The organism is Arenibacter troitsensis, from assembly GCF_900177645.1.
Lineage (GTDB): Bacteria > Bacteroidota > Bacteroidia > Flavobacteriales > Flavobacteriaceae > Arenibacter > Arenibacter troitsensis.
In genome coordinates, this window is sequence record NZ_FXAO01000002.1 from 576,712 (window position 1) to 633,833 (window position 57,122).

Genomic DNA, 57,122 nt, shown 5'->3' on the forward strand with positions numbered 1-57,122 from the left:
GAAATAACCGAGGGCAGTTATCTCTCCGTCGCTTTAAATGGTCAACATGGTATAGAAGGTGCCTATGCAGCAGCTAAAATGGGTAATAAATATATTGGCTCCCCGGATAGGGCTTCATCCTACCCTGCCAATAATTGGGAATTTATGACCTCCCGCCGAGACAAGAACTACACCTATTACATCCCATTGGACGAAAGTATGATAGGAAAGGAAATAGAGGTATTTGTAATGGGATACGATAATGAAAACCTGAATTTTGATCCAGAATTATGGATTACAGCCTATCCAAATCCTTGGGAAAAGTTAAAAATCACATTAAATAAAAAGTAGTCCCTTAAAATGATCACAAAGAACACCTTATACCATTGCATAGTACTTTGTCTTTTATGTGTGCCCCAAATGGCTAAATCCGAAATAAGGCTACCGGCCATATTCGGTGACCATATGGTTTTACAGCAACAATCGGATGCCCCCTTATGGGGAACAGCTTTGGCAAATAAGACCGTAGAGGTGACCACTTCCTGGGATAACAGAACCTATTTTACCAATACAGATAACACAGGAAAATGGAGATTAAAGGTCCATACTCCCAATGCTGGAGGTCCTTATGATATCACTATAACAGATGGTGCACCCTTTAAGCTCTCAGATATTTTAATTGGAGAAGTATGGGTTTGTTCCGGTCAATCCAACATGGCCATGACCTTTAAAGGGTTTATAAACCAGCCAGTATTGGATGCCAATAAAACAGTAGCTCTATCCCATAATAATTCTATTCGTCTTTTTACTGTCAAAAGAAAGGCTAGCCTAAACAAATTGGAAGAATTATCGGGGAAATGGCTACAAAGCAATCCTGAAAACGTTTCCAATTTTAGCGCTACCGCCTATCATTTTGGTAATATGCTACAGGAGGTGCTGCAGGTCCCTGTTGGGCTCATATGTTCTAGCTGGGGCGGAACACGAATTGAACCTTGGATAAGCAAAGATGGGTTAAAGGAATTTAACTGGGTTCCGGAACCTGAGATGGATAAAGAAGAAAGGGTAACACACAGAATACCGACTACATTATACAATGGAATGATACACCCTTTGGCCGGATTTGGCATTAAGGGCGTCATCTGGTATCAGGGAGAATCCAATAAGGCGGAATACAAAGAATATGAAAAACTACTTCCAGGTTTAATAAACAATTGGCGTGCTGAATGGGGCATTGGCGATTTTCCCTTTTACTATGCCCAAATTGCACCTTATAATTACAACGTACCAGGACTAAATTCCGCATTGCTAAGAGAGGCACAACTAAAGGCCTCAACCGCTGTTGAAAACACTGGAATGATCAGTTTAATGGATATAGGGGAAGAGAAAAACATCCACCCCTCGAATAAGCAAGTTGGAGGGGAACGTTTTGCCTATTTAGCCTTGGCCAAAGCGTATGGCATAACGGGAATTGTTTATTCCGGCCCTGTTTTAAAAGAAGTGAAAATAGAAGGCCCCTTAGTAAAATTGAGCTTTGACCATGCCGTTAATGGTCTAACTACCTTTGGCAAAAAACTGACCAATTTTAAAATAGCCGGAAAAGATAAGCGCTTCTATCCTGCCCACGCAACCATTAACTGGCAGGGCATAACACTGTTTTCGGCCTTTGTACCAGAACCAGTAGCCGTAAGGTATGCCTTTGACGACTTTGTAGTAGGAGAATTATTCAACAATGCAGGCTTGCCCGCTTCTTCCTTTAGAACGGATGATTGGGAAGTTTACAACTAGGATATGTCTTATCGGCCATTACTATCAATCACACACAAATGAAAAAACTGAAAAAAATTCTTTTTGTCCTACTAGCTAATTTAATTTTAATAGGATGCTCACAAGATTCCAATAAAACAAAAAGACCTAATGTTATCATTGTGGTAACGGACGACCAAGGTTTTGGCGATTTGGGATATTATGGTAATCCACACGTACAAACCCCTACCCTGGATAGTTTTGCAAAAGAAAGTGTACGATTTGACCAGTTTATAGTATCCCCGGTTTGTGCGCCTACACGTGCCTCATTGATGACCGGTAGATACTCTTTAAGGACAGGGGTCAGGGACACCTATAGAGGAGGAGCTATTATGGCCACAGAAGAAATAACCGTAGCAGAAATGCTTAAGGATGCGGGCTATACCACTGGTATGGTAGGCAAATGGCACTTGGGGGACAACTATCCGTCCAGACCACAGGATCAAGGTTTTGATTTTACGCTTCGGCATCTATCAGGAGGAATAGGCCAGCCAGGCGACTGGCCCAATACCAAAAAAGGACAGCGTAGCTATTTTGATCCCATTCTTTGGAAAAACGGGGAAATGTACCAAAGTAAAGGTTATTGTACCGATGTTTTTACGGAGGCAGCCATGGACTTTGTAGAAGCCAACAAAGAACAGCCATTTTTCCTGTACCTGTCCTACAACGCACCACATGCTCCATTACAGGTACCACAGGAGTACTATGACAGATATAAGGACATTGATCCTTCCACCGGTTTCGAAAATGACGGAACACCGTTTCCGGAAATGGATGATCGCATGAAAGAAAATGCCAGAAAGGTGTATGCCATGGTAAGCAATATAGACGACAACCTAAAAAGGCTATTTAAGCAATTGGAAGATTTAAAGTTGGAAGACAATACCTTGGTCATATTTATGACGGATAATGGTCATCAACATGATCGCTATGCCGCAGGAATGCGCGGCCGAAAATCATTCGTATATGAAGGTGGGGTTAGGGTTCCAAGTTTCTGGAGGCTTCCTTCCAAATTTAAAGGGGATAGGGATATTAAAACTCCTGCGGCCCATTATGATGTATTGCCTACCCTAGCAGATCTATGCTATGGTCAATTGCCCTCCGATAGAATTATTGACGGAAAAAGCCTCGTCCCGTTATTATCCAATGAAAATTCTACATTGGACAATCGTACGTTTCTACGCAGTTGGGTAAGGGGCGGTCCGGAAAAGTATAATAATATCTCTATAAGAAAAGAGCAATATAAACTAGTTGGAAATACCGAGGATACAGCAGGAATAGAGGCCTTTGAACTATTCAACATACTGGAAGATCCTTATGAGCAAAACAACATAATTGGCACCAACAATTTGGAGGCCCAAAAACTAAAAAATGAAATGGATATTTGGTTTGATGAAATGACCAGTTCCCCCAATTTTGTAAATGCACAACCAGCTATTGTTGGAACTGTTCATGAAAACCCCTCGGCACTTAACTTAAACGATGCCGTATTTGAGAGAAATGAAGCTATGGACCAAGATATAGCTGGCTGGGAAATAGTGGCAGCAGAGGCCGGAAATTACGATATTAGAATTAATTTGGGCAGGAAAAGTGTATCGGAAGTCCATTTAAATTTTTATGTGGGTGATTTGGAAATAAAAAGAGACTATAATGAGCTTTCCGACGGAATAATAGACATTAAAAATATTCAACTACAGAAGGGAGCAACAAAATTGACCCCCATCACAACTGGTAAAAATGGCGGATATATCAAACCTTTTTATGTGGTGATGACCAAAATAGAGTAGACCATAGCCTATCAGGTCCAGTTTGAGTTACTTTTTACAATGGATAGCATTGGCGGAATTGGACTGAACATATACATATTTAACTGTTCTTGGTCCGTAATTTAAATAACACAAACCTCCTCATATTCAATAGTACTAATCTAATCACGGAATCGATAGCTATTAGGCAATTTTTATATAATGAAGAGGTCTCGACTCCGCTCGACCTGACATACCTCGACTCCGCTCGACCTGACATACCTCGACTCCGCTCAACTTGACATACCTCGACTCCACTCGACCTGACATACCTCGACTCCACTCGACCCGACATACCTCGACTGCGCTTGACCTGACAAACCTCGAATTTACATCTTAACTAAGAATCATTTACCGCACTCTTGACCTTAATGTTTCCTGTCTGGTACCGGATTTATAGATCGAATAATCATAGACATTTATGTCATAAAACTGCCTTATTCCAAAAAAGAATATTAAATTAATCAACAGCAGTGTCCGGTCGAGCGCAGTCGAGACCTATTGAATTGGTGCATTATGAAATTTTATTATGTGTACATATTACTTTGTTCTGATGGATTAACCTATACCGGCATAACAAATAACTTGGCTAGAAGAATCCAGGAACACCAAATGGGATTGAACAGAACTTGCTTTACATATAAAAGAAGACCGGTCAAAGCAATCTTTAAACAAGAATTCAGTGATGTTTTACAAGCAATATACTTTGAAAAAAAAATAAAAAAATGGAGTGGCAAAAAGAAACTAGCATTGGCCAGAGGCCAATTTGATGTCCTACAGGTTCTAGCGGAATGCAGAAACGCAACACATTCTGATAATAAACCTGAAAATGAAGATTAATGAGGTCTCGACTCCGCTCGACCTGACAAACCTGGACTCCGCCCGCCTGAACGGAACGGGCAGGACTGTCTGCCGATAGGCAGGCCCGACCTGACATAGCTCCACCTCACCAGTCTGCCCAGATACAATGTCCACCTGCAGCATTACCATATAAAAAAGTCGAACCCACCTAGATTGAGGTGAGTTCGACTTTCAATTGATAAAAATGTATAGATGTGCTTCCTAGAAGCCGCTCTATTTATTCAATGATGGTCCTTGGGGTTTCGAATCTTTGCCATAATCTATATAACCTGAAGAATTTAAATTATAGTTCCACTTATCAATATAATACTGCCTCGGCTTGAATTCGTCACCGATGTTAGTTAACTCCCTCTGAAGTACCACTTCCATTTCCTCCTGTAATTCCTCATATCCAGGTTTGTTGACCAAGTTGTCCAATTGAAGCGTATCCTTTTTATTATCGAACAGGAATAATGGACCGTCCAGGGTTTTCACATAGGCATAACGACTAGTATACACACCCCTGTATTCGTCCGACTTGCCCGCAAAGGGCGAAACATTCATGACAAGTGTCGCCTTGTCTTTTTTAAGTTCGGGCTTTGTGATTGCATCGACCATACTCTCCCCATCAACAAATTCCGGCACTGGCAAGTCTGCTAGCGTCAAAAGTGTTGGCAAAATATCCGGAGCGTTAATAGGGGCTTCCACTTCAATCTTTTTATTTCCAAAAAGTGCTGGATACTTCAATAGGAAAGGAATCCGTACGGATTCCGCCCAAGGCACCTGCTTTTGTTTAGGCCTAATACTATGCGAACCCAACATTTCGCCATGATCGGAAGTGAAAACAATAATGGTGTTTTCAGTTATTCCAGCAGCTTCTATTGCTTTTTCCAAATCCCCAATACACTTATCCAAGGCAAGGATATGAGCATAATAGCCTACAGCTTCCTTTTTGGCAACCTCCCTCATATCGTCTGCAACATTCCCTCTGAGGATTATATCCTCTTCATTGAACTGCTCTTGAAATTCTTTAGGAGCAGTAGCATGTGGAAAGTGCGGAGCTCCCCATGCGAGAACCATCAGAAAAGGTTCCTCATTCCCAGCATTTTTCTGGATATAGGAAATGGCATCCTGGGTCTCGGCATATGGACCATAGCCTTCCCATTTTTTCTTTTCACTATCGTTCCCTTCATAATAAATAAGGTTATTGTAGTCATGGGAACATTCCAGGGCCTTCCAATAATCAAAACCCTGTCTTCTTTCTGGTGGGGTATAGTCAAATCTTCCCATGCCATCTAGATGCCATTTACCTATATAACCTGTCTTATATCCTGAATCCTTAAATAGTTCGGCTAGCGTTACCGACTCCTCAGGTAGATGAAGGTCATTAAAGATCATTCCCGTAGTAGTTGGATACTTCCCAGTAAGGAATGCAGCCCTAAAAGGGGTACATACCGGTGTTACCGAAATGGCATTTTTAAAGTTTACGCCCTGTGCCGCCAATTGGTCCAAATTTGGCGTCTTTCCTATAAGGTTGGGATCACCGTTATAGCCGGTGGCATGAGCCCTCCATTGATCGGCTAACACAAAGACTATATTGGGTTTCTTGACCTTGCTGCTGGCAATCGTTTCTTTTGGGTTCTTATTTTTGCAAGATGATAAGACACCGATACAGACTATTAAAAACATTACTACGCTCCTTGTTCCTTTCATAACTGATATTTCTATAACTAACTATTTTCTAAATTTCATATTTTAGGAATATGGTAACCCTTGGGCTTGGGTCAATCCTTTATTTGTTCCTGTTCAGTACACTCGTAAAACGTAAGACAAAAATGACATCCAATGCTGCTGCCTATCCCACTTCCCAACCCTAATTTTTAACAATCGGCACCAAGCCTAATTTCCTAGGGCCCCGGTGGAGTTACAATTAGGTGTCCAGAAACAGTCAATTCACATTTTTCGTGTAATTATAAGCGTATATAAACTGATCATACATTTATAGAGTGCTTCTTATAGTAATTTATTTAGAGGGACGCTTAACAGAATAGCCTTGCTGACGATACCTTTCCAAGACAGCCTGCATTTCCTTAATAATCTCTGGATATTCGTTAAAGAGGTTATTTTTCTGTTCTGCATCAATTTCCATGTCAAAAAGTAATCCGGCCGTTTCAAAATCCTTATACCCCCTAAGTTCCTTAAAACTTTCTGGCATTTTGGAGTGCTCTCCCGAAGGCCCATCTATATAAAGCCATTTTCCTTGTCGCAGTGCCCATATTTTCTCGTTGGTATTCTGTACAGTAGCTTCTCGCAATGGGGAGCTATAGGTCTTGCCCTTTAAAAGTGGCGTTAAATTATAACTGTCCGGTGCCGTATTTTTGGGTAGGTTTGTATTGGTAATGGATGCCAATGTTGCCATGATATCTATCTGGGATACCACTTCCTTGGAAACGGTTCCTGCCTCAATATGATTTGGCCATTTTACAATAAAGGGAACATGGTGCCCTCCTTCCCATACATCACGTTTTAGCCCCCTAAATTCTCCCATACTAAAATGTCCATACTTTTGGGCCCTTTCAAAGGCGTAATGTTCCGGACCGTTATCGGCACTAAAAATAACTATGGTATTCTCCTCCAATCCTTTTTCCTTTAATGCTTTTAGCACTTGACCGGCCACCCAATCCGTTTGATAAACAAAATCTCCATAGGGTCCAGCCGTAGACTTGCCTTTAAACTCCTCATTTGGAATTATCGGGGCATGCGGGGACGGAAGGGCGAAATATAAAAAGAATGGCTCTTTGCTATCTTGCTTTGCTATCCATTCCACGGTTTTTTTAGTTAGCGTAGGCAAAACCTCATAAGAGTTCCAACCTTCCACTTTGGGACCCGGTCTAAATTCCCATTCCCCTTCCTCTATATCAAAGCCTACATTGTGCACATCCATTACACTTTGAGGCAATTGTACAAATCTGTCATTTTCCATCCAGGCATAGGGTGGAAAATTAATGGTCCCATCACCAAAATAATAATCAAACCCCCTATCCAAAGGTCCTCCGCCAATAGGCTGACTCCAGTCCACGTCCTCTGGTTGGTAAAATTTTCGCATTCTACCCCATTGCATCACCTCCCCAGAAGGTTCATTCTTAAATTTCCAGTTCCATCCCAAATGCCATTTACCAATACACGCGGTTTTATATCCATTATCTTTTAGTACTTGGGGCAAGGTAACATCGCTATTATCAAAAAAAGGCTCGCCAAATGCACCTACAATTCCGAATTGCCTCCTCCAATGGTAGGTACCTGTAAGTAGTGCATATCTGCTAGGAGAACAAATCCCGGAAGAGCTGTGGGCATCTGTAAACCGCATACCCTCAGAGGCCAATTGATCTAGATTTGGGGTTGGTATCTTGGAATCCGGATTTTGGACCTGAAGGTCTCCATAGCCCATGTCATCGGCATAAATAATGATGATATTTGGTCGTTCTTGTGCCATGGCTCCCATGGGCCCAACAAAAAAAACCAAGGCAATTAACAATAATCCAATCTTTGTCATATTTTCATGTTTTAAACAATTCATATACGGCCAATTTGAAAAGCTCCCTTATCAACTATGCTTATTAAACAATTTGTATGAACAATATTAAAAAAAAGCTGGCACAGTGATGTAGCCAGCTCTTTTTAAATAAACACTATACTGTTTTATTACCAGTTTGGATTCTGGGTCAAATTCTCATTCAAGGTTAACTCATCAATAGGTAAAGGCAGAAGGTAATCCCTGTTAGGATCAAAACCATATGCACCACCGCTCAAGAAATTCACATAAGGATCCAAAAACCCTTCCCCATCAACAGTTAAATTAGGATATATTGCTTCAATCTCGGCAGTATAAGTAGTCCCCAAAGGTCTGGTGCCCACAAATAAATTATGTGCCCTCCAACGCATTAAATCATCCAATCGGTTCCCTTCACCAAATAACTCAACTACACGTTCCCTTCTCACCTCTTGAACGTAATCCGGTAAAGTGTATCCATAATCAGGCCACTCAGGGTCTGGTGTAATGGCATTCAATATTAAATGTGGCATACCCACTCTATCCCTTAACTGATTGATGGATAAATCAAGATCGGTTTGGGTTATAGTTCCCAATTCTGCCTTGGCCTCGGCATAAATTAGAAGCGCCTCCGCATATCTGAACAAAATATATCCAATATCGCGTGTTCTCTGATTGTTCTCCACTATTTCCTTGGATCTCCATTTTTCTATGGAATAGCCTGTAGGATTACGGGTCATATCAGGTATAGTGAAGAAAGACTCATCGCCATTTAATGCTACAATATCCAAATCCCCAGGTGCCATTACTGATTGAGCCAATCTCGGGTCACGATTTACCTCAATTTCATCCAAGGTAGCATCACCCACAAATGCATCACTAACAGAAATAGGATCACCATCAGAAGCAAGGTAATACTTGGTCATTTCCCTGGTCATACCTGACAAATTAGGTTGGTTCCATAAGGAATTCTGGATGTTATAAGTTAGGTAATCATAATGTTTGTACAGCATAACTTCTGGGTTACCACTATAATCTGTCTGAACGAATAGATCATAATAGGCCTTATCGATATCCCCTGTGGAGATTGAATAATTACCAGCATCTATTACGGTTTTAGCGGCATCTGCAGCTATTTGTAAAAATCCTGATCCATCTGTGCTGCCCGCAAAAGCGGTTCCTTGATGATATTTCTCCCATGTACCTTCGTACAAGGCCACTCTAGCTTTAAACTGTGTGGCGATATCCTTATTTATTCTGGATGGCCCTACTTGAGATGCATATTCCAGTTTAGCGATTGCCAAATCCAGTTCATCAAGGATAAAATTGGCCACCTCAGTTCTAGGACTACGCGCTCCGTATAATATAGCTTCATCCTCCAAGTCCAGTACCTCTGTTATTATAGGTAGGTCACCAAAATCCTTGAAAAGTTCAAAATAGAACCAAGCCCTAAAAAAATGTCCCTCACCAACATAGTGGTCAATCAAATTTCCAGTTTCTGCACGCGTAGCATTTTCAAGAAAATAGTTCACCCTACGAACATTCGTCCAACTCCATCCCCCACCTGAGGCAGGTACAGAAATGGTTCCATCCAATCTACCGGCGTTTGATGCCCCGAACCATGTACTGGATTGGGCAATAATGTCCGTTCCAACATCTAGGGAAGGTGAAGCCCCTGCACTGGGCCAACCTGGTAAATTAGCATAAAGTTGATTTAGATAAAGTTGCAGGTCTCCTTCTGTCTTCCAAAAATCAGCATCAGAAATCTGATCTAGAGGTGTTTTTTCCAACAACTCGCTTTCACAGGAATTAAAAATCATTCCCGCAAACAATAATGTGATTACATATATTATCCTTTTCATTGTTTTAATTTTAGAAGTTAATGTTTAATCCTAATGAAACCATCTTACTTATAGGATATTGGTCACCTATACGTCCGTCCCTACCATCAAATGCTTCTGGGTCATAGATCATTAAATCTGTAAAGGTTAATAAGTTTTCACCAGAGAGATAAATTCTGGCACTAGATATGTTGGCCTTGCTCGTTATGTCTTTTGGAATTGTATAGCCAACCTGAACATTCTTTAGACGCATGTAGGCTCCATTTTGCAAATACCTGTTAGTAGGAAAACGATAATTTTTATCATTTTGCCCTGTAAATTGGTTATATGCGTTTGGAAAATAGCCATCGGTATTTGGTCCCAATGGGTTTGTAGTGTCCTCGGCCCTAAAATAATCCAAATGTTCCGTATAAACATTGGCATGTAGGGGTCCGTTGGCTGGCCCCCTGAATGTTCCCAATCCTCTTAGATCCAAATCCCGTTTAGCAACACCCTGTATAACAAAAGAGGCATCAAATCCTTTCCAGGAAGCATCTGCACTCAACCCAAATTGAAATCTTGGGGTACTATTACCAATTACCTTTCTGTCCCCTGGGTTATCTTTCGTATTGTCCCCTATATCAATAACATTGTCACCATTTAAATCCATGTACTTTACATCTCCTGGAAACCAAGCACCAGAATATATAAAGGATTGGTCGTTCTCCCAACTTGCAACGTCATCAGCTGATTGAAACAGTCCTGCTGTCTCCATTCCCCAAATCTCATTGAGTTGCATCCCTTCATAGTAATTATTTAAGATATTGGTAGGGTTGTTATATTTTGTTATCTCACTTTTATAATCGGATAAGACACCTCTTACACCATAAGAAAAATCATTGGAAGTATTTCTCCAAGAAAGTTCAACTTCCCATCCCGTAGTGGTTACTTCACCACTGTTTATCTTAGGCACACTGGTACCCAAAACATCTGGGACGGATTCTCCAGGCCCAACTAGATTGTCTATCTTGGATTGATACCAGTCGAAAGTAAGACCAAGTCTGTTGTTTAGGGTTCTAAGATCTAACCCAAAATCGACCGTATTCACTTTTTCCCATGTTAAATTAACACTGGAAAGATTAGGTATCCCTACGGTCCACAATTGCTCTCCTCCAAATAACCATGAAGATTGACTAATTGGCAAGGACGGAACGTACAAATAATTGGCCACATTCTGGTTTCCAATAGAACCGTAAGAACCTCTAAACTTCAAAAATTCTATTTGATCCTTTAAGGGGTAGAAGTTCTCTTTGGAAAGCACCCAACCACCAGAAACAGAAGGGAAAGTACCCCACCTGTTATCGGAATCGAACCTTGATGAACCATCTCGTCTCACGTTCATCTCCAATAAGTATTTTTCGGCATAATTATAGTTGAACCTTCCAAAAATACCTTGAGTGGCCCAATGTCCTTTACCATCACTTATCGTCTTTTCTCCAACTGATGTATTAATGGAAGGAATAGCATCTGTTAACAAATAAGCAGATTGTGCGAACAAATTGGAATAACTGTATTTTTCTTGCTGATACCCTGCCAATATATGAAAGTTATGATTCCCAAAACTCTTGGTGTAGTCCGAGTAGATGTTTGGAGACATATAAGTGTTTGTGTACAGGGTAGAATAGTAGCGGGTACTTTCCTGATTGGAGGAGGTTATTATAGATCCTCCAGATCCATCAGGCACAGCACTAGGCACCGTTGGAAATGCCGATTCCTCACTGTTATCATTGGTGCGGTAGTTAAACTCTATGTTGGTAACCCAACCCTTTATAGGTTCAATGGTTACCCTTGGAGAAAGGATTATTTGTCTCTTCTTCTCAAGTGTCTTTTGTAGAACCTGTTCCCCTATCCTTCCAGTCCATACATCGGTTCCTGGAAAAAATGCAGGCTTGGTCGGCTTAAGCCTAGTCATTAGCAAGGTAACAAATGATCTGCCTGAACCTGATGTTGGGTGTGCTGGATATTCCTGCTCTTCGTATTTGTATTTGGTCAACAAGGAAATATCCATCCATGGGGTGGCTTTTGTGCTTATTTTTGCATCGATATTATATCGTGTAAAATAATCTTTACCCACTTTTAAAAGACCCTCTTCATCATAATATCCTCCAGACATATAATAGGAGGTTTTTTCGCTTCCGCCAGAAACACTAAGATTGTGTTTTATTCTTGAACTGTTTTTTTTAATGAGAAGAGATTCCCAATCAGTAGCTGCGGAAGCATTTAATCCATCCACACCGAGATCCCAGGACAAACCATTGGCCGTCTCTACTACTTCTGGGGCACTACCCGGACTGGTCAAGTTCTGTGCAATCCATTCCAATTTGGTGGCATCATAATAGGGACTGCCACCGGCATTTTCACTGGCCTGGTTCATAGTATGTGCGAAAGATAATGCATCTGCATTTTGCGGCATATTCATCGGGGAAGTGATCGCATAATTGGTTGAATAAGAAATATGTACACCTCCATTTTTCTTTCCACTTTTAGTAGTTATCAAAATAACACCGAAAGCTGCCCTAGCTCCATATATAGCAGAGGCCGCCACATCCTTTAAGATAGAAATGGTCGCAATATCATTAGGATCAATGTCATTAATCCCCATGGGAATATTATCTACTAAAACTAAAGGAGAGTTCCCCCCTTCAAGGGATGTTAACCCCCTAATGCTCATATTCATTTCAGCTCCTGGCTCACCCGTTGCACTGGAGGTTGAAATCTGTAAACCTGGGGAAGCTCCTTGTAAAGCCTGTTGGGCATTGGCCACTGGCCTGTTGTCGAACATTTCTTCTCCAACAATTGAAACGGATCCAGTTAAATTTTCCTTTTTCTGTACTCCGTAACCTACCACCACCGCTTCATCAAGTGCTTGGGCATCTTCTTGCAAAAACCCATCAACTACGGTGTTGTTACCTACGGCCACCTCCAAAGTTTGGTAACCCAAGTACGAAAACACTAATGTTTTCTCTCCGGACACCAGGCTAAGTTCATACACTCCGTCAAAATCGGCGATTGCTCCATTGGAGGTTCCTTTTTGAATTACACTGGCCCCTGGCAAGGGTCCATCATTACTGGTTACCGTTCCAGTTACCGTTTGAGCTATTATTCCCATCGTACCAAAAAGGAATAAAAGCACTACATTGCAAAGTCTAATTTTGCTTTTGAATTTCTGTTTTACTTTCATTTGAGTTGTTATTTAAATTATTATTAGTACTACTGTCTTTGAGCCTTACTTTATATAGGAAACTTTATACAAATTATTAAAATGGGTTTAAAAAGTATCGTACAATATGGACCCACTTCTTAGGATCGTACCATATATTACTTCATAAATTTTAACATTAATTTCCCCATCTTTTGGCCCAACCAAATGTTGGATTCGGAATTAAAATGGGTATTATCCTTTAGTGTTTCCAATTTATCCGTATTGATAATACGGACGTATTTATCCCCTGTAGCAACCCTATCTTGGGCCGCTTGGACCACCTCGGTAAAATCAAAATTCCAAGGTGTTTTTCTCAAGAGCCCTATAGAAATGCGACCCATAACAATTGGCAGGTCTTTATTGCCCGTTTGCAACCTCACGTCCTTATAGAGGATCTTTAAGTTCTCTTCATAGGCATTGGCCCATTCCAAAAATTCTGCATCGGACTCCCCCTGCATCCAGAGCATACCGCATATTTCATAAGGAATCCCCTGCTTTTTTAAATCCTCAATGGCATTTTCCATATTCTGAAGAAACCTAACATACATAGGCTGTCCAGGAAGCCAATGCTTCCAAAGTTTGGTCCCGCCTCCGGATGTTTTTACAACTGCTATGGTATATTTGGGATATTTTTTGGCAAGTTTATGGGAAAATGCGATTTCAGGACCGAACTTAAATTTTCTCCTTTCGGCGAAGGAGTCTGTTCCCAACGGCACCCACATTTTCTTTTTGTTATCCCAGGTTACACTATTTTCTGGGTGAACACTATAATCCTCTGGCAACTCTTCAGATTTGCCGGTACCATCCATATTGGACTGGCCGCCGAGAATAAACAACTTGACCGGTCTGGATGTATCCATTTGACCCACACAATGCATTGTGGTGAGGAAAAATAAGAGTTTTAATAAAGGGGGAACTTTTACAGTCATTTATTAATAATTTTAAGGAATCTGAGCACTTACACTACTTCTTATCATCATATTAATTTGTCTCCAGAGCAACGGTATCCTTATATTGCTCCCTTAGTCCTTCCAATTTTGCATGAAGATCCTCGGTTATTTCAGCATACCCTTCTTTTCCATATAAATTATGCATCTCTGTGGAATCCTCCTTTAGGTCATACAGCTCCCATTGGTCTATATTGTTATAAAAGTGAATCAACTTATACCTATCTGTCCTTACCCCATAATGTCTTTTCACGGAATGCGGGCCAGGGTATTCGTAGTAATGGTAATACAGTGCCTCTCTCCATTTAGGAATCTCTTTACCTTCCAAAATTGGCAACAATGATTCCCCTTGCATTTCCTCTGGCACTTCCACACCTGCCAATTCCAAAAATGTAGGTGCATAATCTATATTTTGAACCAATTGGTCTACTCTCCCCTTTTTGAACCTGGATGGCAATTGCATTAATAAAGGGGTACGGAAAGATTCTTCATACATAAATCTTTTATCGAACCAGCCGTGCTCTCCCAAATAAAATCCTTGATCAGAGGTGTAAACTACCAAGGTGTTTTCGGCCAAACCATTTTCTTCCAAATAATCCAATATCTCTCCAACACTATCATCTACAGAGGCAATACATCTTAAGTAATCCTCAAGATATCTTTGATACCTCCACTCCATTAATTCCTTTCCACTAAGGTTGGCATTCTTAAAATATTCGATTTCCTTATCATATGCCTTATCCCATGCTGCGCGCTGTTCTGGATTCATCCGATTGATCTGTACTTCAAAATATTTACGAAGCGGTCCGTCTATCTCCCCTTCCTTATCGTACATTTTAAGATCGTTAACTGGACAGAAATCCTTTATGTGCATCTTCTGGCTTGCTGCCGCCGTCCTATTCTCGTAATCATCGTAAAAGTTATCGGGAAGGGGAAACTTAACATCGTTGTATTTTTCCAAATAAGTGGTGTCGGGCATCCAACATCTATGAGGGGCCTTATGGTGCATTAACATGGCAAAGGGCTTTTCCTGATCCCTATTTTTCAGCCAATCCAAACTAAATTTGGTTATCAGTCCGGTAACATAGCCTTCTACCCTAGATTTATTTCCCATTTCGTTGAAATCCGGATTATAATAATCACCTTGTCCAGGTAAAATGTTCCAATAGTCAAAACCCGTTGGATCACTTCCCAAATGCCATTTTCCGATCATAGCCGTTTGATAACCCTCTTTTTGCAATAACTTGGGAAAAGTCATTTGGCTACCATCAAATTTTTGACTATTAATCTGCTGCCCGTTTAAATGTGAAAATTTACCTGTCAACATAACGGCCCTACTCGGGGAGCAAATGGAATTTGTAACAAAACTCCTGGTAAACTTTACGCCATTTTTTGCAATTCTATCAATATTGGGGGTTTCGTTCAACCCTCCGTTATATGCGCTCATAGCCTGATAGCCATGATCATCCGTCATTATGTAAATAATATTCGGTTTTTTGTTCAATATGGCTACCTTTTCCTCCTTACAGGATGAAAAGCCAACTATCAGAATTAAGCCGATTAGGATTAAACAAATATGAAATAAAGCAAAAGGTGATTTTCTGTTTGACATGTAGAAAACTTAAATGTTATATAATTTGTATCGTTAATTTCGGCGTACTGTTAAAACTCCACATCCACCGTTGAAAACCATTTTCTTCTAAGGTATTCCTCAACACCTTTTCTTTCCCATTCTTCCAATTCCCTATCCAAAAGAATCAATTCTGCCAAGGAACCTTCCCAAAGCCCTTCTGTCCTAGCCAGACCGGAATCCGATTTGGATTCCAATTGCACTACTAGAATGCAGAACTCCATTGGATTTGGTGTACTGAACGGATCTATTTGAGTTCCATTCAAGAAAACCTGGCCATTCCTGGTTAAGGCATCAATATTATCCCTGTCAAAAATGGCCTTCCCAGATTCCTTGCTTTTACCCATCCAACCATTGGAACCCCTAAAGAGACTTGTACCCGGAAAAGACATACTACTTTCCCTGTACACCATAATAACCGTCTGATAATCCTTTACTTCTTTTGGCATTATGGACACCCAAACATGATCGAAGGCAGCAACACCTTTCCCGTTCAATTGATTGGGCTCATATTTCATGAACAACTCGTTTGGGCTTCTGCGCACCTTATCCTTCCAGTTAGGAACGGGACCACGTGGTGTAACGAAATCATCTTCCTTTCCATTGCCATCAATGTCACTGGCATCGAACCACATTTTTATACTTTCATATCCCAATTCTGATGGATCTATGGCAATAGATCTCTTATTGGCAAAGTCACCTACCCCAAAACCAATTCTATTACTGCTTTCCGCCCTTGACAAATTGTTCTGTGCCGCCACATAAAAATTCCCCTGTCCTTCTGGTACGAAAGAATTACCAATGCCCAAGGGCTTTTCATAAGACTCGCTTTTTGTAGTTTTGGCGTCCTCAGCATACCACTTATAGGTGTATCCAGGAAGTGGATCCACAACTGCCACGGTCCCATCCCTATTCTCAAACTTCAAATTGCCAATTTCTAAAGGATATACTTCCGGAACAGATATGGTCCCCTCTATTTTATTTTCGTCCGAATCACAGACCACATAGCTATAATCCCCAGGAGAAAGATTGATTCTTTGGTTCTGGTTGGCAGTTCTTGATTTGACACTAGTAGGCACCCTTATATGATTTATATTGGGAATGGATTGTCCGTTGGAAACGATTGCAACCTTATTTGCACCTTCATTAAGGTATACCTTCATAGTTGCTACATCCCAACCTGTATATAATGGCCTTGTCTGATTAAAATACATGGTATTGGCTTCTATTTCTCCATTGATGGAAATCTGGGTATCCGACCCCTTTAAGTTGATACCGGCATAGATTACATCAATGGGATAAAAACCACCATTGGCCACCTCTACATCCCAAGCAACAGAACCTTCATGCCCTTTGCAATCCAAATAGGAATTGTTGCTAGCACTGAAAAATGTCTTAATTTGATGTTCCGGGAGCACTATAGTTGCATTTTCCGGTTCATAAATCTCATAGTTCCCATATTCGTATTCTGCGTTTTTCCATTGCACCGTATAAGGCGCCCGACCACCAATAAAACTCAATGCCACTGCCCCGTTATCCTTATCGACATCGGAGGCTTTTACATCTGCTACAACTGCAATCGTGGATTTGCTTTTTTTACTTTTCTTGGATTTTTTAGCCGAACCAAAACTCCCCAAACTACTCTCATAGATAGAAGCCCGTGCTTTCTGGGTTCTAAATTCACTATCCATTACCACAACGTCATAAATGCCCACTCCAACTTCTTCCAGAGTTTCCGAGGTGCTTCCATTGGACCATACATAGATATAGGGAGGCACTCCCCCCGAAACAACCGGCATTACCCTAAAAAGCCCTGATTGTTTATCTACTTTCTCAAAGTTGGCTTTAACCGTTAACGGCTTGGCCTTGGATTTTGGTGCCGTATTCAGCACATTCCATTGCACCTCTACCTTGGGAAACCGAGCAAAAGGAGGATCGGGCCTAATATTTGGTGTTTCATCGGTAATGGAACAGATCAATTCATATTTTGCAATGTCTCCAAATTCAACTTCCAGCTCATCTACTCCAGACGCAATCAACTTTCCGTTCAGAAACCACCTTACCACTTGAGTATTGGGCTCCGGAACAATGTGATCTACCGAAAAATGAATTTTTTTACTTCCATTTATTTCGATGGATTTATTCTCCGGGGTAGTACTTTTTATAATATCCACCAGATCATATACCCTCATTGAAACCCTTTGGTTGCACACCGGACACATTTCCTCGGTATTATCAAACACCCCTGCCCCCATGATACATCCTTGGGCGGTAGACCTATAGTAATCAACCAAGTGATATTGATTGCCCTCAAAGGCACCAATTTTATCCAAATACTCTTCTTCATAAGGCGTAGGCAAGGGAGTGGTAGGCTCTATCCATTTTCTCCATTTAATCTTATCCCTTTCATATTGCAGATCAGCGGAATAAGTAGGAAATGCACTGGTGCCTGTAGCAGCTGTAGTATATTCATCGCCAATACTCATACACGTATGGGATATTTCATGCAACATTTTCCCAATACCATTACCTGCGATTACGGCGTTGCCAACCCTCTTCTCAAGATTCCTGGCCGCGCCACCTCCACCATTTTCCCTATTGGGCATTATTAGAAAAGTTACCCAGCCTCTATGTTCGTTTGCCCACGGTAAGAATAACTTTTCACGCATAGCATCCATGGCCTCCAGATCAATTCCCTTTTTCCACTCAGGAGTATCGGGCATCCACAAGCCATAAACATTAAAAAACTCCTTATAATGGGAATATGCCGTCTGCGCCCTTTCATCCCCATAGGTAAGTGCGGCCACCAAGGATTCCTTAATATCCTTCACAAATTCACCCCTCATATCAGGGGAATTATAAGGTTGCTCGTCCTTAGAGGTCCACTGGTTTACTATAACGATATTGATCCTGTTATCCTTATCACCAGTTATTTGTATTGGGATTAATTCTGACTTTTCCAAAAACCCGTCTACTTGTGCTTCTGTCCACTTTTCATAGGCCCACTCCCTATTTTGAGAGTAACATTGAGAAAGTAGCATAAAGAAAAAACAAACAAACGCTAAACATTTTTTCATAAACAGGGAACTTTGCTCTAGTTATTCCTCAATATCCTATCATAAAAATTCAATAATCCAACTAAGGAACAACTCTCTTATAATTCTATACATCTTCAAAAAAGTTAATAAAACTATTTTTAATACTTCTGAAGATATATCTCTCTTACAAAGCTAATAGCTAAACACCTCACTATTTAGCTCAAAGTTAACCAATATCTATACTATTTAAACAAAATTGCAACCTGAAGGCGCTATATAATCAATATTAAGGTATCAAAAAAATAGAACTGGAAAATAGACAACTATTGTAAAATCATATAAATTTGATTAATTTATACAAAATAGAGGTTATACGAGTCATTATTAAATAATCTTTAATAAGTATGAATTCCACGATAATTTTACCATTTATGAACCGTATTTAAATCGTATCCCATATTCCATTAATCATTTGTCGGCCAATACGAAGCTGCTTGCAGCCATGCTAAACCCCACCTAAACATTCCATCAAAATTGTACCGTAGCAACCAATAAAGATGATTGAGCCGAATTGAATCCAAACAAAAGATCCCGAACAATCAAGGTTGTTCGGGATCTTTTATATTTTTGACACTAAGAAAACCAGCATTACCACTAATAAGCTCAACTAACGCTTAATACACCCTCCTCTCTTTCATCAATTTACCTACCGCAGAATCACATTTCTTGGAATAGAGATCTACCAGTTCCTTATATTTCTCCTCATAGGCCAAATTGTTGACCTCGTTTACATCTTCTTTTAGATTGTATAGCTCAATAAATTCCGGATTAGCTTCATACCTTATATACTTCCAAGTATCATCCCTATAACACTCGGTCTTGGGAAGCAAGGTCTCCCCTTCCCTCTGATGCTCAAAAAAGGCAGAGGATCGCCAATTTTTGGAATCACCATCATAAAAGGCAGTTAGACTTTCCCCTTGATAGGTTTTAGGAATTTCCACTCCGGCCAAATCCAAAATTGTAGGTGCAATATCCAGATTTAAAACCATCTCTTCAAATGTTTTGCCCCTTTCAGATTCGGATTGTCTAGGGTCATAAATCATTAGGGGTACGCGAAGCGACTGTTCGTGCATCAACCATTTTCCAGCAAAGCCACGTTCACCCAAATAGTAACCGTTATCACCCATAAATACAATGACCGTATTGTCTGCCAAACCTTCCTCTTCCAGAGTGGCCCTTATCCTACCTACAACACTATCTACGGTACTGATCATCCTATAATACCCCTTGACCATGCGCTGAAACTTCTCAGGGGTATCATATCGCCAGTACCATCTTTTCCGATTCATGGAATGTTTCATAAATTCGGGCAAGGCCTCAAAAAAAGCAGGATCTGCAGTTCCAGGTGTGGGAATTTCATTGTTCATGTACAAACTATCCGCATATTTTGGCCAGAAATATTGTTCTTCCGCACCGTCATCTGCATGTGGCGACCAGAAGGACAAGGACAGACAAAAAGGCTTATCCCTATCGCTTTTAATAAAATCGATTGCGTGATCCCCGTTGATATCAGCCAAATGTTTCTCTTTACCATCTACCATTTTTAGATACGGCCAAAAGGTCATGATACTGGTGTCGAAAATGGAATCCTCTATACCCTCATTGACCTTTACACCAAATTTACCAATAAGTCCGGTCCTGTAACCTGCCTTTTTGAGCAGATAGGGATAACTATCATACATATACCCATTGTTCAATTTAGGTTTCCCGAAATTAAAATCATGGGTCCTCTCATATAAACCAGTAAGAATAGTAGCTCTACTAGCGGCGCAGATAGGTGTAGTTACAAAGGCATTTTTAAAATAGAGGCCAGTAGTGGCCAATTCATCCATATTGGGAGTCTTTATTATTGAATTTCCAGCAAATCCAAGGGCGTCCCAACGCTGATCATCAGTAAGGATGAAAATAATATTTGGTTTTTTTGCTACAACTTCTTCCTGTTTCTGCACCCCATCCTTACAGGCCGACACAAATACCAATAACAAGACAACGGCAACTACTTTTGATAAATTCTTCATTCTATTAGAATAAAATCCAATCTTTTTAAACATTCATTTTAATCGAAAAGCACTACTTTCTGCTCATACCCTTTCCGCAGAACCTCATCGGGAACCGAGGGTACATATTCATTAATTTTTTGGGCATCTCCATCACCTAAATAATCTACATAGACAAAACCTGCCCCACCAACCTTATTGTTCCCTTTAAAACTAAAGGCCGACTGAAAGCAGGTAACCCCTGCTTTTAGATCCACAAGAAACTTGGCAGAGCTCAATTCGCCATCCACCTTTACAGTTTGTTCAATGTTACCTACCTTTAGCGAAGCACTTACTATCCTATCTACCAAATCTCCTTTGCCATTCTCCCCAATACTTTTACCTGACTCAGTGGGCCACCTGCTTACGGCCACCTCATACCTGCCATCCCGAGCTACGTTTACCGTCCATATTTTTTCACCCTGCCTGGTATGAGCATCATGCGAATAAAGGGTTACCGGGTTTTCATGTTCAGACCCTACATACATAGTTGCATATTGATCAAAACCTACGGAAACATCCTGCCACCAATCCTCATATCTTTTGTAAAGTTCTTCCACCACTTCGGGGTTTTCTTCCACCACATTTACCTTTTGTCCCCCATCTTTTTTAATGTTGTACAATTCCTTTTCCTCCCTATTTACCAATCTCCAATCTTTGGTTATCACCTGATACTCTTTATCCTTTACGGGATATTCCACACGTTGGTTATGGACAAATATTGTTCTATCATCTTCCCATTGATTCTTCTTACCGTTTAAAAGAGGCTTAAGACTTCTACCGTCAAATTTTAAACTATCCGCTCCTTTTAATCCGCATAACTCTATAAGTGTAGGCAATACGTCTATATGTGCCGATAGTGCATCTATGTCCTTTCCGCCCTGAATCCCTGCACTGGGCCAACGAATAAAAAACGGAACCCGATGCGCATTCTCATAGCCCCATATTTTAGCCCCTCGCATTCCTGCAGTATATCCTTCCTCCACAAAACCGGTTTCAAAATCCATCCCAACCCCACCAAACCATGGGCATGGACCATTATCTGTCATAAAAATGATTATGGTATTCTCATCCAGTCCCAGCTCGGCAACCTTGCGAAATAAGGCAGCAACATCTTCATCTATTTTCTCTACCATCCCATAGTATTTTGCCAAACGCTCCGAAACTTTGCCCTTAAACGGCTCTACATATTTTTCATCTACAGTTAAAGGGGCATGTGGCAAATTGGTTGGTATGTAACAAAAAAATGGTTCGTCTTTATTTTGCTCTATATAATCAATGGCCTCTGTAAACCATACCGTGTTACAATAGCCATCATATTTTTGAAATTTACCGTTGTGCTTATAGGTATCATCATAATAGTCATTGCCCCAAAAATCCGGGGATTGACCGATACCACCACCTCCGTGCACCACAGCTTCCTGAAAGCCTCGATCATTTGGCCTGAAGGGATAATTCTCCCCTAGATGCCATTTTCCGAAGACAGCGGTCTTATATCCATTATCACTGAATACATCGGCCATGGTGACCATACCTTCCTTTAACAAAGATCTACCTCCTATGGTATGCCATACTCCTGCCCTAGCAGAATAATTGCCGGTCAACAAGGCCGACCTGGTAGGAGAACAGGAAGGATCTACATGAAAATCGGTAAATCGCACACTTTCGTTATAGAATTTATCCAGGTTAGGAGTCTTTACATAAGGACTGCCCAGAGACCCCAAATCCCCATATCCCTGGTCATCGGTCATAATAAGTATTACATTGGGTTTCTTAGCTTCGGTTTTTGGGACATCACTTTTAGCTTCCTCCTTACAACCAATTAAAACCTGGCCAAATGCCAAAATGGTAAGAATATATATTAATTTCGTCATTTACATTGTGATCGTTTATGCGCCAATAGCACAATAAAACAATAAGTTTTATAAGTATAAGTTCAGTGCTAAATTTCAACCATATTGCCAGACAGCTCCAAGTTCAAAATTTTATTTAAAACCACGGAAACCGCACCAATGGATGTAGCCTGATCCCCAAAGGTGGAAGGCTGAATATTTACCCTTGCATTACCCGCCAACAAATACTTATTTCTTTTTTGTTCAATCAAATTGAAGAGTAAATCCCCGTTTAAGGAAATCCCTCCTCCGATATAGACTGTTTCCGGATTTAATAAATTTGCAATAGTGCCTATTCCCTTACATAGATACTCGGCAACATCATCATATATCTTCATGGATGCCGGATCTCCCTTTTTAGCCGCCCTCGCTACCAACTCGGCTGTAATAAGCTCCGCATTCCCCATACAAAGTTCCTTTAATATCTCCGACCTATTATCGGCAACGGCCTGTTTGCCAAGGGACGCTATCCTATGACCGGAAGCCAATGCCTCAAGACAACCGTACATGCCACATTTACACTGAACGTCACTATCCGTATCTACGGGTATATGCCCAAACTCACCGGCGAAACCAGAAAACCCTTTTAAAAGATTCCCTTCAACAACAAGCCCGGAAGCAATTCCGTATCCAATATTTATCACTGCAAAATTTTTCTGATTTTCCTTTACCCCCATCTTCAACTCGCCCAACGCCATTAAGCGAGTGGAATTATCATAGAAAAAAGGCAAATCCAAATGCTTTTCCAACTCTTTTCTCAAATCAATGTTAAACCAGCCAAAATCTGGAGAAGATTCTATTATTCCAGTTTCGCTGTTGACCAAGCCGGCCACTCCAATACCAACTCCCCATATTTTAGCATTGGTTTCTTTCCTGCTCTGAAGTTTATGGATCATCTTGATCACCTTATCAATAATACTGAAAAACCCCTTTTCCAATTCAGTGGGAACCTGTATCTCGGAAATAAAGTTTGCATTTAGATCCACCATGCACCCCCTAATATAAGTGGCCCCTAAATCTATACCTATTATATAGTTATTTTCGTTCTTAAACTTTACGATCATGGGAGGCCTACCTCCACTGGAATTGCCCACTCCCAGACTTTCGACCAAACCGTCCACATTTATCAACTCATCCACAATACGGGTAATGGACGGGGGGGTTAGCCCAGACTCCTTGGCCAGAGACGACCTACTAATCTGACTATTATGCTTAATAAGCTTTAAAACGACTTTCTTGTTGGCCAGATGCAAAGAGGCTGCATCCATTTTCGCATATTCTTTTTTCATACCATAGGAGATTATCTAAACCAAAGATATTAAAATACCTTTCATAATTAGTTTTTCAATAAAACTTTTTCAAAGAATACTTCAATTATAAACAACAAATACGCCATTTATACCGGTAAAACACAACCTTACCCCAGAACCTCCCAGTCCGCAGAAAAATTTATAATTAAAACAAACTTATAATATATATATTAAAAAGTTAGTCATTATAACTTATAGTAGAACAAAATAATTGATATTTAACTAGCGAAAAATTCTACCCCAAGCAATTTGCAACAAGTGTCGACCTCAACTTTAATTTTAGAAAGTCAATTTAATTAAAATAGCAAATACAACCATTAGAGGCTAATGGCTGTTCTTGGTCAATAAAAAGCAATCTAGAAGTATAAAATCGTTAAAGCAATACTGTTATTCCAATGAATCACTTTTATGATTGCAAGAGTACACATTGCGATAGCGCCATCATCCAACTAACAAAAGACAAATCCGTCAGCACAGAAGGAACATTTGAAAATCAACTCCCTATTACATTTTGGCCATGCCCATCCATTCTTCCTTGGTTGCGGGTAATTTTTGGTGCTCCAGCATTATCTGCCATTTACCGTTCTTTTTTATCAATAGTGCATCGAAATGGATAAACCTTTCCGTACGTTCTCCATGTTCATCCAGTAAATTATGCCTAAAAATACCTCTTTCAAAAGCAGTAGTATTGTCCCCTGTCCTTTCTGAAAATCGAAAATCCAAATTTACTTTAGTGATCCCCTTATTTGTTTTTTCAAGTCCATTCCTCCATTGTTCCAGTGCCTCCCGTAATGAATAGCATACCTTGCCCCTATCCGAGACCAATATCCCATCCTCATGGAAAGTTGCCCCATATCCGGCAACATCACCTGCTTCCACGTTTTCCTTTACTACATTCCAATACGCATTCAATTCGGTTATTCTATCCTGAGCAAAGACATTACAACTGAACAACAAACCTATGAACACTACTTTTATTCCTGCCCTGATTTCCATTTATTTATTTTTTTTATCATCTGCTCCCAAATATTTTAATACTCGGTCTTTAAATTGCTGTCTGCAAGATAATCTACATCAGTAAATCATTCAAGTGAACCAAAGGTCAGTTTTTCATTTTTACCAAAAAAGAAATGTATCTCTCCAAAAAAATTAATATTCAAAAAATTGCAACCTTTTATCTACTTCTTTGTCTTTAAAACATCTAATCATGAAACCTTTATTAAATGAAAACAAAATCTATGGGTATTTACCTTATTGCAATATGTGGTCTTTTTTTATCCTGTGATCATGAAATAATTAGGGCTCGGGGAGAAATTACCACAAGGGAAGTGAATATTACCGGTTACTCCGCTTTAAAAGTCTCGGACGCCTTCAACGTTTATGTCCAATTTTCGGATACGGAAGAAAAGATAGAAATTGAGGCAAACGAGAATCTACATGATAAGATTGTAGTTGAAATGGTGGATGGCACCTTGGGTATCAGGTTAAGGAACTTTACAAGTATAAGGGGTAACCCAACCCTGAATGCCTACATTGTTACCAAAAGGATTACCGATTTTGATTTATCCGGTGCTTCCAAGGTAAGCTTGGAGTCCGAATTGTTGGCATCCGACGTATCCATTGAACTAACAGGGGCTTCGGAGTTTACGGGGGAGTTGGATTTGGAGCAGCTGCAAGTGGAAGCAGGCGGAGCGGCCCATTTAGACCTCTTTGGAAAAGTCGACAAACTTGACGTTTCCTTATCAGGGGCTAGTACTCTAAAGAATTACGATTTATTGGCAAAAGCATTGGATATACGATTATCCGGGGCCAGTGATGCGTATCTTTCGGTTTCGGAAACCATAGATATCGATGCTTCAGGTGCCAGTAAATTGAGATATAAGGGAAGTCCCGTCATCAACAAAATAAAACTGTCCGGAGCTTCCGAAATCATTAAGAAACCATAAAAAAAGCTATTGGCTAAGAGTATTGTTTCACATCTTAGCCAATAGCTTTTTTTTATACAAACAGGACTTCAAACAAACTTCTTGGTAACGTCTTAAGAAGAAGAATTAAATTGATAATCCAATTCCTCGACTAGGTTCCCGAAGTTATTTGGAATCCCAATAGCCTTTTTTTCAACTCTTTTGAATCCATTTGCTAAATACCAAAAACAGGACACCGCAAAGTAACCAAGCCGGTAAGGTAACAAAGGACAGAAATACGTCGAACTGGATTGATATATAATAGAACAGGCCAAAGCTTATTGCCCATGCAAAAAACACGGCCTTATTAAATTTCAGATTGGCCTCCTCGGCATAATTCTTAACGATTCCTGCCTGCTTATGGAAAAAATGTTCGAACACGATAATGGCACCGAAAGGAGCCAATATAAACCCGTACAAGGCCACAAAACCAAGTAATTTCATCGCAAAGGCCGGAAAAAGGCCAGCTACTGTAGCCAAGGTACCGGCAATTATGGTAACCCAAAAAGTGGAAAGTTTGGGCACTATGGCCTGAAAGGCCAGTCCCGCCCTGTATATAGTTGGATTGGCAGTTGTCCATCCAGCCAAAACCACAGCAATTATCCCAAAGACACCTATGGCATTGTTGGCCAATGGCCCCGGTGCTACCGTAGGTGCCTCTCCATTTGCCAGGAGTCCCTGAGCTTCAGGTGATTTTAAATAAACAGCATATAACAACGCTGCCGCTATCCAAGCCATATAATGCCCCACATACATTCCGGCAGCCGTGGTCCATCCACTACTTGCCTTTTTAGCAAAACGGAATACGGATAGATCGGACATCCCCACATGCATGGCCGCATTGGCGAACCAGGACCAAATAACAACATGCCAGAAGGTATATTTGATCTGTCCCGGGAAGGGATCGGAACCTTCTCCCCATATTTCCCAAAATTCCGATAGGCTGCCTACCCCCAACTGATTTAAGGCCACGATACCACAGGCCAGAAAGGCCAATACTATCACAGGGGACATCCAGTTTGCCGCTTTTGACACGGTGTCATAGCCTTTGGAGGCTATCAATGAAATAACCGCGCCAAGGGCAATAACAATGATAACCCAGGTCATACCATTGGGCATGGTATCCGTAAGCTTGGGCATTTCCATATGAAAGGGTATCCCCACCGCCGTGGCAGAAACCGTAATCATGGACCCCGCCAAAAAACAGAAAAGCACTCCATTGGCCAAATTATAACCCGTAACCAAACTCTTTCCACAGATCTTTTCCAATTGGTAGTACAGGGTCAACCTGTACTTCACGGCAATTTCGGCCGTCAGAAAACGCCAACTGAGTACGGCCAACAAGTTCCCCAACAGCAGTCCTACAATAAGATCGAAGGCACTTACCCCCGTTGTCAAGAACAGTGGCCCAATTACAAATTCGGTTCCTGCGGCATGTTCCCCAGCGTACATTCCCAGAAAACTTTTCCAACTTTTCAGTTTGGATTCGGGTACGGGTACGCGTTCAAATTCTCCGCCTGCTATATCCTCTATTTCTTCTTCTATATTGAATTGGCTCATAGTGCTTGTGTGTTATTATAGGTTATGGTGTTTGGTTAGTTGTCCTATTATGATTAATTACTTACTTTCTAAATAAACGGGTAGGTCATTAATATCTGTTTCACTTTACGTTACTATTTACTGAATAATGAATGGAACATGTTTCTTCAAAGCATAGTTCTTTCTTAGGAATTTGGAGTTCAATCTTACGTCCGATATACATAATGCCGCACCTAGGGCCGATCCCAAAGAGGAATCCGTGGTGCTAAGCCTCATATTTCTTAGATAGTGTGATATCAGTTGAATGTAAACATCATTATCCGTAAAACCTCCATCTATATATAATCTCTCAATGTTATCCTTTCCACTTACTGTTTTGATACATTCCACCTGCAGTAGAACAAGTTCCACCACTAATTGGTGATAGGCGTGTTCATAGTTATCGTAAGGGATTTTTGTAGATTCTGGCATCCTTTCATCGCTAATACTTACCCATCGGTACATATATTCGAAATCTTTGATAATTTCTAGATAAATGTCATGATTAAATCGAATCGTTTTATGGTATTCGCTGGAAACCTGAAAATGTTCGGAAAGCATTTTAACTTGTTCCTTATATTCATTGCCAAGGAACAAGCTTGAAGCTTTGACCGCCTTTCCATTGATCCGCATATAATTGATACAATTTTTATCAATGTCCGAATCTTTTAGTGCTTCCTCAGAAAATGGGTTCATGGTTATACTCCAGGTTCCAGTAGAAACAAGTATAAATTTTTTTCGAACACTTCGTACATAGGGCAACAATGCCGCCGAACTATCATGTATTCCGACACCTATCTTAATACGCTTGCCGTTATAGTTCATATTGATACTGGTCTCGGTAGAAACGATCTTAGGTAATATTTTATAAATACCCTCTTTATAGACCCAATCGTGATAATCTTTTTTGTTATAATCCCAAAGTGCCGTATGGCAACCAATGCTGGTATGTTCACTTACAGGGATACCCGTGAAGATAAAACTTAAATATTGGGGCAAATGTAAGGAGTACTTTATTCTTTTAAAGATTTCGGGTTTTGTATGTTTTAGCCAGTACAATTGAATTCCCGAATTTAAAAGTCCGGATACCGGAGAACCCGTGGCCAAGGCAAAATCCAATTTAGGGCCATATTTCTCATAAAATGAGTCTATAATTTCCTGAGAAATCTCTTTGGTATAATTATAAAGTGGTGTTACCACCTCATCATTTTCATCCAAATGCACCAAGCTGGCACCATAGGATGAAAAGTTGATTGCAGTAATGTTATACTCCTTGGCATCCAATATCCGGTCAAAAACCTCTTTTAACCATGTTTTTAATCGCTCCAAATCTTCTGTTGGGTAACCATCCTCATCTTTAATATTCTCAAAACGCGTATATTCCCTATACACTTCCTGAAAATCCTTATCGAAAAGAAAGAATTTTTTATTGGTCTTTCCTATATCGAATACCGCCGTTACTTTCTTTTTCATCTGATTGTATTATAATCCGGAAGCTACACTGTTTCTGCCCCTTACATTGATCAAATTTTCCCTCACCTTAAGTGTACGATAGGCATCTATGGGAGAAAGTGCCCCACCGCCCTTGCGTCTTGCCTCCTGCAACAATGGCCGTACATCCGTACGATAGGCATTCTGAAGTATCTCCTGACAGCGGACTACATCGTTTTCCATTTGTGCCGTTCTCAATTGGCCCTGATCTATCAGCAATGCCTTGGCATATGCTTCCTGTATGGCCTCCAAGGATTGGATCAGATCCTCCAAGGGGTCTTTGATATTATGGCTGGCATCGATCATCCATGCCGGGTATGGATTTTGGGGATTATTGTTCATCCCGTAGACCAATTCGTTGAAAATCAAAAAGAGGGCATAAGGTTTAATGCTGCCTACGGTAATATCATCATCCCCGTATTTGCTGTCATTAAAGTGAAAACCGCCCAGTTTGCCCTTCATCATCAGGGTGGCAACGATCTGCTCAATATTGGTATTGGGCAAATGATGGCCCAAATCCACCAAGGTATACGCCCTGTCCCCACATTCGTTGGCCAACATAAAAGAAGTGCCCCAATCCTGGATTACGGTACTATAGAAATTGGGCTCATAAGGCTTGTATTCAATGAACAACTTCCAATCCTCCGGCAAGGCCCTATAGATATCCTTTAGGCTGTCCTGGGTATTTTGCAGGGCGTTCTGGAAATTGTTCTGTCCCGGAAAATTGGACCCATCGGCCAACCAGACCGTAAGACTTTTGGACCCCAATCTGTTGCCTATATCGATCACCTCCAAATTGTGCCGGACCGCCTGTTCCCTTACCGCCTTCTCCCTATTGCTCAGCGAACCGAACCTATAGCTTTCCCTGGCATCCTTTTGATCCTGAAAAGTGTTGGAGTTTACCGCGTCAAAAACAATACCGTGCGAAGCGGCCAATTGTTTTATGGCTTCATAATCCTGTGGTACGTCCCAGGGAATATGCAATGATATGGCTCCGGCAGTCTGGGTCAGGGCATGCAAAATACCCACATCATCTATTTTTTGCTCCAAAGTGGACGGCTCCCCCTGAAAAGAGAACCTTCCAAACCTGGTTCCGCCTGCGCCTAGGGCCCAACTGGGAATTGCCACTTGGAATTCGGCCAATTTATCGATTATATCATGGACATTACAACCATCCTTTACTAGGACGTTCGACAAAAAATCGAATTTTTCCCGGTGCGATCTTAACTCCTTTTGGTTCTTTTCCTGTATTCTTTCTTTATCTATTCTCATTATATTCCCGATTAGAATTAGACCTGTCAGGAATTTGTACGCTACCCTGACAGGTCTCAAAAAAACTAACTCAAACTAACTCACTATCTATCTCACAAATGCATTGGCCATACCGCCATCCACATTTATTATATTGCCCGTGGTCTTATCCAGGATGGCAACACAGGCAAAAACACCGTTGGCTATATCCTCTGGATAAATAATCTCGTTCAACAAATTCCTTTTGGCGTAATGTGCGGGCAGTTCGTCCACGGTAATGCCGTAGGCCTTGGCCCTTCCTTCGGCCCAATCGCCTTCCCAAATCTTACTGCCCACTATAACCCCGTCCGGGTTTACCGTGTTCACACGGATCTTGTCTCCGCCCAATTCGGCCGCCAATAAACGGGCCATATGCTGTTGTGCCGCCTTGGCGGTACCATAGCCCACATTGTTCGGGCCTGAAACCAGCCCGTTCTTACTGGCTATACTTATAAAATCTCCTCCCAGACCCTGTTTGCGCATTATCGCAACTGCCTGTTTGGCAAGTTCAAATTGCCCTTTTACCAAAACATTCTGCAGAATATCCCAATCCTTTTCGGTGGTCTCGTCCAATGGCTTGGAAATGGCAAGTCCCGCACTATGCACTACAATATCCACACCGCCAAACTCCAAACACGCTTTCTTATAAGCCCCCGCAATAGATTCACTTTTGGTAACATCGCAAACCGCATAACTGGCAGTATCCGACTTATAGGTGCCTACAGCCTCCTCCAATCGATCTTCGGCTATATCGGTCAATACCACATTGGCTCCTTCACTGGCCAGTTTATCCGCAATGGCCTTGCCTATACCTCCTCCTGCTCCGGTAACTACCGCTACTTTTCTGGACAGGGGCTGTTCTTTGGGCATGCGCTGCAACTTGGCCTCTTCCAGCAACCAATATTCAATATCAAAAGCTTCCTGCCTGGGCAAAGAGGTATACTCGGTAATGGCTTCGGCGCCCCTCATTACATTGATGGCATTGATGTAAAATTCACTTGCCACCCTAGTGGTCTGCTTGTTCTTTGCAAAACTGAACATCCCAATGCCCGGATATATGATGATCACCGGATTAGGGTCGCGCATGGCCGGGCTATTGTCCCTTTTACAGGTCTCATAGTAATCTTTGTAGCCTTGCCTGTAGGCCTCAAAGGCCGGTTCCAGTTTTTTCAATACGGCTTTGGCATCACCAAGATCCTCCTTCGGATCCAGATCCAATACCAAAGGCTGTATCTTCGTCCTTAGAAAGTGGTCCGGACAGGATGTGCCCATTGGCGCCAAGCGCTCCAAGTCATTGCTATTGATATACTCCAAGACCACATCACTATCCGAAAAATGCCCTATCATTCTATTTTCGGAAGAACAAAGTCCCCTTAGCAATGGCATTATTTGGGAAGCCTTTTCAGCGCGTTCCTCTTGGGGCAGGCTTTTAACTTTTTGCCCTCCAAATACGCTGCCCTTTTCCGTAATCTTTTTGGCGATATACTCTGAAGCCATTTCTATGACCTCCAAGCTGTTCATATAGCACTCATAAGAGGTGTCCCCCCAGGTGAAAAGTCCGTGGCTCCCCAAAACGATCCCCCTTATACCGGGATTGTCCTCCAAACATTTTTCCAATTGCAGGCCTAGATCAAAACCTGGCCTTTGCCAAGGTACCCAGCCCATGGTATCTCCCCAAATTTCCCTGGTCACCTTTTCACTATCCTTGGCCGCGGCTACCGCTATCAAGGCATCCGGATGCAAATGGTCTATATGCTTAAAGGGAAGTAGACCGTGCAAGGGAGTATCTATGGACGGGGCCTTGCTTTCCAGATCGTAGATACAATGATCAAAAAGACCTACCATTCTATCCTCATCCGCAAGACCTCCATAAACGTTTTTCAAGTTTCTCAACCGTTCGGTATACAATCCGGCGATACCGGCCTTGTTCAAAGTACCTATATCCCCACCGGAACCCTTGATCCACATTACCTCTACCTCTTCATTGGTCAGAGGATCCTTTTCAACGGTCTTACAACTGGTATTGCCCCCACCATAATTGGTAATTCGAAGATCGGCCCCTAAAATATTGGACCTATAAAGAAACAGTTCTACCTGATCGTCGCCCAGCGCCTCCGCCTTGCTCTCTTCCCAGAGATAATTAACGTATTTAAAATTCTTTGCGGAATGATTCATAATTTAATAGCTTCAAAAGTTTTATGATTGCTAAAGTATTGCACAGTTCTCCTGAATGCATCCTGTACTGTACTGCAACCAGTATTTTTTTTTAATTTTATCGACCTTTCTGAAACCAAAAGAGCTTTATTTTATTAATAAATTTAAAATTAAATAGCTTATTATTGAAGAATAAACAAAAGCGGCAGACTTATTATTTTAAATTACCATTATTATAGATTAGCTTAGATATGTTCAAATACCTCAAAATAGATGAAAATTCCAGGATCCCTAAATATAGGCAGCTAGTAGATTCGGTAATCAACAACATTTCCATTGGCAACCTAAAGATCGATGATAAAATTCCTTCCATCAATAGCTTGAGCGAGGAATTTTTGCTTTCCCGTGATACTGTTGAAAAGGCCTACCACATATTGAAGGAACGCAAGATAATTACCTCCATAAGGGGTAAAGGTTATTATATAACCAGAACAAAACTAATATCCAAGGTCAATATACTATTCCTAATCAATAAATTGAGCGCCTATAAAATGCGCATTTACAATTCGTTTATAAACACTATTGGGGGCAACTCCCATACAGATCTTCATATTTACCATTGTGACAACTCCCTGTTTGCAAATTTAATAGAGAAGAATATCAACGCATATGACTATTACGTTATCATGCCGCATTTCAAGACAGACGATCTTAAACATATAAGCTATACTGATGAAGCCATAAAGGCCATCAATATGATTCCCAAGAACAAATTGGTGTTAATGGACAATAATAAACTTGAAATTGAAGGGGATTTCATTGAAATATATCAGGATTTTGAGAATGATATCTACAATGCCTTAAAGGAAGGGTTGCCAAAGATCTCGCGATATGGAAAACTGATTCTGGTCTATCCCGAAAATGCCGTATATCCTTATCCCAGGAGAATTTTACACGGCTTTCGCAAATTTTGTGTAGAACACAAAATAGATTTCGAGATCCTGGATGAAATTTTTGATGATATCATTCTTAAAAAGGGCGATCTCTTTATTACCATTGAAGAAAACGACTTAGTGAGTTTGGTGAACCAGATTCGGGACAAGGAATTTATTTTAGGTGTGGAGATAGGGGTTATATCCTACAACGACACCCCATTAAAGGAATTATTGGGCATTACCGTTATTTCTACAGACTTTAAGGTAATGGGGGAAACAGCCTCTAGAATGATCTTGAACAAGGAAAAGGGAAAGATTAAGAACCCATTTAATTTTATAGACCGAAATTCCATATAAAGTCTTTTAGGAAACTCCCCTATCATAACAAACAACTAAACTTTCCATAGACACTAATTGTATTGATCCACAATTGGACCACATGTACTATGCAGTTATTTTCGCCGCCTTTTAACCGCACACAACAGGATAGTTCCCTAAAATTACCAACGTAAGTTTAACCTTTAATCAGAACTGACCTATAAAGAGAATGTCTCTTACGGGAATTTCGTTTTTCTTTGATTGGTCCCGGTAAAGCAAAAACTAAACATTTTAAACATAATATAGTAAGCACACCAAATCCATCTTCATGAAACATTCCAAAACCTTGGGTCTTTGTTTTTTATCAATCTTTTTATTTGGTTGTAAATCCAAAATGGGAGAAAAATCCACAGTGATAAACACTGCATCCAGACCCAACATAATCTTAATATTGGCCGATGATTATGGCATTATGGACAGTCAGGCCTATGCCCATAAATTTTCCGGAGCAAACCGTTCCGAAATGTTTTATGAAACCCCTAACATCGATCGCTTGGTCCGGGAAGGCACAGCCTTCTCCCAGGCATATGCCAACCAGTTATGTTCCCCGACCCGGGCAAGTATCATGACGGGGAAGTATGCCAGTAGACTAGGTTTTACAACGGCCATGCCCCTGCGTGAAACCTATTACAATCAAAATTTACCAATCCCAGACGGATATTACGCCCATGATGTATTGGAACATAAAGATAATATTTTGATAGAGCAGGCATTGAACAATGCCACCTCCAATTCGGCGGTGCCTACCGGAAATCCTTATGATAATGGCAGGGATGAACTTTCAATAGCAGAGGCATTAAAGGACTATCATTCTGCCTTTATCGGTAAATGGCATATTGGTGGATTTGGCGCCCAAGGATATCAACCTGCGGATCAAGGATTTGAACCCTTGGCCTGGTTTGATGCAGGTGGTTCGGTATATTATGATTGGAAAAAAAGCTGGGATAACAAAACAAAGACACGATTTCCCAAAATGCCACAGGAACATTCGGAAATAGGCGATTCGGGTCAGGAGACCAATGAGGATTACCTAACGGACGACTTAACGGTTCAGGCCCTAAACTACGTAGACGAAAGATCCAAACTTAAAGGACAACCGTTTTTTCTCTATTTTTCCCATTTTGCAATCCACTCCCCTTACCAAGGCAAGGAAGATGAAATTGCCTATTTTGAGAACAAGCCTACCAAAGGATGGAACGGCCATAAAGATCCCGTTTACGCATCCATGATAAAAAGCTTGGATAGATCTGTTGGTAAAATTTTGAAAAAACTCGAAGAAACCGGTCTGGACGAAAATACCTTGGTCATATTCATGTCGGATAATGGCGGTATCGATTCTAAAATTACCCCAAAAGGCGATGGCACGGACAACAGTCCGTTTTTAGGAGGGAAGGCCTGTGTAACCGAAGGTGGAATTCGAGTACCGCTTATCTTTAGATGGAAAGGAAAGATCAAAGAAGGGCAATGGGTAGACGTACCCGTAGATTGCACCGATATTTATCCCACTATTTTGGAAGCTTCCGGTTATGACTCCAAAGCTATTATCCAAACCAACAAACTTGATGGAGAAAGTATCCTGCCCCTACTTTCAGACCCTAAAAACATTAAAAAAGGGTATAGCAAGGAAACGCACTTCTGGCACTACCCCTTTAATGTAATTTACAATAGCCCATACGAACCCTATGCACTAACACCTCATTCTGCTATTCGGGACGGAGATTACAAATTAATATTTGATTGGTACGGTAGGTTCCATCTCTACAATATTAAAGAAGACCCGTTTGAAAAAAACGATTTGGCCACTACTAAGACCGTTTTACGGGAGGCCTTGTTCAAAAAACTGATGGACTGGCTAAAAATAAATGTAGAGGAAAGATACTGGCCAACACTCAACCCAGATTACAATCCGGCGAATGAGGAAAGGAAGGTACCTTTCCTGGATTTGTTTACCCATTACATGAAAGAATAATTAATCGGTGCTAAAACTTCTAACGTCCAACCAAATACAATAAATTACTCATTCTATAAAGCAGTCTTGATTCACCATCAAAACCTATCAGCAAAGATGTGATATTTGGAATTAAAAAAAATTAGCCCATTTATTTTAATCCAAGTGTAAGAAAAACTTCAGGATCATCGTCTTTTTTTTAAAATAAATTTTTGGATATTGAAGAAACACTCCATTTAAGGGCTTTCAACCTCCTTCTGTTAGCCTAAGCTCAATGAATTCGCAGTTCCAGCTCGATTTGACGATTACCAAAAGACATGAACCCTTATATATTAAATATACTCCCTTACATACAATATTTGCCTTGTTAAAAAATTAGCAATTCAAGCTTATAAAACATGTTAAAAAAATTAACAAATTAAACCAGCATAGTACAGGATAGTACAGGATAGTTGCGGTCAATCACTCCATTATATTTGAGTAATTCTTAATTATTTGCCAATATTTTAAGGATAACTAATTAAACTAAACTAAATAATACAAGATTATGAAAAAAAGAATTTACAGGATTTCCCGGAAATTCCTATTCCTATTAACTTTGCTTTATGGTATCTCAATGCAAGCACAAAATGTAACGGTAAGCGGTACGGTGGTATCGGCAGACGATTCGTTGGGCTTGCCGGGGGTAAACGTGGTTGTAAAGGGAACAACAACGGGTACGGTAACGGATTTTGATGGTAACTACAGTATTGTGGCCCCGAGCGCCAACAGCACTTTGGTATTCACTTACATAGGTTTTACCACTCAAGAAATTGCTATTAACGGAAAAAGCCAATTGGATGTAACCATGTCCGAAGATGCCGCTGCTCTTGATGAAGTAGTTGTTGTTGGCTACGGTACACAAATTAAAAGACAGGTAACGGGGTCGGTATCTACCATACAGGCCGAAGAGCTTGCCGATATTCCGGTTTCACAGATCACCCAAAAAATACAGGGTAGGATACCTGGGGTTCAGATTAATCAGACTACTGGTAAACCCGGACAGGGGATGTCCGTACGTATTCGCGGGCAACTATCCGTTTCTGGAGGAAGTGACCCATTGTACGTGGTTGATGGTTTTCCAATTTCTGGAGGGATCAACAATATAAATCCGGATGAAATTCAGGATATATCCATTCTGAAAGATGCCGCTTCCACTTCGCTTTACGGATCCCGGGCAGCCAATGGTGTTGTTTTGATCACTACCAAAAGTGGAACACCCGGTGAAACTAGTGTTAGTTTAAATGTTTCTACAGGTATGCAAAGCGTTCCGGATAGAGGTAGGATTGAAATGATGAATGCGGTTGAATTCGCCCAATTTAAAAAGGAATACTATGAGGATCAAGGTGACCCTGTACCCGACATCTTCCAGAATCCTTCCCAATACGAGGGCCAGAACAATGATTGGTACGATGCTATGCTTAGGACTGCCCCAATGACCAATTACAATCTTACCATTACTTCCAATAAAGAAAAGTTGCGAACCTCAGTAATTCTAGGCTTCTTTGATCAGGAAGGTGTGGTAATAAGTTCGGATTATAAGCGATATTCATTAAGGGCAAATTTAGACTATAACTTATCCGACAAGATCCGAATTGGAGTGAATATAGCACCTAATTACATCTTGGACAATATTCCAAGAACAGATGGTAGCCGGGGTACAGGGCTCCTTTTTAATGCCTTGCACACTTGGCCAATAATGCCCATCTACAATGAGGATGGGACCAGAACGGAATTCAATCGCTTTCCTGCCAACACGGGAAACATCTTCTCCTATGCCAACTGGTTAAATTCCGCAGAAAGAATTACAGACGGCACCAAGGAGGTCAATCTTTTGTCCAATGCGTATATCCAATATGAGCCCATAAAAGGCCTTAGTATTAAGTCCAGTTTAAACGCTGAATTATACAATGAACAATATGAATACTTCAGTCCAACCAATGCCACCTATGCTATTAACCGTCCCATTCCGACCAATAATGAAGCAGTTTGGGACGATAGGACCACTTTTTCCTGGTTGAACGAAAACACGGTCAATTACAACAAAAGTATTGGCGACCACACTTTCTCTGTCCTTGGAGGTTTTACCTACCAAAAATATCGCATGGACCGAAATAGGGTTGCGGCCAGCGATTTTGCCGATGATAGATTACCGAATATTCAGGGAGCGGCCAACATTAATAGAGGCGGCACCTTCGACCAAGTACAGGAATGGAGTTTAGTGTCCTTTCTTTCCCGGCTTACCTATAATTACAAAGGAAAATATCTTTTGACGGGCTCCATTCGTAGTGATGGATCATCAAGGTTCGGTTCCGATAATAGATGGGGTACCTTTCCCTCTGTATCTGCTGGTTGGATCGCTTCCGACGAGAAGTTTTTAGAAAATGTTGAATCCATTTCACTTCTTAAGCTACGTGCAAGTTATGGTGTTACCGGGAACAACAATATTGGTAATTATACCCAGTACGCCTTGATCAACAATACAGTGAATGCTGTATTTGGCAATGATTTTGCACCAGGTTCTGCCGTTAATTCCCTCTCCAATTCCAATTTGGGATGGGAAACTACCAAACAGTTCGATATTGGATTGGATTTAAGCCTCTTTAATGATAGGGTATCTTTTGTGTATGACTATTATACCAAGAACACTACCAATTTACTTTACAATGTGCAAGTTCCAAGGGAATCCGGTTTTACCAATTTTAGCGACAACATTGGTGAAATTAAGTTCTGGGGGCATGAATTTGGTATTAATACCGTTAATACTACAGGTAAATTTAGATGGACCACCAATGCCAATATCTCCTTCAACAGAAATGAGGTAGTAGCTTTGGCCGATGGAATTGACAGGGTCTATGGACCAGGTGGATGGCACATTACCAAGGTAGGGGAACCCTTTGGCCAATTTTATGGGCATCTGTCCGATGGGGTTTATCTCAACCAACAGGACTTGGACAGCTCGCCTCAAGTTCCAGGACGTTCTACAGTAGGTAGTATTAAATTATTGGATGTTAATGGTGATGGGATAATCACTAATGGAGGGGATTTTGACGACCGCGCCATAATGGGCAGTCCATTCCCTGATTTCACCTATGGTATTACCAACACCATTAACTATGGCAATTTCGATTTTTCCGTAGTGGGTACCGGTTCTTATGGCAATGAATTGCTGGTTAGACATTTGTACAGTACCACCAACTTGGATGGGGTATTCAATCTTTTAAAAGATGTTAAATACAGGTTTAGATCCGTTGAAAATCCAGGAAGGGGCTTTTATGGAACTACCGTAGGTGGCGGTAATGTTACCGGTATTGAAAGGGATTGGATCAATGACCGTTTTGTGGCGGATGCCTCCTATTTCAATATTCGCAACATCACCTTAGGTTATACTATTCCCAAAATTGAAAAGTATTTCAAGTCGGCCCGAGTATATGGATCCATTCAGAACGTACACATATTTACTAAGTATTGGGGTGGACCAAACCCTGAAATTAGTGTACAGAACAATGGAGAAGGAGATGGTGGAAACCTTGCCTCCGGGGTAGATATTTCAGGATATCCGGTTCCACGTATATTTAGTTTAGGTTTAAATTTAAACTTCTAAATCGAAAACTATTATGTCTAAAAATATTTCAATTTCGACAATTTTTAAAAATGAAAAAATGAAAAAGATATTCTATTTTATTGCAGCAATGTTAGGTTTTCTGGCAAGTGGTTGTGACGAAGAATTAACAATTTTCCCAGAAGACTCGTTAAGTGTGCCCACTTTCTTTAAAACGGAAGAGGATTTTACACAAGCTATTAATGGGACCTATGTACCCCTAAGAAACATTAACAACGCTTCCAAGCCCTATTTGGCCGAAATGCACTCAGACAATACCTATTATGCACGTAACACCGCTTTCGGAGCAACGGACAACCAAGAGGATATTGCCGACCACTCCATACCCAGTGATGGAGGCATTACCGCGAATTCCCATGTGTATAATGTGTATGTTGGTTATTATGAAGTTATCGCCCGAGCCAATCAGATTTTGGCTACTATAGATGAGGCTGATATAGATGCAGCCGTAAAAGCAAATGTTAAGGGTCAAGCGCTGTTTTTAAGGGCCTATTCCTATTTTGATCTGGCACAATTTTTCGGAAGTGTACCTATGCATCTTGAGCCTGTAGTAGACCGTGAAGGAGCTGCTTTACCCCTTGCTTCGGAAGATGAACTTTATGCACAGATCATTGAGGATGCCAAAGCGGCCATTCCCTTATTACCCCTTAAATCACAACAACAGCCTGGAAGGGTAACCTCAGGTGCCGCCCAAACGCTTTTGGGCAATGTATATGTAGTGCGTAAGCAATGGGGCGAGGCCGAAACTGTCCTACAAGCAGTGGTGGACAGTGAGGAGTATATGTTAATGCCCAATTATGAAGATGCCTTTTCCGGGAATAGCGATAACAAGAACAACATGGAGTCGGTCTTTGAAATCCAATATAGGGAAGGTGCGGACGGATTAAACGGTAGTTTTTTATACAACTTTCTTCCAAGACCACTTACTGCCGACGAAGTTGGTTCTATAACTGGAACATCCAATCCACAACCACTCAACGGAGAAGGCAACAACATACCTACGCCCGATATCATTGAAGCCTATGAAGATGGGGATTTGAGGGAGGATGCCTCCATTATGTACATAACTGCCAGTGAGAGTTTTTGGGAAAATGGTGTTTACCCGATCATCAAAAAATATGTGGAACCACATGCATTAAATGGAAACCATGGCATGAACTGGCCAGTATATCGCTATTCGGAAGTATTATTATTATTGGCCGAAGCACTGGAAGAACAAAATAAGTCAGGTGCGGATACCTACCTAAAAATGGTGCGCGATCGTGCTGGCCTAGGGGATTATTCCGGGGATCTGGGAGAAGCCATCTTTAATGAAAGAAGGGTAGAACTTGCTTTTGAGAACAAAAGATGGTTCGATTTGGTAAGAACTGGTCGCGCTATAGACGTGATCACAGCCCATGGAAATAAAATAAAGGCCAATCCAATAGACTATTACTACCCTGTAGGCGCAGAACCAAGAGGTAATGCTTTTACCAACATTACTGAACGTTACGCACTTCCAGCCGCAGAATCGTCATTAAATCCTAATTTCTAATTATATTAGACACATAATTAAAAACTAAGAGATAATGACCAGACTAATTGCCGTACTTATTTTTTCAATGCTTTTGTCCATTTCTTGTAAGGATAACAAGAAAACGGAAACCGCAAGTGGACAGGAGCTTCCACCTAAATTGGCAAAGCTTAAATTACAGCCCGGTTTTGAGGCGGAACATCTGTACAGTCCGGCCGATAACGATCAGGGGTCATGGGTAGCCATGGCCTTCGACAACAAGGATCGACTGATCACTGCGGATCAATACGGCGCGCTATATCGCTTGGAACTTCCTGCCATTGGGTCCGCAGTACTGACGCCAAAGATTGAAAAACTCAAGATACAGACAGGGGAGGCCGTAGCCGATTCTATCATTCAAATGGGTTATGCCCAGGGATTGCTCTACGCTTTCAATAGTCTATATGTAATGGTGAATCATCGCGGCAATGATGAATTCGAGAAGAGCAGTGGGCTCTATCGTTTGCAGGATACGGATAACGATGACCAATATGACAAGATTACCCAATTAAAGGCTTTGAACGGTGCAGGTGAGCATGGCCCACATAGTATTGTTTTAAGTCCGGACGGGGAGTCTTTATACGTTATTGCTGGAAATCATACCGATCTTCCGGAAATGGATACTTATCGCCTGCCCAATGTTTGGCAGGACGACAACCTTTTCCCCCAGGTAAAGGATCCCCGCGGCCATGCCAATGACCGCGGTGCTCCAGGGGGCTGGATAGCAAAAATTGACCCGGAAGGAAAGAACTGGGAGTTGATCAGTGCCGGTTTCAGAAATCCATTTGATCTGGACTTTAATGATGAAGGGGACATGTTCGTATACGATTCCGATATGGAATGGGATTTAGGCATGCCATGGTACCGTCCTACCCGTATCTGCCATGTTACCAGCGGTAGCGAATTTGGTTGGAGAACGGGGAACGGAAAATGGTCTCCTGCCTACCCAGACAACCTTCCTCCCATCGTAAATATTGGTCAGGGATCTCCCACCAATGTGGTTTACGGAAGGGGGGCAAAATTTCCGGAAAAATACCAAAAGAGCATTTATGCCTTCGATTGGAGTTTTGGAATCATCTATGCTATCCACCTAAAGGCCAATGGATCTTCCTATGACGGGGAGAGGGAGGAATTTTTATCAGGGATCCCGCTTCCTTTGACCGATGGGGTTATTGGTCCGGATGGCGCCATGTATTTTATGACCGGAGGACGAAGATTGGATTCCGACCTTTACAGGGTTCACTATACAGGAACCGAGGACGTAACGCCTGCCAATAAGGCATCGGAACTTACCGAAGGGAATAAGATTAGAAGACAGTTGGAGGAATACCATACAGGTCCAAAGAGTGGCGCGGTCGACTTTGCTTGGCCGTATCTGAACAACGCAGATAGATTTATCCAATATGCCGCACGTATTGCGGTAGAGCACCAGCCAGTTAAGGAATGGCAAGCTAAGGTTCTTTCAGAAAAGGATCCGGTTACCTTGGCACAGGGAATTATAGCCCTAGCTAGACATGGGAATAAATCCCAACAAGACCAGATGCTCAATGCCCTTTTAGGCGTAGATTATTCCAAGCTTACATCCCAACAGCAGGTGGACCACCTAAGAGCATTTGAATTGACCCTATCCCGTTTTGGGATTCCAGGCTCATCGGTTAAGAACAAGGTCATTGCTTATCTTTCGCCACAGTATCCGGCAACTACAGATGTCTTGAACCAAATGCTTAGTAAAACTTTGGCCTATTTGGACGACCCAACTGTAGCCGGTAAAACTTTGGCCCTGTTGGAATCCAATACAGGGGAAAATGTGGATGTAATGGCCAATACGGCCACCGAGGCTTCGGATCTTATTTTGAGAAATCCACAATATGGAATGGATATTGCCCTAACCCTGAAAAATATGCCTCCTGCCCAGCATACCTATTATGGAATGGTACTGGAGGACGTGGACAAGGGATGGACTCCGGAACTGCGGGAAAAGTATTTTAAGTGGTTCAACAAGGCCTTTTCCTTTAAAGCTGGAAGAAGCTATATCGGTTTTATTGACAAGGCCAGAAAAAAGGCGTTGACACATGTCCCTAAGGATAAGTTTGAATATTACGATAAGATGTCCGGTGCCGACCTATTGTCCAGCTCTGGCAATGATCTGGCAGTTGTGACCGTACAGCCCAAGGGCCCACGCCACAATTGGGAAGTGGAGGATATAGAACCCTTGTTGGCCGATGGCCTTAATGGGAGGGATTTTGAGTACGGCAAAAGCATGTTTGCGGCTACCACCTGTATCACTTGCCATTCCATGCAGGGAGAAGGAGAGAATATTGGCCCGGACCTAACGCAATTGGGGACCCGTTTCTCTCCCCAGGATATACTCAAGGCCATTATTGAACCCAACGATGTAATTTCGGACCAATACAATACCACAGTGTACACCTTAAAGGACGGAAAATCGATCGTAGGAAGATTGATGAACGAGACCGAACAAAATTATATCGTCTCGCAAAATCCCTATGCACCGGATCAAACAAGGGAAGTACCCAAGGACCAAGTGGTAAGCACCAAACTTTCCACAATATCCTGGATGCCTCCTGGAACCATCAATAGGCTCAACGAAGAAGAAGTGAAAGACCTATTGGCCTATTTGGTTGCCGGTGGAAATCCTGATAATCCAATTTATGCAGAAAAAGAGGCCAATAACTAGCAATGGCTAATTCAATTGCTTTGACCGGTCCTTACAGGTTAAAAACACCTGCACCGTTTATGTTAAACGCTCTTAACTTAAACGGTGCAGCGTTTTTAATATACACTGTCTTTTTACTAACTGGTACTTTCCTTTTTGCACAGCAGAAGCCCTTGAAATTTACCAAGCAGCACATTGCTTCCGAAAGTTACGAAACCGTAGGGGTGTTCGATGTGGACAACGACGGCAAACTGGACCTTGTCTCGGGAGCCTATTGGTACAAAGGACCCCATTTTCAAACCCGGCACTATATAGGATCGGCAAAAAGATATGGGGAATATTATGACGATTTTTCCACCATTCCTTTGGATGTTAACGGGGATGGACTAACTGACTTCATTACCGGTGGCTGGTTCGGGGAACAATTGGTATGGAAACAAAACCCTGGGGATGGAGGTGAATGGCAAGAACATTGGATAGCCGAAACAGGTAACATTGAGAGCAGTCGTTCTTGGGATTTGGATGGGGACGGTATCGTGGAAATACTTCCGAATACTCCCAACGACTCCTTGGTAATTTATAGGTTGCAGACGGATGCCAACAAAAAAGGTATGGGAAGTTTCAACAAACATTCCATTTTAGGTCCGCACGGACATGGCCTTGGGTTTGGGGATATAAACGGCGACGCACTTACAGATATCATTGTATCCAAAGGTTGGTTGCGAGCACCCAAGAATACCTTTACAGGGGAATGGAAATTTCATCAGGAATTTGAATTGGGCACAGCAAGTGTCCCCATAATAGTTGCCGATGTAAACAAGGATGGACTTTCAGACCTTATTGTGGGGCAAGGACATGATTACGGCCTATTTTGGTACGAACAAAAACCCGCAACCAAGAAACAAAAATCCCAATGGATAAAGCACCCCATAGACCCATACATTTCACAGTACCACAGTATGGAATGGACCGATATAGATGGGGATGGGGAAAATGAACTGGTAACTGGTAAGCGTTACCGTGCCCATAATGGAAAAGACCCAGGCGGTAACGATGACCTTGGACTTTATTATTTCAAGTGGAACGGGGAGAATTTTAGTAAACAAGTTATAGATTATGGCCCCTATGGCCATGGTAAGGGAACCGGAGTCTACTTTAGTGTTTCGGATGTGGACAATAACGGAATGAAAGATATTATCGTGGCCGGAAAAGATGGCCTTAACATTTATTACAACGAACCTATTAAACAGTAAATCATGAATTCAAAAAGAACTTTTAAGCCGTTTATATTAGTACTAATTGCCATTGTAGGCCTACAGTCCTGTAAAGAAAAAAAGGAAGAAACAGCAAAACAGGAAGTGGACGTAACCACTACCAAGCAAGACGGATTTGTACAGATATTTGATGGCAAGACGCTTGACAACTGGGAAGGAGATCCCAATTATTGGAGGGTAGAGAACGGTAATCTTGTAGGAGAGGTAACCCCCACCACCTTATTAAAGAACAACACCTTTATTATATGGAAAGGCGGACAGCCTGCAGATTTTGAACTGAAGCTCGAATTCCGCATAGCGGAAGCTGGAAACAGCGGCATAAATTACCGGAGTGAAAGAATCGACACCATACCCTTTGCATTACGTGGCTATCAGGCCGATATAGATGGTAAAATCAGATATACCGGGCAGAACTATGAAGAGAAAAAGCGCGCTACACTGGCTTATCGAGGTGAAATAGCCAGAATAACGTCCCAAGAAAATCCGGATACTCCTGGATCTTTAAGGGCCAATGTAGCGAAGAATGCTTGGCAGAGCAGGGAAGTTTTGGAATCACTTGGGGATTCGGAAGAACTAAAGACAAAGATCAAGAGTGAAGATTGGAACGAAGCCCACCTTATCATCAAAGGAAACAAATTACAGCATTACATTAATGGCATTTTAATGAGCGAGGTAATCGACGATGACACCGTTAACCGGGCATCCAAAGGTCATTTGGGAGTTCAGGTACACGTAGGGCCACCTATGAAGGTGCAATATAGAAATATAAGATTGAAGAACTTATAGCATTGAAAATTTCATCTTTTAAGAAGATTTGAGCCTGACTATCAATTGTTAGGTAGCGCTTAAACATATAAAGTTAACTCTTGGAAAAAGGGGTGAAATTCAAAACTTTCATCCTTTTTTTTATGGTCCATAGGGAATCAACTCCCCCACTCCAACCTCAAAATAAAAATAATTTACACTGCGGACAGGACAGCACAGGATAGGTAATGGGCATATAAAGTTTAAGTTTGATAAAGTCTATTTACATGGAAGTAATTCCATTTTTATTTAAAATCCGGAGTATCATATCCAATTCATTGGAAAACTACTTTTTCTTTAGAAATTAGACTTGATAAATCTTAATTTATGAGCCAAAAAACTATGGGCAAATCCTATCTGCCGATTAAAAACAAAAAACACGGATTGATGAAAGTTAGAATTATTGTTGTAATACTCCTTTTCGTTTGCGCCATTCCATTAAAAGCACAAAAAGCATCGCAACAACAGCAAACTAAAAGGCCCAATATTATCTTCATTTTAACGGATGACCAAAGATTTGATGCCCTAGGTTATGCGGGCAACAAACTCATATCCACTCCAGAAATGGATAAATTGGCCGAGGAAGGTACTTATTTCAAGAATGCCATTGTAACCACGCCTATCTGTGCGGCCAGTAGGGCAAGCATATTGACCGGACTATATGAGCGTACCCATAGCTTTAATTTCCAGACCGGAAATATTCGGGATTCCTATATGGCAGACTCCTATCCGACCATTTTGAAAAAAAACGGATACTACACCGGCTTCTATGGCAAGTACGGTGTTAGGTATGATGATCTAGAAAAACAGTTCGATACTTTTGAATCCTATGACCGCAACAATCAGTATAGTGACAGGCGCGGGTATTATTATAAAACCATAGGCAAAGATACGGTACACCTTACCCGATATACGGGTCAACAGGCTATAGACTTTATTGCGAAAGCCGATACCGATACCCCATTTTGTCTTTCCCTAAGTTTTAGTGCGCCCCATGCCCACGACTCGGCCAAAGATCAATATTTTTGGCAACAGGAGTCGGATTTTCTGCTTCAGAACATGGATATGCCCGAACCAGAACTGGGCGAAGACAAATACTTTGAAGCCCAACCGAAGTTTGTACGTGACGGATTTAACCGTTTACGATGGACATGGCGCTACGACACTCCTGAAAAATACCAACATAGCGTAAAGGGCTATTACAGGATGATCTCGGGTATTGACCGCGAAATTGCCAAGATCAGGGAGGAACTAAGGAAAAAAGGGCTCGATAAGAACACGGTAATCATTTTAATGGGGGATAATGGTTATTTCCTGGGAGAGCGTCAGCTTGCCGGAAAATGGTTGTTATATGATAATTCCATACGGGTGCCCTTAATTGTGTTCGACCCGCGTTTAAAAAAACAGAGGGACAACGATGCCTTGGCATTGAACGTTGATGTGCCGTCCACTATTCTAGATTTGGCAGGTTTGGAACAACCCAAGGGATGGCAGGGCAAAAGCCTAATGCCGATCATCAAAAATCCCAAAACCGATTTTGAGCGCGATACCATTTTGATAGAACATCTTTGGGAATTTGAGAATATTCCTCCCAGTGAAGGGGTACGGACAAAAGATTGGAAATATTTCCGCTATGTAAACGATCAGTCCTATGAAGAACTTTATAATTTAAAAGATGATCCAAAGGAAATCAACAACTTGGCGAAAGATTCAAAATATGCCAATAAACTTGAATCCTTTCGAAAGAAAACGAACAGCCTTATACTTGAACTATCCGATGATTATTCCAAAGGACCCTCCAATTTAATTGTTGAATGGATAAGAAACACCGCCGGGGTTAGCATTATCGACCCCAAGCCGGAATACGGCTGGGTAGTACCGGAAGGCGCCGTAACCCAATCGGCCTATCAGATTTTGGTGGCCTCCTCCGAGGAAAAAATAAATAACAACATTGGTGATGTTTGGAATAGTGGACAAATAAGATCCAATGCCTCGACGGAAATAGAACACGGAGGAACCCAGCTAAAAAGTGGGGAGACCTACTTCTGGAAAGTACGTATTTGGGACCAGGACAATCGACTATCCAGATATTCCAAAACCCAACCCTTCACTATGGGCAGCCCCAAAGCAACCATAACAACACCCAACAGTTTTCAAATAGATAAAATAAAGCCTGTACTATTCGAAAAAAGAGGCAATACTTATTTTGTCGATTTTGGGAAAGCGGCCTTCGCTACCATTGATTTTACTTATAATGCCAAAACCGATCATATCCTTACTTTCCGAATCGGGGAACAATTGGAGGGAAATGGCATTAACAGAAAACCTTTTGAAAAGAGCCATATCAGGTACCAAGAAATCAAGGTACCGGTGACGCCCAAACAAACCCAATATCAACTTCAGATCAAACCGGACAAAAGAAACACCCTGCCGGGCAAAGCACTTCCTTTACCGGAAGGCTTCCCGGTCTTAATGCCTTTCCGATACGCAGAGGTGGAAGGGGCACAAGAACCCTTGACCGCTGATAATTTTACACAACTTGTCTATCATAGTTATTGGGAGGATGATTCCAGCAGTTTTAGCAGTTCCAATGATATTTTGAATCAGGTTTGGGATTTATGTAAGTATTCCATCAAGGCCACTACCTTTAACGGGCTTTACGTAGATGGGGACCGCGAGCGGATTCCATATGAGGCCGATGCCTATTTGAACCAATTGAGCCATTATACTACCGATAGAGAATATGCCATTGCCAGACAGACCATTGAATATTTTATGGAACATCCTACATGGCCTACCGAATGGCAACAGCATGTGGCACTTATGTTTTATGCCGATTATATGTATACGGGCAACACAGAACTCATAGAGAAATACTACGATCAGTTAAAATATAAAACCCTTTATGAGCTAGCGAACGAAGATGGCCTGATTACCTCTACCAAGATGACCCCGGAATTAATGGCCAATCTTGGATTTCCAAAGACCATGAAGGAAACCTTTAGGGATATAGTGGATTGGCCCTCGGCAGGCTGGGGCGGGGATCCCAACAACAAAGGAGAACGCGACGGTTACGTATTTAAGGATTATAACACCGTAGTGAATGCATTTTACTACCAGAACATGAAAATAATGGCCGAATTTGCCAAGGTTCTGGGCAAAACACAAGAGTCTTTGGATTTTAAACTAAGGGCCTTAAAAGCTAAGAAGGCATTCAATGAAAAGATGTTCGATGCCAAGAGGGGAATTTACATTGATGGGATCGGTACGGACCACGCCTCCTTACATGCCAACATGATGCCCTTGGCATTCAATATGGTTCCCAAAGAACATATAGGCTCGGTAGTTGAATTTGTGAAATCGAGGGGAATGGCCTGTAGTGTATATGGTTCACAATACTTAATGGATGGCCTTTACAATGCAGGCGCGGAAGATTATGCCCTAAGTTTATTGACCGATACCAGCGACAGAAGTTGGTACAATATGATCCGTATCGGCTCCACCATCACCTTGGAAGCTTGGGATTTAAAGTATAAGAATAATCTGGATTGGAACCATGCATGGGGTGCGGTCCCTGCCAACGCCATTCCACGCGGACTTTGGGGAATTCAACCCAAAACCCCAGGTTTTGGCATAGCGTCCATTAATCCGCAGATGGGCAATTTAAAGAACAGCAGTATTGAGGTGCCCACCATTAAAGGAACCATAAGAGCAAGCTACACCTACGCCAACCCTAGGTTGCAATTATATACTATTGAAATCCCCGCCAATATGGTCGCGGAATTTGAAATGGCCCCTGCACCTGGAAAAGAGCTAATGCACAACGGGAAGAAAGTGGCGTCGGCCTTTGGTTCGGTTAGGCTGGAGCCTGGTAAACATGAGATAAAATTGGTGATTAATTCATTTTAATGGGAGCTAATTTTTTTTACAACATTGTTAGATTCCATAAGGACGATGTTAGAACATTAAGGATTTAGTCAAGACCAATAATTAAAGGGAATATGATGATAAAATCACTATTTTTTTTGGTGATTAGGTACGCTATTGTATGCAGCCCATGAACCAAAAGGCCTAGTTCTCTTCCAGTCCCCATTTGTTCATTAGGTTCAAGGCGGCACGGTTATTATATTGATTGCGATCTTTAGACTTCATGCGCTTTAATGCATTTTGTACTTCTTCTTTCATAATTGGAGCGTCATCATCAATCAAATAAATAGCATTCATAGCCTGTGTCTGTGCAAATTCGCGATCCGTCCTTATAGCCCTTGTGAATGCTTTGTAGGCTTCTTGTTTTTCCCCAAGCTTGTAAAGTGCTTCCGCGGCTACCACAGCCACATTAACCGATGGATCATTGATAGCCTTTTTTAAACTTGAAATTGCAGATTCCCCATTTTCTCCGAGAAGCAGCAAACCTGTTGCCCCCCAATAACGCACCGCAGATTCATTGGACTTAAGGAAATCCATCAATTTTTGCATATTTTCAACTTTACCCAAGGATGCTAGATCTGCCGCCTCAATGATCGTTTGCATGTCCACTTCACCACTTTGGAAGTAATCAAAAATAGGACTATCACCTGCCCTTATGCTTCGCTCGTCCTCGGGAATAAAACCAGTGTCCCTAATTTCCAAGAGCCAATCCCGATTAGCCTTACGCATTTCCTCCAAAATATCGTTGTATTTTGGGTCCTTGGCTAGGTTATTTACTTCCCAAGGATCATTTTCAGTATCATAGAGTTCTTCAACAGGCTTTGTTTTCCAAAAGAGACTTTGTATTTCATTACATTCCCCGTTTTCATATGCCATTTTCCAGGATTGCAATGACTTGGCCCTAAACAAATACTCTATTGGCAGACCATAAATTCTGTGCGGCATGTAGTTATGGATGTATCGGTACTTTTTACTTCTAACGGCCCGGCTCATATCGTACCACTCATCCATCCGGTCACAGAACATATATACATATTTTGGGTCGGGATCTAAATTTTCACCTAAAAACGGGGTGCCCTGCAAGCGAGTTGGCACTTGGGCCCCGACCAAATTTAGCATAGTAGGATATAAATCAACAAAACTGATCAAACGTTTTACCTTTGAATTCGGATTTTCGGCAGGCCAGAATTTTTTATACTTTTCAGGGATGCGTACAATAAAGGGAACATGTGTGCCTGTTTCATACACATAGCGTTTGCTTCGTGCCAACACCCCGCCATGGTCTGCATAATATATAACGATAGTATTATCTGCCATTCCCGATGCCTCCAATTCTTGCAACCTTTCACCTACAAAAGCATCCATTTGTTCAATTCGATGATAATATTGCGCCCAATCCCTTTCCATATCCGAGGTTCTGGGATGGTAGGGTGCTATGGGGACTTTATTGGGGTCATAATTTAATTCACCTAAGGGCAATTGATCGTGTATTCGGCTCTCATGGGAAATGGTGGTGTTAAAAATAGCAAACCACGGTTTACCTTCTGGTGCATTTTTAAAATGTGCCTCCGAACTACTTTCATCCCAAATTTCCTTGTCCACATTGGTGTTGTAATCCGTCTTAACGTTGTTAGTACTATAATATCCCAAATCCCGCATAGCCTCTGCCAGAAATACGACATTTTCACCTCGGGGATATTTGCTTCTCATATTGGAATGACCTCCGGAATTGGCATAAATTCCTGAAATTATGGTATTCCGTGCCGGGGCACATACGGGAGCATTGGCGTAGGCATGGGTATATAAAAAACCTTCACTGGCCAATTTATCCAGATTGGGGGTGTTGGCAAATTCATCCCCGTAACAACCTAATAGCGCACTGTTGTCCTCACTTGTAATCCATAGTATATTGGGCAAGTCTTGGGCTTGAACTTTTAAATTACAAGCAAATAATATAACTAATAAAGCAATACTTTTAATTGGATAGTTCATCTATTTGGTGCTTGGATTGATTGGAGTATTTTTGATGAGCTTAATTTAGTAAATAAAGTTAAAGTGTGGGCATGGAGTTACGAATATACTTCCCAAAAAGTCCTAATTCGTATAGGGCACCGTACCTGTTTCATCAACCGGGTACCCCCACTTTTTGATGTATTCCATTCCCGGAAGAAACTCATCCCCTGTTTCTTTTAATCTATGGGATAGCTGTTTTTCCAATTCGTCCTGAAGGGTGGTATAGCCCTCGTTACCCACAAGGTTGAACAATTGATATGGGTCATTGATGTTGTCGAACAGCAACCAGGGGCCATTCAAATCGCGGGCATAGGTATACTGTAATGTCTTTATGGCCCTATACTCCCGACCACCATGTTGCACCTTGTTCCATTGCCCAAAGGGTTGTACACAGGTGAGCAAGGTAGCATGTCCTATTTCTGCTGCCCCTTCCATATAAGGCCTATAGTCCAATCCTTCCACAGTGTTAGGAATGGAAATATCACAGAGACTTAAAAGGGTGGGCATGATGTCTTCGGAATTCATTAAAGCTTCCCGTTCTCCCGGAGCGATGTTCAATTTTTCAGGAATATAGTACAACATGGGTACCCTTGCGGATTCCTCGTAAGGTTGCTGCTTTTTATAGGCACCATGGGAGCCCAATAGATCCCCATGATCTGCAGTAAACACTATGATGGTATTGGCAAATTGACCGGAATCCTTTAGATTTTTGATCACCTTGCCTATCATATCATCCAATGCCGCTATATGGGCGTAATACCCTGCCAGATCCTTTTTTGCCCGTTCTTTAAGGCTATCCGGCACATTTCTACGGAGTTGGATCTTTTCCGGATCAAATCGGTTCCTATATTCCAACGGGGCGGTATGGTATGGCGCGTGGGGTGTACCATAAGAAAGAATCATCATAAACGGATTCTTGGCCGACTTCCTTTCCTTGATATAGTCTATGGCAGCATCGGTCTGTTCAAAGGTGTCATAGCCGTCCCAAATTTTTCTATTGGGATCATCGTTGTCATAGTACACGGATTGGTTGTAATCGTGGGTACATTCGTTGCCTTTCCAGAACTGGAAACCCTGTCTTCTTTGGCCAGGGGTCACATTCTGTAGCCTACCATGTCCGTCCAAATGCCATTTACCGATATAGCCGGTATCATATCCTTCCTTGTTGAACACCTTGGCAATGGTTACCGCATTGGTATCCAGCTGTACGTCGTTCATAAAGACCCCATGGGTCAATGGGCGTTGCCCGGTCAGGAGCGATGCCCTAAACGGAGAACATACGGGCATCCCCGATACCGCATTTTTAAAATTGACGCTTATGGCTGCCAAACTATCCAGATGAGGGGTATCCACATTGGGATCTCCTGCATAACCCGTAGCCTGGGCCCGCCATTGATCCGTTAAAAGTACCAAAACGTTAGGCTTGGCTGTCTTCTGTCCTTCTTGGGACTTTTCTTTTTTATTTTCATTGCAAGAGGCCAATAAAACAAGAGTGCAGACCAAGATTAGATATTGACGAAAGAACATTTGAACTTTGTATTTCATGGATATACTATGTTAATAATATTCGAATGTATTAAAAAAAAGATTGTATTAAGGATAGGGAGCCTTGTCAATATCCTGACCAAAATGAACGACGCTTACGTACGATAGTCTTGCCCATAAACTGACTCTAAAAAGATTATTAGGTTTTCGGCATATCGCTCAAAAAACATTCCACCAATCCATCACCTTACCCCCTTAACCCTAAAGGAATATGTCCCGGAACCTATTTCAAGAATGGTTTCTTCTCCATTGGATTCCAAAATATTTATGGAGGACACCTTGGATATTGCTTTGTTTCCTTCCTTAATATTGGATATTTCCGACGTAGGAATATAAACTTTGGCCGTAGTGTTCACGGGAATTTCGATATTCATCTGTACTTCCCTCCCTTTCCAGTTCCAGGCCGAAGATATGTTGCCGTTAATACTTTTATAGCTCCCATTTATAAAATCCATCTCCTTACTAATGGCAGGTTGTATAATGATATTGCGATAGCCCGCATCTTCGGTATCTATACCTACGGCATGTTGAAACATCCATTCTGCCACCGAGCCAAAAGCATAGTGGCTAAAGGAATTCATCTTGGCATTCAGGTCCGAGTTCTCCGCATCATCCTTGGTATAACTGTTCCATCGCTCCCATATGGAGGTACTTCCGTTTTCTACGGAATATCCCCAACTGGGGTATTCGGTCTGCTGGAAAATTTTATAAGAGATATCGTCATAGCCATATTTGGACAAGGCCAACATTACATGTTTTGTCCCCAAAAATCCAGTTGCAAATTTAAATCCGTTTTTCTCAATTTTTTCCGCTAACCTAGCAGCCCCTTTTTCTGCCATATCCTTGGGGTACAAATCGAAATATAAGGCCAGGGCATAACTGGTCTGGGTATCCTCTGTAGTGCGACCGTTATCTAAAATATACTTTTGGGCAAAGGCCTTTTTAATGTTTTCAAATAGGTTGGCGTACTTTGCAGCATCTTCGGTTTTCCCCAAAGCTTCCGCCATTTCGGCCATCAGTTTTGCATCATACCCATAAAAGGAGGCCCCAATAAAATCGTGGCTGGTCTCTTCGTTAACGGCAAGCCAATCGCCCCAATTATTTCCTCCACCGGGCCTAAGATAATCCGTGCTGGCATCTTCCTGAAACTGCATAAATTTCTCCATACCCTTGTACATGTATTCCACAATACGGGTGTCATTATAGACCTTGTACATATTATAGGGTATAATAACCCCGGCATCCATCCAAGCAGGGGCATATTGATTTGGCCTAGAGTATGGAAAAGGCGCAAAGTTGGGATAGGCCCCATACCATCGTTGGGCGTCATCCAAATCGACCAAAAACTTGGTCATAAAGGCCGCGACATCGGCATTATAGGTGGCAGAACGCATGTAGATCTCAGCATCTCCCGTCCATCCCAAACGCTCATCCCGTTGTGGGCAATCTGTTGGTATTTCAAAAAAATTGGCACTTTGAGTGGTTTTGATGTTCTTGAAAAGTGTATTGTTCATTGCATTTGAAGAACCGAAGGTACTGGCATCGGTTTCTATGGAACTTAATACGTGTCCCGTAATGGCCTCTAGTGTGGGTTTTCCTGGAAAACCCGTGACCTCAACATATTGAAACCCATGATAGGTGAATTTTGGTTTCCATGTTTCCACACCCTCCCCTTTTAGAATATAGGTGTCCGTTGCCCTAGCTTTTCGTAAGTTTTCGGTCTGAATCTGTCCATCGTTCTTTAAGATTTCCCCGAACCGCAGTTGGACTTTCGTGCCTTTAGGTCCCTGTACCTTGAGTTCGGCAATACCGGCAATATTCTTTCCGAGGTTAAAGACATAGGTTCCCGGACTTGGTTCTGTCATTGCTATGGGCTTCAATATCTCCGTATTCTTGACCTGAGTGCCTGGATAGGCTTGCAGTTTTCCATTGGGATAAGTATAGACTTTAGGCTTTTTCCATTGGCTATCGTCATAATTGGGGGCGTCCCAACCTACATTTTCCAAGCGGGCATCATAGGTCTCTCCCATAATGATATCCGCCTCACGGATGGCGCCTTCGTTTGATTTCCACGTTTGGTCCGAAGCAATGGTCTCCATGCTTCCATCCTCGTATTCAATTTGTATTTGCCCCATAAAGGACGGATTTACCCCATAGAACTCACGGACCTTATCCAAACGCACCAACAGGGCATACCCAATATAGCCGGCATACCAACCATCGGCAATGACTGCCCCTATGACGTTCTCGCCTTGCCTTAAGTTGTTGGTGATGTCGAAAGTCTGGTAGTACAAACGTTTGTCATAGTCCGTCCATCCCGGTAAAAAATTAGCCTCCCCAACCTTGTTACCGTTCAAGCGCAGTTCATAAAGACCTAAGGCCGTAGTATAGGCCGTAGCCTTTTTTATTTTCTTGTTCAGGGTAAAGGATTTGCGGAGGTAGCGGGCAGGTGGAAGGTACAGACTATCATATTTATCGGCCTTATTATAACCTACATCATGACCTATAAAGAGTCCTTGCCAATTGGCAAATTTCAAAAGTCCCATGGACCAATAGGCTGGTGTGCTCCAGGTGGATAGCCTATCCGCTTCGTCCCATACACGTACTTTCCAATAATATTTGGTGCCGGACACCAACGGAATCCCCTCATATACGATTTGATTGGTCTGGTTGGAAACCACCTTACCGCTATCCCAAATATCCGCTTGGTCTTGCGAAAGTTTTTCCATGGAGGAAGCCACTGTAATTTGATAGGCCGTTTGTGTCCTATTTCTTCCTTCCCCATTTAAAATCCAGCTAAATCGAGGTTGTAACACATCGATGCCTTCAGGGTTTTGGTGATACTCTACCCTAGGTTCAAGTATGGCAAGGGGTTTTGAATCCTTATTTTGGCAATAGGAACTGCCAACTGTTAAGAGGGTAATAAAAAGGAGCGCAAGTCTATTCTTCATCGATTATTTACCTTTAGAATTATAAAATTAAAATATGGTCTTAAACTACAATATTAACACCCCTTGGAATTAAACCCATCCTGTACTGTGCTGTTTTAAATTTCCAACTATAACCTTGGAGCTGTGATCCATAATAAATAGCAGCAAGGTACTGTATGCTCAAAAATGAACAAAAGCTTATCCTTGCCCAGACCACTACTTTTCATCGACCAGTCCGCCATATAGGCGATAGCTTCCGGCGTATTATCAAAAACTTCTTGCGCCCCACTTTTGTGAAGGCAACAATCCAGTGTCAATTTAATGGTATGGATACCGATAACTTCTTTTATTTCCATTATTTTATAATATTTTAAAAATGGTCGTATAAACTAAGATCTTTATAAGGTTAGGCTAAAATCCTATATGGTTCTTGGCGACCGGTTAGAAGAACGGGAACTGATATAGCCAATAAGCCATAAGCCTGGACAGCTAGAAAGTTCACCCCGTTCTTGGTCGTTTTGCATTAAAGTAATTAACATCTTTGTATGTTATGAGTCTCCGCCGGACCCTCTCATTTCAACATCACTATAGATTATATTTATAATACAAATCTTAAGGACGATAGACTGGTTTATCTGAAGGTAGGCAGGCTCAACCGGACACGGAAGTCACTTCGACATGAGCCCTTTTTCAGGCGATTGAGAAGTCGCACATATTTGGTCAGAGCCACTTATGTGATTTAGCTCATGCCGTAATTATTTTAAGGGAATTCGTGAACCTTCGGTTTATCATATTCATTCGAAATGACTTTTTTGGCAACTTTCAACTTTCAAACATTGAACATAAACATTGTTCATTGTAAGTAGCAGATTGCCGCGCTTCGCCCACCTGATGGCCAGGCAGGCTCGCAATGACGACACCAAGGGCTCCTTCCCTTGGATAAGCCTGTCCCGCGTTTTTCGCGGGAGGACAAGGTGGATCCTCCGCTGGATGCGGAGGAGACGGAAGGGATTGACAGCCCAGGTCTTC

The 57,122-nt window shown here is 41.6% G+C and carries 32 protein-coding genes (1 of these 32 running past the window's edge); 13 read left to right on the forward strand and 19 right to left on the reverse strand.

Translation table 11 applies throughout. From position 1 onward, the window contains the following. The 4 genes from B9Y87_RS06935 to B9Y87_RS06950 form a co-directional block, all read left to right on the forward strand. A protein-coding gene (locus tag B9Y87_RS06935; protein WP_139827176.1) for a hypothetical protein crosses the window boundary here: on the forward strand, positions 1–330 show its 3' end. The gene continues 2,073 nt to the left of window position 1, outside the view; only the last 330 of its 2,403 coding nucleotides appear in the window; the start codon falls outside the window, past its left edge; its stop codon occupies positions 328–330. A gap of 69 nt (positions 331–399) precedes the next feature. After that, positions 400–1,764, forward strand: coding sequence for a sialate O-acetylesterase (locus tag B9Y87_RS06940; protein WP_085497462.1), 1,365 nt, complete (start codon positions 400–402; stop codon positions 1,762–1,764). 38 nt (positions 1,765–1,802) lie between these two features. Further along, on the forward strand, positions 1,803–3,569 hold the full coding sequence (locus B9Y87_RS06945) for an arylsulfatase (RefSeq protein ID WP_085497464.1): 1,767 nt from the start codon (positions 1,803–1,805) through the stop codon (positions 3,567–3,569). 534 nt (positions 3,570–4,103) lie between these two features. Next, positions 4,104–4,427, forward strand: a complete 324-nt coding sequence (locus B9Y87_RS06950; protein WP_085497466.1) for a GIY-YIG nuclease family protein — start codon at positions 4,104–4,106, stop codon at positions 4,425–4,427. Between the two features lie 234 nt (positions 4,428–4,661). On the opposite strand, the gene B9Y87_RS06955 is transcribed toward B9Y87_RS06950, so the two are convergent. The 11 genes from B9Y87_RS06955 to B9Y87_RS07005 all read right to left on the reverse strand — a co-directional run bounded on the left by B9Y87_RS06955 (position 4,662) and on the right by B9Y87_RS07005 (position 24,968). Next, complete coding sequence (locus B9Y87_RS06955; protein ID WP_085497467.1) at positions 4,662–6,140, reverse strand: sulfatase family protein; 1,479 nt, start codon at positions 6,138–6,140, stop codon at positions 4,662–4,664. Between the two features lie 310 nt (positions 6,141–6,450). Continuing rightward, a complete protein-coding gene (locus B9Y87_RS06960; protein ID WP_085497591.1) occupies positions 6,451–7,980 on the reverse strand; it encodes a sulfatase family protein in 1,530 nt (509 codons plus the stop codon). 149 nt (positions 7,981–8,129) lie between these two features. Beyond that, positions 8,130–9,839 (reverse strand): RagB/SusD family nutrient uptake outer membrane protein, encoded by a 1,710-nt coding sequence (locus tag B9Y87_RS06965; protein ID WP_085497469.1) that lies wholly within the window; start codon positions 9,837–9,839, stop codon positions 8,130–8,132. A gap of 10 nt (positions 9,840–9,849) precedes the next feature. After that, a complete protein-coding gene (locus B9Y87_RS06970) occupies positions 9,850–13,038 on the reverse strand; it encodes a SusC/RagA family TonB-linked outer membrane protein (RefSeq protein WP_085497471.1) in 3,189 nt (1,062 codons plus the stop codon). 137 nt (positions 13,039–13,175) lie between these two features. Next, a complete protein-coding gene (locus tag B9Y87_RS06975; RefSeq protein WP_085497473.1) occupies positions 13,176–13,988 on the reverse strand; it encodes a sialate O-acetylesterase in 813 nt (270 codons plus the stop codon). Between the two features lie 52 nt (positions 13,989–14,040). Beyond that, on the reverse strand, positions 14,041–15,618 hold the full coding sequence (locus B9Y87_RS06980; RefSeq protein WP_085497474.1) for a sulfatase family protein: 1,578 nt from the start codon (positions 15,616–15,618) through the stop codon (positions 14,041–14,043). A 50-nt stretch (positions 15,619–15,668) separates the two neighbouring features. Next, a complete protein-coding gene (locus B9Y87_RS06985; RefSeq protein WP_085497476.1) occupies positions 15,669–18,713 on the reverse strand; it encodes a M64 family metallopeptidase in 3,045 nt (1,014 codons plus the stop codon). Between the two features lie 635 nt (positions 18,714–19,348). Beyond that, positions 19,349–20,752 (reverse strand): sulfatase family protein, encoded by a 1,404-nt coding sequence (locus B9Y87_RS06990; RefSeq protein WP_176225603.1) that lies wholly within the window; start codon positions 20,750–20,752, stop codon positions 19,349–19,351. 38 nt (positions 20,753–20,790) lie between these two features. Then, positions 20,791–22,644, reverse strand: coding sequence for an arylsulfatase (locus B9Y87_RS06995; protein WP_085497479.1), 1,854 nt, complete (start codon positions 22,642–22,644; stop codon positions 20,791–20,793). Between the two features lie 68 nt (positions 22,645–22,712). After that, complete coding sequence (locus tag B9Y87_RS07000; RefSeq protein WP_085497481.1) at positions 22,713–23,951, reverse strand: ROK family transcriptional regulator; 1,239 nt, start codon at positions 23,949–23,951, stop codon at positions 22,713–22,715. Positions 23,952–24,476: 525 nt separating this feature from the next. After that, complete coding sequence (locus tag B9Y87_RS07005) at positions 24,477–24,968, reverse strand: YybH family protein (protein WP_085497483.1); 492 nt, start codon at positions 24,966–24,968, stop codon at positions 24,477–24,479. 227 nt (positions 24,969–25,195) lie between these two features. On the opposite strand from B9Y87_RS07005, the gene B9Y87_RS07010 reads away from it, so the two are divergent. Next, positions 25,196–25,918, forward strand: a complete 723-nt coding sequence (locus B9Y87_RS07010; RefSeq protein WP_085497485.1) for a head GIN domain-containing protein — start codon at positions 25,196–25,198, stop codon at positions 25,916–25,918. Between the two features lie 171 nt (positions 25,919–26,089). Here B9Y87_RS07010 and B9Y87_RS07015 read toward each other — a convergent pair whose 3' ends face one another. From B9Y87_RS07015 to B9Y87_RS07030, 4 genes are all read right to left on the reverse strand, one after another. Then, positions 26,090–27,496 carry a purine-cytosine permease family protein gene (locus B9Y87_RS07015; protein WP_085497487.1) on the reverse strand — a complete coding sequence of 469 codons (1,407 nt, stop codon included), beginning with the start codon at positions 27,494–27,496 and terminating at the stop codon, positions 26,090–26,092. A gap of 117 nt (positions 27,497–27,613) precedes the next feature. Continuing rightward, positions 27,614–28,987: an FGGY-family carbohydrate kinase gene (locus tag B9Y87_RS07020; RefSeq protein ID WP_085497488.1), complete on the reverse strand. Its 1,374-nt coding sequence runs from the start codon at positions 28,985–28,987 to the stop codon at positions 27,614–27,616. Between the two features lie 9 nt (positions 28,988–28,996). Beyond that, positions 28,997–30,277, reverse strand: a complete 1,281-nt coding sequence (locus B9Y87_RS07025) for a sugar isomerase (RefSeq protein ID WP_085497490.1) — start codon at positions 30,275–30,277, stop codon at positions 28,997–28,999. An 87-nt stretch (positions 30,278–30,364) separates the two neighbouring features. After that, on the reverse strand, positions 30,365–32,470 hold the full coding sequence (locus B9Y87_RS07030) for a bifunctional aldolase/short-chain dehydrogenase (RefSeq protein WP_085497492.1): 2,106 nt from the start codon (positions 32,468–32,470) through the stop codon (positions 30,365–30,367). 230 nt (positions 32,471–32,700) lie between these two features. Here B9Y87_RS07030 and B9Y87_RS07035 point away from each other — a divergent pair, with 230 nt between their 5' ends. The 8 genes from B9Y87_RS07035 to B9Y87_RS07070 all read left to right on the forward strand — a co-directional run bounded on the left by B9Y87_RS07035 (position 32,701) and on the right by B9Y87_RS07070 (position 49,587). Further along, a complete protein-coding gene (locus B9Y87_RS07035) occupies positions 32,701–33,741 on the forward strand; it encodes a GntR family transcriptional regulator (RefSeq protein WP_085497493.1) in 1,041 nt (346 codons plus the stop codon). A 289-nt stretch (positions 33,742–34,030) separates the two neighbouring features. Then, positions 34,031–35,731 (forward strand): sulfatase, encoded by a 1,701-nt coding sequence (locus B9Y87_RS07040; RefSeq protein WP_085497495.1) that lies wholly within the window; start codon positions 34,031–34,033, stop codon positions 35,729–35,731. A 526-nt stretch (positions 35,732–36,257) separates the two neighbouring features. Beyond that, positions 36,258–39,353 (forward strand): SusC/RagA family TonB-linked outer membrane protein, encoded by a 3,096-nt coding sequence (locus tag B9Y87_RS07045; protein ID WP_085497496.1) that lies wholly within the window; start codon positions 36,258–36,260, stop codon positions 39,351–39,353. A gap of 58 nt (positions 39,354–39,411) precedes the next feature. Then, positions 39,412–40,905, forward strand: a complete 1,494-nt coding sequence (locus B9Y87_RS07050; RefSeq protein WP_085497593.1) for a RagB/SusD family nutrient uptake outer membrane protein — start codon at positions 39,412–39,414, stop codon at positions 40,903–40,905. A gap of 34 nt (positions 40,906–40,939) precedes the next feature. Then, positions 40,940–43,621, forward strand: coding sequence for a c-type cytochrome (locus B9Y87_RS07055; RefSeq protein ID WP_085497498.1), 2,682 nt, complete (start codon positions 40,940–40,942; stop codon positions 43,619–43,621). A gap of 2 nt (positions 43,622–43,623) precedes the next feature. Continuing rightward, the gene (locus tag B9Y87_RS07060; RefSeq protein WP_217807497.1) at positions 43,624–44,853 is read left to right on the forward strand and encodes an FG-GAP repeat domain-containing protein; all 1,230 of its coding nucleotides are present in this window, start codon (positions 43,624–43,626) and stop codon (positions 44,851–44,853) included. 3 nt (positions 44,854–44,856) lie between these two features. Beyond that, positions 44,857–45,660, forward strand: coding sequence for a 3-keto-disaccharide hydrolase (locus tag B9Y87_RS07065; protein WP_085497500.1), 804 nt, complete (start codon positions 44,857–44,859; stop codon positions 45,658–45,660). Between the two features lie 345 nt (positions 45,661–46,005). Continuing rightward, positions 46,006–49,587: a sulfatase-like hydrolase/transferase gene (locus B9Y87_RS07070; protein WP_245808665.1), complete on the forward strand. Its 3,582-nt coding sequence runs from the start codon at positions 46,006–46,008 to the stop codon at positions 49,585–49,587. Positions 49,588–49,749: 162 nt separating this feature from the next. Here the strand turns inward: B9Y87_RS07070 and B9Y87_RS07075 are convergent, their stop codons facing one another. From B9Y87_RS07075 to B9Y87_RS07090, 4 genes are all read right to left on the reverse strand, one after another. Next, positions 49,750–51,597: a sulfatase family protein gene (locus B9Y87_RS07075; RefSeq protein WP_085497502.1), complete on the reverse strand. Its 1,848-nt coding sequence runs from the start codon at positions 51,595–51,597 to the stop codon at positions 49,750–49,752. A gap of 102 nt (positions 51,598–51,699) precedes the next feature. Continuing rightward, positions 51,700–53,163, reverse strand: coding sequence for a sulfatase family protein (locus tag B9Y87_RS07080; protein ID WP_217807498.1), 1,464 nt, complete (start codon positions 53,161–53,163; stop codon positions 51,700–51,702). 182 nt (positions 53,164–53,345) lie between these two features. Then, positions 53,346–56,114, reverse strand: coding sequence for an alpha-L-rhamnosidase (locus B9Y87_RS07085; protein WP_085497503.1), 2,769 nt, complete (start codon positions 56,112–56,114; stop codon positions 53,346–53,348). A gap of 107 nt (positions 56,115–56,221) precedes the next feature. Then, complete coding sequence (locus tag B9Y87_RS07090; protein WP_085497505.1) at positions 56,222–56,449, reverse strand: hypothetical protein; 228 nt, start codon at positions 56,447–56,449, stop codon at positions 56,222–56,224. Between the last annotated feature and the right edge of the window lie 673 nt (positions 56,450–57,122).

Bases quoted from the DNA above. Each gene is read 5' to 3' on its own strand.
- B9Y87_RS06955 (WP_085497467.1), bottom strand. From the start codon at position 6,140: ATGAAAGGAACAAGGAGCGTAGTAATGTTTTTAATAGTCTGTATCGGT.
- B9Y87_RS06950 (WP_085497466.1), top strand. From the start codon at position 4,104: ATGAAATTTTATTATGTGTACATATTACTTTGTTCTGATGGATTAACC.
- B9Y87_RS06990 (WP_176225603.1), bottom strand. From the start codon at position 20,752: ATGAAGAATTTATCAAAAGTAGTTGCCGTTGTCTTGTTATTGGTATTT.
- B9Y87_RS07010 (WP_085497485.1), top strand. From the start codon at position 25,196: ATGAAAACAAAATCTATGGGTATTTACCTTATTGCAATATGTGGTCTT.
- B9Y87_RS06940 (WP_085497462.1), top strand. From the start codon at position 400: ATGGCTAAATCCGAAATAAGGCTACCGGCCATATTCGGTGACCATATG.
- B9Y87_RS07065 (WP_085497500.1), top strand. From the start codon at position 44,857: ATGAATTCAAAAAGAACTTTTAAGCCGTTTATATTAGTACTAATTGCC.
- B9Y87_RS07040 (WP_085497495.1), top strand. From the start codon at position 34,031: ATGAAACATTCCAAAACCTTGGGTCTTTGTTTTTTATCAATCTTTTTA.
- B9Y87_RS07060 (WP_217807497.1), top strand. From the start codon at position 43,624: ATGGCTAATTCAATTGCTTTGACCGGTCCTTACAGGTTAAAAACACCT.
- B9Y87_RS06945 (WP_085497464.1), top strand. From the start codon at position 1,803: ATGAAAAAACTGAAAAAAATTCTTTTTGTCCTACTAGCTAATTTAATT.
- B9Y87_RS07070 (WP_245808665.1), top strand. From the start codon at position 46,006: ATGAGCCAAAAAACTATGGGCAAATCCTATCTGCCGATTAAAAACAAA.
- B9Y87_RS06985 (WP_085497476.1), bottom strand. From the start codon at position 18,713: ATGAAAAAATGTTTAGCGTTTGTTTGTTTTTTCTTTATGCTACTTTCT.
- B9Y87_RS07035 (WP_085497493.1), top strand. From the start codon at position 32,701: ATGTTCAAATACCTCAAAATAGATGAAAATTCCAGGATCCCTAAATAT.
- B9Y87_RS06970 (WP_085497471.1), bottom strand. From the start codon at position 13,038: ATGAAAGTAAAACAGAAATTCAAAAGCAAAATTAGACTTTGCAATGTA.
- B9Y87_RS07015 (WP_085497487.1), bottom strand. From the start codon at position 27,496: ATGAGCCAATTCAATATAGAAGAAGAAATAGAGGATATAGCAGGCGGA.
- B9Y87_RS07080 (WP_217807498.1), bottom strand. From the start codon at position 53,163: ATGAAATACAAAGTTCAAATGTTCTTTCGTCAATATCTAATCTTGGTC.
- B9Y87_RS07005 (WP_085497483.1), bottom strand. From the start codon at position 24,968: ATGGAAATCAGGGCAGGAATAAAAGTAGTGTTCATAGGTTTGTTGTTC.
- B9Y87_RS07055 (WP_085497498.1), top strand. From the start codon at position 40,940: ATGACCAGACTAATTGCCGTACTTATTTTTTCAATGCTTTTGTCCATT.
- B9Y87_RS07075 (WP_085497502.1), bottom strand. From the start codon at position 51,597: ATGAACTATCCAATTAAAAGTATTGCTTTATTAGTTATATTATTTGCT.
- B9Y87_RS07025 (WP_085497490.1), bottom strand. From the start codon at position 30,277: ATGAGAATAGATAAAGAAAGAATACAGGAAAAGAACCAAAAGGAGTTA.
- B9Y87_RS06980 (WP_085497474.1), bottom strand. From the start codon at position 15,618: ATGTCAAACAGAAAATCACCTTTTGCTTTATTTCATATTTGTTTAATC.
- B9Y87_RS06995 (WP_085497479.1), bottom strand. From the start codon at position 22,644: ATGACGAAATTAATATATATTCTTACCATTTTGGCATTTGGCCAGGTT.
- B9Y87_RS07050 (WP_085497593.1), top strand. From the start codon at position 39,412: ATGAAAAAGATATTCTATTTTATTGCAGCAATGTTAGGTTTTCTGGCA.
- B9Y87_RS06975 (WP_085497473.1), bottom strand. From the start codon at position 13,988: ATGACTGTAAAAGTTCCCCCTTTATTAAAACTCTTATTTTTCCTCACC.
- B9Y87_RS07090 (WP_085497505.1), bottom strand. From the start codon at position 56,449: ATGGAAATAAAAGAAGTTATCGGTATCCATACCATTAAATTGACACTG.
- B9Y87_RS07000 (WP_085497481.1), bottom strand. From the start codon at position 23,951: ATGAAAAAAGAATATGCGAAAATGGATGCAGCCTCTTTGCATCTGGCC.
- B9Y87_RS06960 (WP_085497591.1), bottom strand. From the start codon at position 7,980: ATGACAAAGATTGGATTATTGTTAATTGCCTTGGTTTTTTTTGTTGGG.
- B9Y87_RS07085 (WP_085497503.1), bottom strand. From the start codon at position 56,114: ATGAAGAATAGACTTGCGCTCCTTTTTATTACCCTCTTAACAGTTGGC.
- B9Y87_RS07045 (WP_085497496.1), top strand. From the start codon at position 36,258: ATGAAAAAAAGAATTTACAGGATTTCCCGGAAATTCCTATTCCTATTA.
- B9Y87_RS07030 (WP_085497492.1), bottom strand. From the start codon at position 32,470: ATGAATCATTCCGCAAAGAATTTTAAATACGTTAATTATCTCTGGGAA.
- B9Y87_RS06965 (WP_085497469.1), bottom strand. From the start codon at position 9,839: ATGAAAAGGATAATATATGTAATCACATTATTGTTTGCGGGAATGATT.
- B9Y87_RS07020 (WP_085497488.1), bottom strand. From the start codon at position 28,987: ATGAAAAAGAAAGTAACGGCGGTATTCGATATAGGAAAGACCAATAAA.